This window comes from Paraburkholderia sp. BCC1885 (genome assembly GCF_900996235.1).
GTDB lineage: Bacteria > Pseudomonadota > Gammaproteobacteria > Burkholderiales > Burkholderiaceae > Paraburkholderia.
Genome location: NZ_CAAJGM010000207.1, coordinates 1 through 57,671, shown reverse-complemented (window position 1 = coordinate 57,671; position 57,671 = coordinate 1). Strand labels below are relative to the sequence as shown.

49 protein-coding genes and 4 pseudogenes (1 of these 53 running past the window's edge) are annotated in these 57,671 nt (G+C 60.5%); 26 read left to right on the top strand and 27 right to left on the bottom strand.

The features are described 5' to 3' along the window. Both FQ755_RS18310 and FQ755_RS18305 read right to left on the bottom strand, forming a co-directional pair. On the bottom strand, window positions 1–52 hold the 5' portion of the coding sequence (locus FQ755_RS18310; protein ID WP_144156245.1) for an NAD(P) transhydrogenase subunit alpha. The gene continues 1,079 nt to the left of window position 1, outside the view; only the first 52 of its 1,131 coding nucleotides appear in the window; its start codon is at window positions 50–52; its stop codon lies off the left edge, out of view. A gap of 113 nt (window positions 53–165) precedes the next feature. Continuing rightward, entirely contained in the window at window positions 166–1,557 is a 1,392-nt protein-coding gene (locus FQ755_RS18305) for an NAD-dependent succinate-semialdehyde dehydrogenase (protein WP_144156244.1), read from the bottom strand. Between the two features lie 259 nt (window positions 1,558–1,816). Between FQ755_RS18305 and FQ755_RS38705 the strand changes: the two genes are divergently transcribed. The 4 genes from FQ755_RS38705 to FQ755_RS18290 all read left to right on the top strand — a co-directional run bounded on the left by FQ755_RS38705 (window position 1,817) and on the right by FQ755_RS18290 (window position 4,900). Next, the gene (locus tag FQ755_RS38705) at window positions 1,817–2,236 is read left to right on the top strand and encodes an ABC transporter permease (protein ID WP_222105753.1); all 420 of its coding nucleotides are present in this window, start codon (window positions 1,817–1,819) and stop codon (window positions 2,234–2,236) included. A 1-nt stretch (window position 2,237) separates the two neighbouring features. Beyond that, entirely contained in the window at window positions 2,238–2,414 is a 177-nt protein-coding gene (locus tag FQ755_RS38700) for an ABC transporter permease (RefSeq protein WP_222105752.1), read from the top strand. Between the two features lie 270 nt (window positions 2,415–2,684). Beyond that, window positions 2,685–3,896, top strand: coding sequence for a DUF3300 domain-containing protein (locus FQ755_RS18295; RefSeq protein WP_186308579.1), 1,212 nt, complete (start codon window positions 2,685–2,687; stop codon window positions 3,894–3,896). A gap of 80 nt (window positions 3,897–3,976) precedes the next feature. Beyond that, window positions 3,977–4,900 (top strand): DUF2950 domain-containing protein, encoded by a 924-nt coding sequence (locus tag FQ755_RS18290; protein WP_186308578.1) that lies wholly within the window; start codon window positions 3,977–3,979, stop codon window positions 4,898–4,900. Between the two features lie 222 nt (window positions 4,901–5,122). Here FQ755_RS18290 and FQ755_RS18285 read toward each other — a convergent pair whose 3' ends face one another. Next, window positions 5,123–6,280, bottom strand: a complete 1,158-nt coding sequence (locus tag FQ755_RS18285; RefSeq protein WP_260858681.1) for an ABC1 kinase family protein — start codon at window positions 6,278–6,280, stop codon at window positions 5,123–5,125. 97 nt (window positions 6,281–6,377) lie between these two features. After that, a pseudogene (locus FQ755_RS38210) lies at window positions 6,378–6,707 on the bottom strand (AarF/UbiB family protein); the annotation flags it as partial. 1,119 nt (window positions 6,708–7,826) lie between these two features. On the opposite strand from FQ755_RS38210, the gene FQ755_RS18280 reads away from it, so the two are divergent. The 7 genes from FQ755_RS18280 (at window position 7,827) to FQ755_RS18250 (ending at window position 16,766) form a co-directional block, all read left to right on the top strand. Further along, window positions 7,827–8,405, top strand: coding sequence for a YSC84-related protein (locus tag FQ755_RS18280; protein ID WP_144156241.1), 579 nt, complete (start codon window positions 7,827–7,829; stop codon window positions 8,403–8,405). Window positions 8,406–8,569: 164 nt separating this feature from the next. Further along, window positions 8,570–9,058, top strand: coding sequence for a LemA family protein (locus tag FQ755_RS18275; RefSeq protein WP_144156240.1), 489 nt, complete (start codon window positions 8,570–8,572; stop codon window positions 9,056–9,058). 617 nt (window positions 9,059–9,675) lie between these two features. After that, window positions 9,676–9,867 (top strand): carboxymuconolactone decarboxylase family protein, encoded by a 192-nt coding sequence (locus FQ755_RS38695; protein WP_186308576.1) that lies wholly within the window; start codon window positions 9,676–9,678, stop codon window positions 9,865–9,867. 432 nt (window positions 9,868–10,299) lie between these two features. Next, the gene (locus FQ755_RS18265; RefSeq protein WP_144156238.1) at window positions 10,300–11,463 is read left to right on the top strand and encodes a porin; all 1,164 of its coding nucleotides are present in this window, start codon (window positions 10,300–10,302) and stop codon (window positions 11,461–11,463) included. A 686-nt stretch (window positions 11,464–12,149) separates the two neighbouring features. Continuing rightward, complete coding sequence (aspT, locus tag FQ755_RS18260; RefSeq protein ID WP_144156237.1) at window positions 12,150–13,859, top strand: aspartate-alanine antiporter; 1,710 nt, start codon at window positions 12,150–12,152, stop codon at window positions 13,857–13,859. A 23-nt stretch (window positions 13,860–13,882) separates the two neighbouring features. Beyond that, window positions 13,883–15,484, top strand: coding sequence for a bifunctional aspartate transaminase/aspartate 4-decarboxylase (locus FQ755_RS18255; protein ID WP_144156236.1), 1,602 nt, complete (start codon window positions 13,883–13,885; stop codon window positions 15,482–15,484). A gap of 124 nt (window positions 15,485–15,608) precedes the next feature. Then, window positions 15,609–16,766, top strand: a complete 1,158-nt coding sequence (locus tag FQ755_RS18250; protein ID WP_260858678.1) for an asparaginase — start codon at window positions 15,609–15,611, stop codon at window positions 16,764–16,766. A gap of 628 nt (window positions 16,767–17,394) precedes the next feature. Here FQ755_RS18250 and FQ755_RS18245 read toward each other — a convergent pair. The 9 genes and pseudogenes from FQ755_RS18245 to FQ755_RS18205 form a co-directional block, all read right to left on the bottom strand. Then, the gene (locus FQ755_RS18245) at window positions 17,395–19,620 is read right to left on the bottom strand and encodes a copper-transporting P-type ATPase (RefSeq protein WP_260858677.1); all 2,226 of its coding nucleotides are present in this window, start codon (window positions 19,618–19,620) and stop codon (window positions 17,395–17,397) included. A gap of 42 nt (window positions 19,621–19,662) precedes the next feature. Beyond that, complete coding sequence (locus FQ755_RS18240) at window positions 19,663–20,313, bottom strand: BON domain-containing protein (RefSeq protein ID WP_144156235.1); 651 nt, start codon at window positions 20,311–20,313, stop codon at window positions 19,663–19,665. A 427-nt stretch (window positions 20,314–20,740) separates the two neighbouring features. Then, window positions 20,741–21,166, bottom strand: coding sequence for a hypothetical protein (locus FQ755_RS18235; protein ID WP_260858689.1), 426 nt, complete (start codon window positions 21,164–21,166; stop codon window positions 20,741–20,743). Window positions 21,167–21,383: 217 nt separating this feature from the next. Further along, a pseudogene (locus tag FQ755_RS18230) lies at window positions 21,384–21,563 on the bottom strand (hypothetical protein); the annotation flags it as partial. 957 nt (window positions 21,564–22,520) lie between these two features. Next, complete coding sequence (locus FQ755_RS18225; protein ID WP_144156234.1) at window positions 22,521–23,162, bottom strand: lipocalin family protein; 642 nt, start codon at window positions 23,160–23,162, stop codon at window positions 22,521–22,523. A gap of 234 nt (window positions 23,163–23,396) precedes the next feature. After that, window positions 23,397–23,585: a hypothetical protein gene (locus FQ755_RS18220; protein ID WP_144156233.1), complete on the bottom strand. Its 189-nt coding sequence runs from the start codon at window positions 23,583–23,585 to the stop codon at window positions 23,397–23,399. 513 nt (window positions 23,586–24,098) lie between these two features. Continuing rightward, window positions 24,099–24,761 (bottom strand): response regulator transcription factor, encoded by a 663-nt coding sequence (locus tag FQ755_RS18215; RefSeq protein WP_144156232.1) that lies wholly within the window; start codon window positions 24,759–24,761, stop codon window positions 24,099–24,101. Between the two features lie 237 nt (window positions 24,762–24,998). Beyond that, the gene (locus tag FQ755_RS18210; protein ID WP_260858676.1) at window positions 24,999–25,286 is read right to left on the bottom strand and encodes a hypothetical protein; all 288 of its coding nucleotides are present in this window, start codon (window positions 25,284–25,286) and stop codon (window positions 24,999–25,001) included. A gap of 706 nt (window positions 25,287–25,992) precedes the next feature. Next, the gene (locus FQ755_RS18205; protein WP_144156230.1) at window positions 25,993–26,211 is read right to left on the bottom strand and encodes a hypothetical protein; all 219 of its coding nucleotides are present in this window, start codon (window positions 26,209–26,211) and stop codon (window positions 25,993–25,995) included. Between the two features lie 782 nt (window positions 26,212–26,993). Between FQ755_RS18205 and FQ755_RS38690 the strand changes: the two are divergent. After that, window positions 26,994–27,607: pseudogene (locus FQ755_RS38690) on the top strand (LysR substrate-binding domain-containing protein). Window positions 27,608–27,811: 204 nt separating this feature from the next. Here FQ755_RS38690 and FQ755_RS18195 read toward each other — a convergent pair. The 7 genes from FQ755_RS18195 to FQ755_RS18165 form a co-directional block, all read right to left on the bottom strand. Beyond that, window positions 27,812–28,063 carry a hypothetical protein gene (locus tag FQ755_RS18195; protein WP_260858674.1) on the bottom strand — a complete coding sequence of 84 codons (252 nt, stop codon included), beginning with the start codon at window positions 28,061–28,063 and terminating at the stop codon, window positions 27,812–27,814. Between the two features lie 155 nt (window positions 28,064–28,218). Next, window positions 28,219–29,010 carry a c-type cytochrome gene (locus FQ755_RS18190; RefSeq protein ID WP_144156263.1) on the bottom strand — a complete coding sequence of 264 codons (792 nt, stop codon included), beginning with the start codon at window positions 29,008–29,010 and terminating at the stop codon, window positions 28,219–28,221. Continuing rightward, complete coding sequence (locus FQ755_RS18185) at window positions 29,010–30,632, bottom strand: b(o/a)3-type cytochrome-c oxidase subunit 1 (protein ID WP_144156229.1); 1,623 nt, start codon at window positions 30,630–30,632, stop codon at window positions 29,010–29,012. The genes FQ755_RS18190 and FQ755_RS18185 overlap by 1 nt, the downstream gene beginning before the upstream one ends. Then, the gene (locus tag FQ755_RS18180) at window positions 30,622–31,191 is read right to left on the bottom strand and encodes a cytochrome C oxidase subunit II (RefSeq protein ID WP_144156228.1); all 570 of its coding nucleotides are present in this window, start codon (window positions 31,189–31,191) and stop codon (window positions 30,622–30,624) included. The genes FQ755_RS18185 and FQ755_RS18180 overlap by 11 nt, the downstream gene beginning before the upstream one ends. A gap of 8 nt (window positions 31,192–31,199) precedes the next feature. Further along, the gene (locus tag FQ755_RS18175; RefSeq protein ID WP_144156227.1) at window positions 31,200–31,382 is read right to left on the bottom strand and encodes a hypothetical protein; all 183 of its coding nucleotides are present in this window, start codon (window positions 31,380–31,382) and stop codon (window positions 31,200–31,202) included. An 8-nt stretch (window positions 31,383–31,390) separates the two neighbouring features. Continuing rightward, the gene (locus tag FQ755_RS18170; protein ID WP_144156226.1) at window positions 31,391–32,674 is read right to left on the bottom strand and encodes a c-type cytochrome; all 1,284 of its coding nucleotides are present in this window, start codon (window positions 32,672–32,674) and stop codon (window positions 31,391–31,393) included. After that, entirely contained in the window at window positions 32,671–33,282 is a 612-nt protein-coding gene (locus tag FQ755_RS18165; protein ID WP_144156262.1) for a c-type cytochrome, read from the bottom strand. Before FQ755_RS18165 ends, FQ755_RS18170 begins: the two co-directional genes overlap by 4 nt. A 404-nt stretch (window positions 33,283–33,686) precedes the next feature. Between FQ755_RS18165 and FQ755_RS18160 the strand changes: the two genes are divergently transcribed. From FQ755_RS18160 to fabI, 6 genes are all read left to right on the top strand, one after another. Next, window positions 33,687–34,442, top strand: coding sequence for a helix-turn-helix domain-containing protein (locus FQ755_RS18160; RefSeq protein ID WP_144156225.1), 756 nt, complete (start codon window positions 33,687–33,689; stop codon window positions 34,440–34,442). A gap of 360 nt (window positions 34,443–34,802) precedes the next feature. Next, window positions 34,803–35,873 carry a PAS domain-containing sensor histidine kinase gene (locus FQ755_RS18155; RefSeq protein WP_144156224.1) on the top strand — a complete coding sequence of 357 codons (1,071 nt, stop codon included), beginning with the start codon at window positions 34,803–34,805 and terminating at the stop codon, window positions 35,871–35,873. Window positions 35,874–36,127: 254 nt separating this feature from the next. After that, complete coding sequence (locus FQ755_RS18150; protein WP_144156223.1) at window positions 36,128–37,918, top strand: PHA/PHB synthase family protein; 1,791 nt, start codon at window positions 36,128–36,130, stop codon at window positions 37,916–37,918. 19 nt (window positions 37,919–37,937) lie between these two features. Next, complete coding sequence (locus FQ755_RS18145; RefSeq protein WP_409937524.1) at window positions 37,938–39,332, top strand: bifunctional enoyl-CoA hydratase/phosphate acetyltransferase; 1,395 nt, start codon at window positions 37,938–37,940, stop codon at window positions 39,330–39,332. Then, window positions 39,329–40,522, top strand: coding sequence for an acetate/propionate family kinase (locus FQ755_RS18140; protein WP_144156221.1), 1,194 nt, complete (start codon window positions 39,329–39,331; stop codon window positions 40,520–40,522). The genes FQ755_RS18145 and FQ755_RS18140 overlap by 4 nt, the downstream gene beginning before the upstream one ends. An 8-nt stretch (window positions 40,523–40,530) precedes the next feature. Continuing rightward, window positions 40,531–41,292, top strand: a complete 762-nt coding sequence (fabI, locus tag FQ755_RS18135) for an enoyl-ACP reductase FabI (RefSeq protein ID WP_222105755.1) — start codon at window positions 40,531–40,533, stop codon at window positions 41,290–41,292. A gap of 52 nt (window positions 41,293–41,344) precedes the next feature. Here the strand turns inward: fabI and FQ755_RS18130 are convergent, their stop codons facing one another. The 7 genes and pseudogenes from FQ755_RS18130 to FQ755_RS18100 form a co-directional block, all read right to left on the bottom strand. Next, on the bottom strand, window positions 41,345–42,073 hold the full coding sequence (locus FQ755_RS18130) for a Crp/Fnr family transcriptional regulator (protein WP_144156219.1): 729 nt from the start codon (window positions 42,071–42,073) through the stop codon (window positions 41,345–41,347). Window positions 42,074–42,156: 83 nt separating this feature from the next. Further along, window positions 42,157–43,074: pseudogene (locus FQ755_RS18125) on the bottom strand (carbamate kinase); the annotation flags it as partial. An 11-nt stretch (window positions 43,075–43,085) separates the two neighbouring features. Continuing rightward, entirely contained in the window at window positions 43,086–44,090 is a 1,005-nt protein-coding gene (locus tag FQ755_RS18120) for an ornithine carbamoyltransferase (protein WP_144156261.1), read from the bottom strand. A gap of 31 nt (window positions 44,091–44,121) precedes the next feature. Next, on the bottom strand, window positions 44,122–45,345 hold the full coding sequence (locus FQ755_RS18115) for an arginine deiminase (RefSeq protein ID WP_144156217.1): 1,224 nt from the start codon (window positions 45,343–45,345) through the stop codon (window positions 44,122–44,124). A gap of 19 nt (window positions 45,346–45,364) precedes the next feature. Continuing rightward, window positions 45,365–47,701, bottom strand: a complete 2,337-nt coding sequence (speC, locus tag FQ755_RS18110; protein WP_144156216.1) for an ornithine decarboxylase — start codon at window positions 47,699–47,701, stop codon at window positions 45,365–45,367. A 58-nt stretch (window positions 47,702–47,759) separates the two neighbouring features. After that, window positions 47,760–49,247 carry a basic amino acid/polyamine antiporter gene (locus tag FQ755_RS18105; protein ID WP_144156215.1) on the bottom strand — a complete coding sequence of 496 codons (1,488 nt, stop codon included), beginning with the start codon at window positions 49,245–49,247 and terminating at the stop codon, window positions 47,760–47,762. Window positions 49,248–49,434: 187 nt separating this feature from the next. Then, on the bottom strand, window positions 49,435–49,671 hold the full coding sequence (locus FQ755_RS18100) for a UDP-glucose 4-epimerase (RefSeq protein ID WP_144156214.1): 237 nt from the start codon (window positions 49,669–49,671) through the stop codon (window positions 49,435–49,437). Window positions 49,672–49,991: 320 nt separating this feature from the next. On the opposite strand from FQ755_RS18100, the gene FQ755_RS18095 reads away from it, so the two are divergent. The 8 genes from FQ755_RS18095 to FQ755_RS18060 all read left to right on the top strand — a co-directional run bounded on the left by FQ755_RS18095 (window position 49,992) and on the right by FQ755_RS18060 (window position 57,438). After that, window positions 49,992–51,632 (top strand): oleate hydratase, encoded by a 1,641-nt coding sequence (locus FQ755_RS18095; protein WP_260858673.1) that lies wholly within the window; start codon window positions 49,992–49,994, stop codon window positions 51,630–51,632. Window positions 51,633–51,714: 82 nt separating this feature from the next. Then, on the top strand, window positions 51,715–52,551 hold the full coding sequence (locus tag FQ755_RS18090) for a universal stress protein (protein ID WP_144156212.1): 837 nt from the start codon (window positions 51,715–51,717) through the stop codon (window positions 52,549–52,551). A 51-nt stretch (window positions 52,552–52,602) separates the two neighbouring features. Beyond that, a complete protein-coding gene (locus FQ755_RS18085) occupies window positions 52,603–53,430 on the top strand; it encodes a universal stress protein (protein ID WP_144156211.1) in 828 nt (275 codons plus the stop codon). Between the two features lie 228 nt (window positions 53,431–53,658). Continuing rightward, on the top strand, window positions 53,659–54,831 hold the full coding sequence (locus FQ755_RS18080) for a PAS domain-containing sensor histidine kinase (protein WP_144156210.1): 1,173 nt from the start codon (window positions 53,659–53,661) through the stop codon (window positions 54,829–54,831). Further along, the gene (locus FQ755_RS18075) at window positions 54,828–55,475 is read left to right on the top strand and encodes a response regulator transcription factor (RefSeq protein ID WP_144156209.1); all 648 of its coding nucleotides are present in this window, start codon (window positions 54,828–54,830) and stop codon (window positions 55,473–55,475) included. The genes FQ755_RS18080 and FQ755_RS18075 overlap by 4 nt, the downstream gene beginning before the upstream one ends. A 123-nt stretch (window positions 55,476–55,598) precedes the next feature. Then, complete coding sequence (locus tag FQ755_RS18070; protein ID WP_144156208.1) at window positions 55,599–56,030, top strand: response regulator transcription factor; 432 nt, start codon at window positions 55,599–55,601, stop codon at window positions 56,028–56,030. Further along, on the top strand, window positions 56,023–56,805 hold the full coding sequence (locus FQ755_RS18065; protein ID WP_144156207.1) for a helix-turn-helix domain-containing protein: 783 nt from the start codon (window positions 56,023–56,025) through the stop codon (window positions 56,803–56,805). Before FQ755_RS18070 ends, FQ755_RS18065 begins: the two co-directional genes overlap by 8 nt. Before the next feature lie 258 nt (window positions 56,806–57,063). After that, window positions 57,064–57,438: a DUF3564 domain-containing protein gene (locus tag FQ755_RS18060; RefSeq protein WP_144156206.1), complete on the top strand. Its 375-nt coding sequence runs from the start codon at window positions 57,064–57,066 to the stop codon at window positions 57,436–57,438. The last annotated feature ends 233 nt before the right edge of the window (window positions 57,439–57,671 follow it).

Below are 57,671 nucleotides of genomic sequence, written 5' to 3'. Positions count from 1 at the left end.
CACGCGTTTCGTCGGGCCGAGTCTCTTTGAGAACCGCAATCTTGATCGCCATCGAAAACCCCGCGACGCGAAAAGGTAAGTATCCGGGCGCCGTAGCGGCAGGATCGCCAGGAAAGGTAGCTCACGGGCCGCAGCCTTCTGGACCGCAGCCCGCGGTCGCTTTCGTCAGAATGCGGCGTTGATGTCGACCACGTCGATGAGTTTGTGGTTGACGAACTCCTTGATGCCGAGGCCGAGCAGTTCGCGGCCATAGCCGGAGTGACGGATGCCCCCAAAAGGCAGATCCGCCTTGACCATCGTCGGGTGATTGACGAAGACCATGCCAGTCGAAATCCGCTGGGCAACCTTCGCGCCGTGCTTGAGATCTGAGGTGAACACCGAGCCGCCGAGACCGAACGGGGAGTCGTTGGCGATCCGGACGGCGTCGTCCTCGTCATTCGCGCGGAACAACATCGAGACCGGCCCGAAGAATTCCCAATAACGAGCCGGATTGTCTTCGGCGACGTTGGTCAGAATCGTCGGCTGTACGAACGCGCCCTGCCCGGGAACCTTGGGCCCAACCTCCGTCGCCGTGGCGCCGTGAGCGACGGCCTGGCGGATCTTGTCCTTGAGTTCGTCGGCCGCGCCCTGCGATGACATGGGCGCCAACGTCGTCGCCGGATCGAACGGGTCGCCCGCATGCAGACCGGCCACGCCAGCGGTATAGCGCTCAAGGTACTGATCGTAGAGCTCTTTGACGATGATCATCCGCTTGGAAGAAACGCAGACCTGTCCGCCATTCCAGTGGCGGCCGAAGACCCCCCACTTGACCGTCTTTTCAAGATCGGCATCGGCGAGCACCACGAACGCATCCGCGCCGCCGAGTTCCAGCGTCGACTTCTTCATTGCCTTGCCTGCCAGCGAAGCCACCACGGCGCCAGCGCCTTCGGAGCCGGTGAGAGCCACACCCCGCACCAGGGGGTGATTGAGGATGAGCTCGATCTGTGAATGTGCCGTATAAAGGTTCTGGAATACCCCCTTCGGCAGACCTGCCTCCAGCATGAGCTTCTCACACGCCGCCGCGCTCTGTGGAACGATGCCGGCGTGCTTAAGCAGTATCGTGTTGCCCGCGGACAATTGCGGCGCGATGATTCGAGCAACCTGGTAATACGGGAAGTTCCATGGCTCAACCGCCAGCAATACGCCGAGCGGGTCGTGCACAATCACTGCCTCGCCTTCGGCGATATCCTCGACGGGCAGTCTTTCCGGTGCGAGCAGCGCTCTGGCGTTCCTCGCGTAATATTCGAAAATATTGGCTGACAACTCCACTTCCGCCTTCGCCTCGCCGATCACCTTGCCCATTTCCAGGGTGAGCAGCTTGGCATAGGCATCGATGTCTTTGCGCAGAATGTCGGCCGCCTTTTGCATGATCCTGGCGCGTTCGACAAATGAGGTCTTCTTCCAGGAGAGGAACGCGGCGTGAGCGTTTTCGATCGCCGCAATCACTTCGGCATCCGTTGTTTCTGGAAACGTCTTAATCACTTCACCGGTGTAAGGATTTGTGGTCGCATACGACATAATGATCTCCGTTATGGATACGACAGTTCCTGTTTACCTGTCGCAAGAGGAAGAATGTGTTTATTTAGTTTCCCCTCCCCGACAGTGCCCGTCTTGATCTAGGTCAATGGAAGCGTGCGCCCCGACGTTCATTGAACCACTGATGATTCCGGCTCGGCTTTAATGTGGATCGTATCGAGGTGGAATCAGCCAGCACGTTCTGCTCGCAACGCCGCAGTGACAGTGCACTCGGCGATGACGCGGCCTACTCGTTCGACGTTTGGCATATGTTAGCGTTCATGCATCGGACGGCACGACACTCGACGGATTCGGAGCGAGTGTCTACACGATCGATCTGGTCCGCTTCTCATTCCTGCGCGAGTTCGGTATCCTGCGCGCTTCGAGCTTGCTTGCGGGCCGCACCGTTAGTGCACTTACAGCGCAAATTGGCTCAATGAAAATCAACGAGAAAGTCGATGCGATTCGCGCACCAGGCCTGAACCCGGTCGAACTCCTGCTGCTGCCGCGCGCCTCCGCAATGGTATTCGCTTTGCCGGCCCTCACGCTGGGCCCGATGATGTCAGGGCCGGTTGGCAGCCCGCTGGTCTGCATGCCGCCGCCTCGGCATTTCGCGGACTATGTTCGTGAGTCGCCTGCGCCTCGATATTCCCGTATAGCATTTCTTCATCGGCATCGATAAGATGCCGGTGTTCGGGTTTCTGATCGCCTGTATCAGTTGCCTCGAAGGGCCAAGCGGCAGCGCACAGTCGGGCAGAGAGCATACGACGTCGGGCATCGTGCAGTCGATCTTCGTCGTGACACCTGCTTGCTATGCTACCACCCTGCCGGACCCGACTAAATTTAATAAGCTATCCTAATCTAATCAACAGGACGTTCGCAATCTTCGTTGCATCGACTCTGCTCAAAAGACAGGGCACGTCCTCACCTCAATAGCTGGGAACGAACCCGGAACTCGTGTCATTCGGACAGGCAGCACGCAAGTTATCAACTGAACCGGTGCTGCTTTGCCGCCACATCAGATTCTATCGTTGATGCAGATCAAGTGTGAGGCCGGCAGGCTGGCGCCTACTGGCATACATGACAAGTTATGCCGCACACGTTGCTGGACGAGGCTTAGGGGTTACAACATGAAAGTAAAGGCGACAGTGGTCCTGGCCATAACTTTGGCCCTGACCGTAGGAACCTTCGGGGCACTGGAAGCACGTGGGCAAAGCCTAGCGTCGGCGCAGGCTCCTTCGGTTCCAGAAACGGCGCCATTTACGCTCGCGCAACTCGACCAGATGTTGGCGCCGATCGCGCTATATCCCGATCCCCTCGTCGCCCAGATCCTGATGGCGGCAACCTATCCGCTCGAAGTGGTCGAGGCCGATCGCTGGCTTCAGGATCCGCAAAACGCGGCGCTGTCGGGAATTCAACTGGCGGCCGCGCTCGAAACCCAGCCGTGGGATCCCAGCGTAAAATCACTGGTGCCCTTCCCCCAGATTCTGCACATGATGGACGGCAATCTCGACTGGATAGAGCGTCTTGGCGACGCCTTCCTGGCCGACCAGACTGCGGTCATGGATTCGGTCCAGCGCCTTCGCCGGCAGGCTGAAGCAGCCGGCAAGCTGGATTCGACCGCCCAGCAGGTGGTCACAACGAGTGGCCCCGCGATTACGATCGAACCGGCCAATCCCGAGACCGTGTATGTGCCGGTCTACGATCCCGCGTATGTCTATGGTGCGTGGGCGTATCCCGCTTTTCCGCCTTACTATTTTCCTGGCTACTTCGACGGCGTGATCGTCGGCGGTGTCGGTTTTGGCTGGGTCGGTGTCGCGATCGTCGGGCCGCTCTGGGGCTGGAACCGCTGCGACTGGGGGCGGCACCGGATCGACCTCGACCGCGACCGTTTCGCCGGGCTCAACGGCAATCGTCCGCCAGGCGGGACCGCGTGGGCGCATGACCCGTCCCACCGCCTTGGCGTGCCGTATCGCGATCCGGGCGTGCGGAGCCGGTTTGCAGGCAGCATGGGTGCGCCCGATGCGCGCCGGAGTTTCCGTGGATATCCTGCCGACAGCGAGGCTCATTTCCGTCCGCCCACGGGCGTTGGGCCAGTCTCCGACTTCGAGCGCTCCACGGCGCCGCTGACCCGCATGTCCCCAGCGGAGCCACGCTTTCCGTCGACATTCGAATCCTTCGGTCGTGGCGCCGATGTCCGGAGCGACGCTGACCGTGGACGTGCCAGCCGTATGTCGATGTCGGCGTTCGGTAGGGGCCGCTCGTCCTCGATGCCGGCGTTCGGTGGGGGCCGCTCGTCCGCGCCAAGATCGATGCCATCGGGCGGCGGAGGGAGGCGCTAATGAGCGTAATCAAAACCCGGCGCAAGCCCCGCGAGGATGTAATGACCAGCCCAAACCGAACCCATGCCCCGGTGTTATCCATGCGCCGATTGATCAGTCTGATCGTGGCCTCGGCCGTATCGACCGGCAGCGTCCTGTGCGCGCCCGACGCCCTTGCTGACGGAAGAAGGTTCACTTCGCCCGAACAGGCCGCCGACACGCTGGCCGCTGCATGGCAAAGCGACAAGCCGGATGCGCTTCTGGCGATATTCGGACGCGGCGCGGAAAATCTCGTCCGTTCCGGTGATCCAGTGGCCGAACGGGTAGCCAGAGAAAAACTGGCCTCGGCATACGCCGATGAGCATCACCTTGAAACGGTCAACTCGCGGGAAGTCGTCATTGTCCTCGGCAAGGACGCATGGCCCTATCCGATTCCGCTCGTCAGACAGGGGACCGACTGGACCTTCGACGTCAAGGCAGGCGGGCAACAGATCGTCGATCGCAGAGTCGGCAGGAACGAAACAAATGCAATAGCGGTCTGCCGCGCCTACGTCGAAGCACAACGGGATTACGCACTCGGGAGTCACCGGGACAACGGGCAACACGAATACGCACAGCGTGTCGCGAGCACCGAAGGAATGCACGACGGACTTTACTGGCAACGCTCGGCGGGTGACGAAGAAAGTCCGCTCGGCCCGCTCGTCGCCAAGGCCGAAGCGCAGGGTTACGGCCCGGCGAGTGCCGCGGGCCGCGCAGCCTTCGACGGCTACTACTACAGGATCCTGACCCGGCAGGGCAAGAACGTACCCGGCGGCGCCCGCAACTACGTGGTCGACGGACATCTCACCGGCGGCTTTGCGCTGGTTGCGTTTCCGGCGAAGTACGGAGATTCCGGCGTAATGACGTTCGTCGTGAACCAGCACGGCATTGTGTTCGAAAAGAATCTCGGCCCCAATACGTCCACCATCGCGCGCCACATGACGCAATATAACCCCGACCAGACGTGGAGCATTGTGAAGCCGTGAAGCGTCGTTGCATGGATGACGTGCCGGTCAGCTGGCTCCATACGTCCGGCATACCCGTGAGCGGGCGCAGCGCGGTTTGTCGCTGTTCGCGTTCAACGATTTTCCGTACGCTGGATAGGAGTATTGGAACCGCTTCGAAACGGGCTCGCAACTGCTGATGTGACGACAAACACACCGCTTTGCCCGCTAAATGACTGTCGCTGTTCGACGGTGACGTGCGCTTCATGCGCCATCGTCACTCGCCCGACCGGATCTCCACGCCGACAGCACCAGCCAGACACCGCCCAGAACCGCGCCGGCAAAGCCCAGCAGCCCGAACACCGGCAGGCCCAGCAAAGTAGGTCCACCGGGTACGGTCATTACAATGGACGAGCCGACGATTAAAGCGGCGACGACGATGCCGATCGTCAGCCGGCTGGCTGCACGGTCCAGCCGATTGCTCACCTGCACGAGGCGCGGCACGTCGACGTGGATTTCGAGTCGCCCCCGGCGCGCCGCCCGCAGCAGCCGCGACAGATCCTGTGGCAAGCTCGCTAGCAGCGCAAGGGTGTCCCCACCCATGCGCCAGCCGCGGCGCAGCAGGGCAGCCGGCATGAAGCGGGCGCGCGCCGCGTGTTCAAGCACGGGCAGGAGTTCCTGACCCATATCGAACTCCGGATCGAGCTCACGCCCCATGCCCTCCAGACTGATGAAGGCCTTTACCAGCAACGACAGATCGGGGGGTAGCGTCAAGTGGTGTTGGCGCAGGATCGCCACCAGGTCGGTCAGCATGGCGGTGAGGTGGAGTTGTTTGAGCAGCGCGTGGCGATAGCGGTCGACGAACGCGTCAACGTCCTGCACCAGTTCGGCCTCGTCGGTCACGTTCTCGCCAGTCCAGTCGAGCAACACATCGACAACCTGTCGGGACTGGTTCTTGAACACACCCAAAAGCAGGCTCAACAACTGGTCGCGGCGCTCTTCGGTGAGGTGGCCGACTATCCCAAAATCGATGAAGGCAAGGCGGTCATCCGGTAGGTAGAAGACATTGCCGGGATGCGGATCGGCGTGAAACAGGCCGTCGTCGACGATCATTTTCAGCACGGCGCACGCTCCGCGCCGGGCCAGGAGCTTGCGGTCCAACCCGGCCTGTTCGACAGCGCGCAGATCGCTGGCGGGAATGCCTTCAATGCGGTCTTGCACGCAGACCCGTTCGGCGGTCCATGACCAGTAAATGCGCGGGATGATAATTACGGGCTGCGTGGCTGAGGTCGACCCCGCCGCCATCGTCGCTGGCGTATCGACATCTGTGTAGCCCACAAAGTTTTCGGCGATGCGCTCGGCATTGCGGCACTCTTCGGCGAGGTCGAGTTCGCGTCGCAGCGACTGGGAGAACTGACGCACCACTTCTCGCGGGCGGAAGGCTCGCAGCTCGCAGCTCGGGGCTCTGCGCCTCGGCGATCTCCGTTGCGCGCGCCAGTAGGCGCAAATCGGATTCGACTATAGCGCGAATGCCTGGGCGACGCACCTTGATCACCACGTGTGTGCCGTCTTCCAGGCTGGCGCTATAGACCTGCGCAATCGATGCAGCAGCGAGCGGCTGCGGGTCGAAGCCGGCGAAGACCGTCTCCGGTGACGCGCCTAGGTCCTCGATGAGTTGCTGCTGAACGTCCTCCCACGGCGACGGCGTGGCGTGGTCTTGCAACTTACCGAATTCGGCGATCCACTCCGGCTCGAACAGGTCGACCCGGGTTGCAAGAACCTGGCCGAGTTTGACAAACGTCGGCCCGAGATCTTCGAGCGCCCGCCGCACCCTCTCGGGCGGCGGCATGTGCACGTAGGCTTTCGTGTCGCGCCAGTGCAGAATGCGACCGGCCCGCTCGAGTGCATCGGCCAGGCCGATCCGGCGCACCATGTCGCCAAAGCCGTATCGCACGAGGATCGCACCGATATCGTGCAGACGCCCCATGTCGCGCACTGAGCTCATCGCTTCCCAGAGCATAAGCTGTCCTCTTTGCCCCCGTTGAACCTGGAGGCATTGTAGTGGGTACGTTCCGCCAAAGGTCTCGCAGAATTCGGGCATAGCAGATACGTAGCGGCTTGTGCAACTTGCCACCCAGCCTGCACCCGGATTCGTACTGTCACGCGGAATTGTCGCCCGCGCGTCTGGAATCCGGCCGCCGACACGGCATCCCGTGCCCGACTAACCCATGCATCTCGGCCTCGAGCGTGGACAGGTCCGGTTCAGTGCGCTGGTCCGCGTCGTAAGAAGGATTGCACGGCCAAATTTCCCGGATTCTCCGCACCTGCTGCCGTGCGTGATCTCCTCGTCCGCGCCCGTTTTCATTTGCGGCGTCGAAACCTGCGACGAGCAGCGAGCGGCGCGTCGGCGTGATTTGCCAACTATTGTGCCATTAGCTGGCGCCGTGTCGGAATGCTGCACGCCACCCTCTAACTCGATGCGCAACTTCATGTGTTCCAGGCTGAATATCGTGACGGCAAGCCAGCGGTTCACGTAGGACTCGACGTTCGAGTCGTTGACCCGGTACACATCGCGTGATCGTTACGCACCGGTTCGACGTCGAAACCATTCCGGCCGCCTCCGATGTCGGCAGTGTGGCCCGTTCGGGTACGCAATCGATGCTTGACAGCCGCATCTCCCGATGGGTGGCTCATTGCGGATGAAGCGTGCGGGCTATGCCCCCCTCCATTCAATCATCACATTCGCAGCGGGTTTCGTCGGTCCTATGTTCGTCCGACGCCTATCACGACCGGCACTCATCGTAGTGTCGGACAATCCGTCCGGCGCGGTTGACATGAGTCAAAAGCGAGCCCGTACACGCCACACATAATCCCCTCATGAGTTCGCTCACAACATGCGGTCCGCTTCGATTCGATGCACCTGGGCCGCATCACTTCTCCAATCCTTCTGCCCGATGAGGAACAAGCCATGTTCAATAAACACGCACTCTCTGCCCTCGCACTGGTCGCTGCGGCTGCCATTACACCCACCGCCTTCGCCCAGCAGGACGAGGCACCACCACTGACCACCGCAGCACTGCTGCAGCAGACAGATACCGATGCAAGCGCGGCGCTCGAAAACCTCTATGCCAAGTCACCCGAAACCCGTGAACTGATTGCCAGCGCAAAGGGCGTCCTGATTGTTCCAGACGTTCGTGCCGGTGGTGCGATACTCGGTGCCGAATATGGGCGCGGCGTCCTGCACGTTCCCGGCACCCCGAACACATACTACAACGCGAGAACCGCGTCCGTCGGTGCGCAACTCGGTTTCGAATCGAAGAGCGTGATTCTAGTGTTCCTCACCCAGAACGCTCTCGACCGGTTCCGCAACAGCAAGGGCTGGACGGTCGGCGTCGATGGATCCGTAGCCTTCGTCAAGAATGGCGAGAGCGGCAAGTTCGACACCAATACGGCTCGCCATTCCATCGTAGGCTTCGTCGAGACCAAGGAGGGCCTAATGTTTGACCTGTCGCTGACAGGCACGCATTTCTCGAAGGCCCCGGTGTAATCGCAGCGCCTGCTGCAGAATCGATCGTAAGCCAACCAACTGTGGCAGGTGGGCACCCATGATGAAGACGGTGCTCGCGGCACTCGGTGCGTTGATGTTGCTTGCGACAGGCAACAGCCATATGTTGCCGCCGGTCGACGAGACGGATGCCAATGCATCGATAGCTGCCGTCGCAGAGGCATGCCGGGAGCGCTCGGCGTTGGCTGCCGAGCTATTCGCATGGCGCAAGGCGAGACGCACAGTTACTCTCGACCGCGCTCGATGCCAATGCGCGCGTCGCGGTTCTGCCTGATAACGTGCATGCGTTGAGCCAGCGAGAAACATTCGCGCGGTACGACACCGAACAGAGTTATCTGGAGCTCACGCTTTCCCGCCTACTGAATGCATCGGATCGCGATCCGCGGGTGGCGTATGCCCCACGCTATCTTGCGCTCAAGACAGAGCTCCGTGCAGTTGAAATCGAGATCACGGTCTCCCGCGAACACTACGACGACATCGCGTTGTATTACAACGCGCGCCTGAGCGAGTTTGCGTTCTGTCTCGCGCCCGGCAAGCTCAAGACGCTGCAAAAACCGGTCTTCGCCGAACTGGAACGGCCACCAATACCGCCCACTCCACTACATCGAAGCAGGCGCGAACGGATGCGCGTATGAAGCGTCGGGAAACCACGCCCCCGGGCTCAACGCCGCGCCGGCGTGCACTGTCAACCCAGCTGCGATCGGCACGCCTTTCCTGTCCAATGCACTTCCTCCAGTTGACCCACGTCAATCTTCCCCGGCTTGTTGAACCTATTCTGGGAGCATCGAAAGTTCACCAATGATCTGGGAGACATCATGCTCAAGACCGCTGCATTGATTGCGCTATTTATTTTGCCGGGGTCATTTCTCGTAATCGGCCTCGTGTGCATCCATCCTCGCCTGCGCAAGGGAGCGTTAACATTATCAGGGCTTTCGACGCTACCTGCACGATGCCAATTGGTCCGCGCACATATTCGTCAACGCCTTTTTCAATAACATCTGTTCGTACGGGTCAGGGCACGCAATCATGGTGCAGCTCGATTACGCGGCCCTCGGCCAGGCTTCTGGAGTGGAACCTCTCCAGATTCCTGTCGATTCATTCAAGGAGGACGATCACGGAAGCGAACTATCCAGAGCGCCATGGTCGGTTGCAACCGACCATGAAGGATCTCGGTCGTGCGTTATCTGGTCGCCCGTCGCAATCTCGTCGAAACACATAAAATGATCCCACTGCCCATTGCGGGCTCCCAACGATGCGACGATTGTTTGATCGCGTGCACGATGCGTTGCAGAGCGGAGCTACGGGCGAAGAGATTCTGGAAGCGGTCGACGTTGCCGCGATGATGGGAGGCGGCCCCACGATAATGTATTCGTGCGGCGTGTATGAGGCACACGAGCACTTCGAGGTGTGCGATTCCACTCGCTACTGTCGTACTCTGCGTTGAAATCACGGGGTGCCACATTCACGCTGAACCAAGTTCGTTTAACTGGTTGTCGTAAGTGCGCCAAACCGGCGGTTTCAACAACACGACTGGCTCACTAAAACGCCGGTACGCCGCCGCGATGGCTCCCACCTGCCCCGCTCGATTGCATGCCCGCTGCTTCCGCGGAGCGCAGGTCTGGGACATGTCGCACTTTAAAAACGGAAGCTTTCCTTGCTTGACACAAGTCAAGAGCGCCACCAAACGATACCCCGAGAATAAAAAGCAAGTGATGTAAGTACGAACTCGGCGACCAAGGGCCGTGCAACTCTTCGTGCGTCCTGCTGCCTTGCGACACCATAGCGCAACCTTGATCGACGTCGCAGATTCAGGCCGCCAGCACAAGCAAAGCGCGAGTACTGATGTGATTCTCTACTTAAAACCTCGGAGCTAAAAATGAAGAAGACTCTTATCGTCGCTGGTGTGATCGGCGCGTTCGCCATGAGCGCCCATGCGCAAAGCAGCGTGACGCTGTATGGCTCGCTCGATGCGGGCATCGTGTACGTCAACAATATGGCTGGCCATAGCGACTGGCTGCAAGGCAGTGGTGCAGTATCGAAGACGTATTTCGGTCTGAGAGGCACTGAAGACCTCGGCGGTGGCCTGAAGGCGATTTTCACCCTGGAAAGCGGCTTCAATCTCAATAACGGCCGCTTCGCAAATGACGGTTCGATGTTCAATCAGCAGGCATATGTAGGTCTGAAGAGCGACCGGTTTGGTGCGCTTACTCTCGGACGTCAGTATGATTCAGTAGTCGACTATCTGGGGCCGCTGTCGGAAGCGGGAGCGGGTTACGGTAATAACCTCGCCGGCCACCCCTTCGACAACGACAACCTGTCTTCCACATTCTCGATCAAGAATGCCGTCAAATACACCAGCGAAGACTACGCGGGCTTCCGCTTCGGCGGCCTGTATGGTTTCAGCAATGAAGCCAACGGCTTTGCGGACAACCGGGCGTGGAGCACCGGTGCATCCTACGAGAACGGACCCTTCAAGATCGCCGCTGCTTACCTGCAACTGAACAAGTCTGGCGGCACATTCAACTCCAGCGGGGCCGTGCCCGATAACATCGGCATCGCCGCGAGTCTGCAGCGTACGTACGGCGTCGGCGCAAACTATGTATACGGTCCGGCCCAAGTCGGTTTCGTCTGGACGCACTCGCAGATCGACGGCATGCAGAGCATGGCGAGCGGCGGTTCACCCCTTCCCGGTGTCGCGGGGCTGAATCTGCATCTGGACAACTATGAAATCAACGGCGCCTACAATCTGACGCCAGCGGTGGCTTTCGTCGGCTCATACACCTTCACCGACGGAAAAGCGACGGGCAGCGGCAACGGGTCAACCGATCCGAAATGGCATACCTTCGTACTCGCGGCCGATTATTCGCTCAGCAAACGCACCGACGTGTACCTCGCGGGTGTCTACCAGCATGCGTCCGGTTACCTTGGCTACGGCAGCGCAGGTGTACCCGTCTCAAACGTCGCCGTAATCAATACACTGGCACCTTCATCGACGGACAACCAGATTGCGGCAACAGTCGGACTGCGCCATCGCTTCTGAACGACGCGCGAGGCGGCGTCTTCCGCTGCCTCGCGCATCTGTATTCGTCGGGTTGAATTTCCCTCATTTGCACATTGCAGGTCCTCCTGGACAACGGGCACGAATTCGCCATCTTTTGCCCGGCGGCCTTCGTCACCTCCCCCAAAGGTTATTCGAAACAGGAATACCGACGCAGTCAATTCAACCACACCCAAACACTACAGAATTAATCCAATTTCCCGAACCGGTCAACGAAATTAAATATAACACCAAGATCTAACCAGACATCTCTTTATCGATCAACAGACAGCTATTTGACCTGAATCAAGTTTCAGATGACGTTGACGCCTACAGTGAAATCACTTTCTTCTTCACGGTTTGTTTGGGAGGATTTTTACTTTCCCTGCATGAACGGTTATATCTCATGAACCGGTGTCGCCGGAATTCTGCGACATAGCATTTAGAGCAGGGTTTGCGTAACGTTCCCGTATGGGCCTTCCAGATCACCTATCCGAAACTCGTCCTAAACAACAGGAATTTATTTTTTGTGGAAATAAGGCAACTCCAGCTTCATCGTCGCCATTCGAAACGCAATTTATCAACCAATACGATATATGAATACCAGACTGGTTAATATTGCAAACCCCAGTTATTGGGACGCCTAATATGGACCAGAAGAACGATGTCAAATCAATTGAGGAACCAGCATGGAACTTTTACGACAGTTACTCGACAACCAGCCGTTGCTTGCGCTCTTTGCGACGATATCCCTGGGCTATCTTGTCGGCAAGATCAAGATTGGAAACTTCGTACTGGGAGGGATTGCCGGGACCTTGCTGGTGGGGGTCATCATCGGCCAGCTCGGCGTCAACATCGATAGCGGAATCAAGAACATCTTCTTTGCATTGTTCATCTACGCGGTTGGCTTCCAGGGAGGCCCGCAGTTCTTTCACGCGCTGAACCGCCGCTCGCTCAACCAGCTGGTTTCCTCCTTCGTCATGTGCCTGACCGGCCTGCTCTGCGTTCTGGCCGCAGCGTGGATGTTTGGTCTGGACCGCGGAATGGCCGCGGGTCTCGCGGCGGGAGGCCTCACACAGTCCGCCATTCTCGGCACGGCCGGCGACGCGATCGCAAGGCTGGGACTATCGCCCGCACTCGTCAAGACCATGCAGACCAACGTGGCCGTGGGCTACGCCGTTTGCTACATCTTTGGTTCGCTCGGACCAATCATCATGGTCAGTTGGTTCTTGCCGATGATCATGAAGTGGGATATCCGCAAGGAGGCCGTCAAACTCGCCAAGGCCATGTCCGGAGGCCGCGCGGAACTCGAACCCGGACAGTTCAATGCGGTAAAGGATATTGCTACCCGCATCTATGAAGTCACACCGGATAGCAAGGCGGTTGGCAAGACGGCGCTGGCACTCGACAAGGAGCTTGGCGATGCCTCCGTGGAAGCCGATTTTCGAGGCGGCAATACAATCGATCTGACCGACGCCACCACGATTCAGGCAGGCGACCAGATTGCGGTCACCGGCAAAGTCGATGTAATGAAGTCCACCAGCGATTTCTTCGGCCATGAGGTCGCGGCGCCAACGGGTCTCTCACTGGTTCAGGAAAACCGGGAAATCATCCTGACTAACCGTTCCCTTGGCGAGCGCGAAATCGGCGAAATCCACGATCACGTCGGCGTCGAAACGCGGCATGGCGTCTTTTTGACCGCCGTGAAGCGGATGGGACGGGATCTGCCGCTGCTGAACAAGCTCAAACTGAAAACCGGCGATGAGTTGCACTTCACGGGCAGCCCGGTGGACCTCGACCGGGTGCAATCGAAAATCGGGTACAAAATCACCGCCGCTGCCGTCACCGACTTCATTTTCTTCGGTATAGGGATGCTGGTCGGCATCCTGATCGGCATGATCGAATTCAAACTGTTTGGCGTTCCGGTTTCGATCGGCAGCGGCGGCGGCTGCCTGCTGTCCGGCCTGCTGTTCGGCTGGTTGCGTAGCGTGCATCCGAAATTTGCAGCGCTACCGCTGGGTGCGTCCAACTTCCTGCGCGACTTCGGGCTGGCCGTCTTTGTAGGCGTAGTAGGGATCGGAGCCGGGCCTCAAGCACTGGTCGCCATCCGGCAGTATGGACTGACGCTGTTTTTCCTCGGCGTTGCCGTCACGCTGATTCCGCAGATCATCACGTTCTTCTTCTCTTATTACGTTCTCCGTATCAAAAACCCGATTGAAGCATTGGCGTGCGTTGCCGGCGGGCGTAGTGCAAATCCGGCCTTCGCCGCATTGCTGGCGAAGGCCGGCAACGCCACCCCGGTTGTCTCGTTCACCGTTACCTATGCCGTCGCCAACGTGTTCCTGACGCTTTGGGGACCGGTCATTGTCGGCATCATCACCAAAAACGCCATTCTTTAATCATTACCCACGCGAGGCCTATCATGTCGGAGCAGGATTTCAGTCAGTTCGCCAATCTGAGCCCATTTGAACTCAAGGATCAGCTAATAGAAATTGCATCTTCGGATGCCCAGCGATTGATGTTGAACGCAGGACGAGGCAATCCCAACTTTCTGGCTACGCTACCCCGTTGGGCATTCCTGAGCCTGGGTGAGTTTGCGCTGCTCGAAGCGCAACGTTCATATTCCTACCTGAACAGCGGATTCGGTGGCTTGCCCGAGCATGAAGGCATTGTCCAGAGGTTCGAAACCTATGCCGGCAACCATGACAAAACCGACGGCATCGGCTTTCTGCGCTCGGCGATTTCCTATGTCAAGGATCAACTCGGACTTGATCAGGATGCCTTTCTTTTCGAAATGGTCAGCGCCTTTCTCGGCTGCAATTACCCCACCCCGCCGAGAATGCTCGTACATACCGAGGAGATCGTCAAAGCCTATCTTGCGCAGGAAATGTTCGGTTCGGTACCGCGTAGTGGCGACTTTTCCGTATTCGCCACCGAAGGCGGCACCGCGGCCATGACGTACATTTTCCAGAGTCTGCGTGAAAATGGGCTGATCAAGCCGGGCGACAAGATAGCGATTGCCACGCCGATCTTCTCGCCCTATCTGGAGATTCCTGTCCTCGCGGACTACGGGCTCGACGTCGTCGATATCCGGATGGACGAACATGCCGACTGGCAGTTGCCCGAGGCGGAAATCGAGAAGTTGCTGGACCCTGCGGTCAAGATATTCTGTCTCGTCAACCCCAGCAATCCCCCTTCGACCAAGCTGTCCGATGCCACCCTCGATCGGTTGGCCAACCTGATCGCCACCCGCAAGCCGGGACTCTTTATCGTCACCGACGACGTATATGGCACCTTTGCCGACGACTTCGTCTCGCTCTTTGCAAAGTGTCCACGCAACACGCTCTGCGTCTATTCGTTTTCCAAATTCTTCGGCGCTACCGGATGGCGTCTTGGCGCCATCGGACTGCATGAAGACAATGTATTCGATGCGGCACTGGCCGCGTTGCCGGAAGAGCAAAAAAAGCTGCTTGATGTGCGTTACGAATCCTTGACGACCGAACCCCGCAAGCTGCGTTTTATCGATCGCATGGTTGCCGATAGCCGGGCGGTAGCGTTAAACCACACAGCCGGACTGTCCGTGCCGCAACAGCTTCAAATGGCGCTTTTCGCATTGAACGGCCTGATGGACCGCGAGCATCGCTATAAGAACGCCGCCAAGCAGTTGATACGACAGCGGTATCTCACACTCTACAAAAATATGGGTGTCAAGGTTGCGCCTGCACCAAACGACGTTGACTACTACACCCTGATCGATCTTCAGGAGTTGGGCGGCACGCTCTATGGGCCCGAATTCGAAAAATGGTTCGCGAAAAGCGACCTGGGAACCAGTTTCCTGTTCCGTCTCGCGCAGGAAACCGGGGTCGTACTACTGCCTGGAAACGGATTCGAAGTGGTCGATACATCCGCGCGTGTATCGCTCGCGAACCTTACCGACCGTGAATACGCCTCCATAGGGAAATTTACGCGCCAGGTTCTCGACGAATATTACCAGGACTTCAAAAAAATCGGTTCGCCCGAATAGGGTATCCGCCATTGAAGGGCGCGCATGGAAGGACCGATGTTCCGAGCAGGGAACCTATTTTTCTGACCCGCGCGCTCATCACATAATCAATATAACTAACTATTTTAAAAATAGGAATTCAATCATGCAAAACGCGATCAGCTTCAAGGCGCTTTTAAACCAGCAAATGAAAGCCATGTTGATAGGCGGAAGTCTGGTGACCGCCGTATGCCTGTATGGTCCGCCTGCGCATGCGGCAGAACCTGCATCCGCCACGCCCGTAGCCACGGATGTTGCAACCGCCCCCACCGCCGGCTTGCCTCGCGTCATCGTTCTCGCCACCGGTGGAACCATCGCCGGGCAGGCCGATTCTCGTGCTGCAAATGCCTATAACGCAGGCAGCATAGGCGCACAGCAACTGGTTCAGGCGGTTCCCGGTATCGACAAACTCGCACGGCTGAGCACCGAGCAGGTTGCATCGATCGGGTCGCAGGACATGAATGACAAGGTATGGCTCCAGCTTGCACGCCGGATCCAGCAGATATCCGACCGCGATGAAGCAGATGCCATTGTCATTACGCACGGTACCGATACGATAGAAGAAACAGCATTCTTTCTGGATAAGGTCCTGCACATCGACAAGCCGATCATACTGGTAGGTTCCATGCGGCCATCCACGGCCATCAGTGCAGACGGGCCGGCCAATCTGTATGAAGCGGTCGAAGTAGCCGCAAGCACACAGGCGCGGGGCCGCGGCGTCATGATCGTAATGGACGACAGGATCGAAAGCGCACGTTGGGCCACGAAAACCAATACCACTAGCGTAGAAACCATTCGTTCGCCCGATACAGGGCCGATCGGCTATGTCGATCCGGCCAGTGTGCGTTTCGTAACCGGACAGTCTGGGCAGCACGCGCAGACACTGACTCTACCCGCCGGCGACCAGTTACCGCGCGTGGAAATGGTCTACGGACACAGCAATATGGACGCCTTGCAGATTGACCACGCTATTTCCGACAAGGCACGCGGAATTGTGCTGGCGGGCGTCGGCGACGGCAATACATCGAAGGAGGCTTTGGATGCGCTTGCGCGGGCCGCTCAAAAAGGAATCGTCGTCGTTCGTTCAACACGTGTCGGATCAGGATTCGTCAACAGAAACGTAGAGGTTGATGACGACAAGAACGGCTTTGTTGTTTCGCTCGATCTGAATCCTCAGAAAGCACGCATTCTGACCCAGTTGCTTATCGCCAATGGCGTCACCTCCCCGGCGAGCGTGCAGCAGGCATTTGTCGCGACACAGTAAGGCCATCATTTCCAGCACCGGACACCGGAAAGTCGAAATAGAGGCGATTTTCCGGGTCGATGCGGCTATACCACGCGAGACGGTGATGCCGTTTCTCCTGGCGCCCCAGCAAAACAAACATCCCATCATCCCGTGTTTCATGTCTTATTCAAAGGTGTACCCTGGCGTTGCGAAGGCGCCGCTCCTGGCAAGCGCCCAAGCCTTCCATACGACAGGTCGCCGCGATGCGTTCATGCGACGTGCTGGTCTCCCTTGGCAACACGTACTTTAGTATCTGTCGCGGACGAACCGCCGCGAACGGGCTGAGTCGCAGGATGAGATATCGTGTTGCCGTCCACGACACCCGCTACCGCACGCCTGAAACTGCTGATCCAGTCGCGCACCAGCGCACCCAGCGGGTTTGTCCCGGCGACCTTTTACCACTGCTCGAACCATGCCGATTGCCAGCCCGGTTGCCGGGCCTTAAGCCCATCTTGCACGCTGCTGCCCAGATCTTTCTGACTCTGTGCCGTGAGTCCCATTCCTTCCCGCCAGACGTCGGCGCCATCGGCAAGATAGTCTCGCAGCGCGCTCTGGAAGGCAGCAGTGAGTTCATTCCAGTTTTGAGGAAGAGCTTGCCTTTGCGCTGCTATATCCTGACGGCATGCAAGCGCAGAGCGTTACCTATGACGGACACGGAACTCAATGCCATTGCTGCACCCGCGATAACGGGGCTCAGCAAAATGCTCAGCCACGGGTACAGTACCCCGGCTGCAAGAGGAATTCCAATGAGGTTGTACGCGAACGCAAAAAACAGATTCTGGCGAATATTTTTCATCGTCGCGATGCTCAGCGCACGGGCTCTTGCGATACCCCGCAGATCGCCCTTGACGAGCACCACGCGCGCACTGTTCATGGCCACATCGGTTCCGGTACCCATTGCGATGCCCACGTTAGCCTGCGCAAGTGCCGGCGCATCATTGACGCCGTCGCCGACCATCGCAACGATATGCCCTTGTTGCTGAAGTTCCTGAACGTGCCTGTATTTGTCCTGCGGGAGAACGCTGGCTTTGACGCCATCGAGCGCCAGTGTTCTGGCCACGGCGTTAGCAGTGACAGGGCTATCGCCTGTCAGCATGATAATGCGCAAACCCGAGGCCTGTAGCTGCCGAACGGCCTGCGGTGTGGTTGCCTTGATCGGATCGGCCACACTGATGTAACCAGCAAGCCTCCCGTCGATCGCAAGATACATGATCGTCTGGCCGGCTTCGCGTAGCCGGTTCACGTTTGCTGTCGCGACAGCGCAATCAACTTTGGCATCGGCCATGAGGGCCGTGTTACCCAGCAATGCGACGTGACCGTCAATCCGGCCAGTTACCCCTTTGCCGACGATTGCACGGAACGCCTCAACGGGCCTCGTCTGGGCTTTTTTCCCTTGCGCATATGTCATGATTGCCTGTGCCAGAGGATGCTCGCTGGCTCTCTCCAACCCGGCGGCATAACCCAGAATCGTAGATTCCAACTGACCGGACAAAGCAACGACGCTTTGCACAAGAGGTCTTCCTTCAGTCAGCGTGCCCGTCTTGTCGACCAGCAGGGTATCGACCTTCTCCATCAATTCGAGTGCTTCCGCATCCTTGACGAGAACGCCTTCCCTCGCGCCTCGGCCAATCCCCACGATGATGGACACCGGAGTCGCCAGTCCAAGTGCACACGGACAGGCGATGATGAGAACACTGATGGCAACGACCATCGCATTGGCAAGCGCAGGCACAGGTCCGACTAATGCCCAGACCAGAAACGAAACCGCGGCAGCGGCAATGACGGCAAGCACAAACCAGCCCGACACCTGGTCGGCCAGCTTCTGGATTGGGGCGCGAGACCGCCCCGCTTCGGCGACCATCCGGACGATTGTTGCCAGCAGCGTATCGGCCCCCACCTTTTCTGCACGCATCAGGAAGGTACCGGTCTGATTGACTGTGGCGCCCGTCACCTTGCTGCCTGCGACTTTTTCCAGGGGAATGGACTCCCCGGTAATCATTGATTCGTCCACGCTCGAGCGCCCGTGCATGACAACCCCGTCGACGGGAATCCTCGAACCCGGCTTGACACGAAGCGTATCGCCGATCACAACGGTTTCGAGCGGCACGGTTTCTTCCATTCCATCGGCCTTCACGCGGACCGCCGTATGCGGCGCCAGATTCAACAAATCCTTGATGGCGCTGGAAGTACGTGAACGCGCACGCAGCTCCAGCACCTGCCCCAGCAGGACCAGCGCGACAACCACTGACGCCGCTTCGAAATAGAGCGGCAACTCATGCCCGCGACGGAACGCTTGCGGTAAGGTATTCGGGAAGAACAATGCAAACAGGCTAAAGAAATAAGCGGCGGAAATGCCTGGTCCGACAAGACTGAACATGTTCAGTTGCCATGTCCGGAACGACTTCCAGCTCCGCTCGAGAAACGGCCAGCCGGCCCACAGGACTACCGGCGTAGCAAGTACCGCCTGAACGCATTGCGCCCAGGATGCGTGTATCCAGCGTGGCAGAGCGAGGTGGTCACCGATACGGTTCACGATGACGCCAAGGTCGAAAGACGAGACCATGGGACCCATGGTCATCACCAGCAACGGTAAAGAAAGAGCGAGCGCGAACCAGAAGCGACGCGTCATCGACTCGAGTTCAACATTCCGCTCTTCATTCACGAGCGGGATGACCGGCTCGAGCACCATGCCGCAAACTGGACAGTCACCCGGCGCTGACGTCCGTATCTGCGGGTGCATCGGGCAAGTGTAGATGACGCCTGGGCCGCTTCCGTCCAGATCCTCAGGCAAGGGGTCCAGGTCGCGTGGGGTCTGGACGTGCGAGTCGGACATCAGAGACCCTCCACGATGCGTCATATGGTGCAAGCGGCACTGCTAGCCGATCGTCAGATCGTCGTCTACTGCTCGCACACCGGGGGCCGACCATGCCACGCCACGCGCGATTTTCCGCTCTGCGTACGATCCGACCTTGCCCGTCAAAGTCACCGTGCCGTCGCGCACGCTCACAGCAATATGATTTGCCTCTCGCTCGACATGGCGCATTAATGCACCGCGGATCTTGTTCCCAATCTCCTCCCCTGCCGCTTCTCCACGGACCTCGATAAGATTCGATACGCCCGTCACACCGCGCAGGTGGCTTATCGTCCGGGCCGCGATATAACGCTGATAAGCCGAGTCAACCTCTCCCCTCAACGTGATCCACCCATGTTCAACCTGCACCTGAACGGCGTCCTCCGATAGTCCGACCGTCCACTTCAGGATCGAGCGAATAGTTGTCGCAACGTCTTCGTCGGTTCGTACATCGTCGTGCGGGAAACGAACATCCAGTTCGACAACCACCGCCCTGACGCCCGCAACCCTTTGCGCGGCCTTCTCGGCGGCGAGCTTTTCCGCGTAGCTCCCACAATGCCCCGATAGCGTGACAATACGGTCCTTTACTTCGACGCCGATATCCGAGACGGTAACGGCAGAATCCCATGCCAGTTCGTCTCTGACGCCCTGTTGCAACTGCTGGTCCGTCTTCATTGCACTCTCCTGTCATTTCGAGCGGTCATCTGTCCGAGCGTAACCATATCCTGTGCAAACCTGCACATCCCGAGCGATCCCACAACAGACGTCCACCTTGACTTCCTCGCCCCCCAGCACGCTCTCCGCAGTGACCCAAATCGTGCGCCGCCCTTCTTCTGACTCGATTACGCCCCACAGATGCACAATGCCGTCCTTGATGAGAACGTCTGACCCCACATGAGAGATGACAACACGAACTCCAATCTACGCGGCGCGGCGCGGGCTGGCTTGATATAGGTCAAGCGCAATTGCCGCAGGCTTCAGGGCTCTATTCAAAGCGCGGCAACCTCGGACCTGGCCGGCAGAACAAGATCGTAAGCAGCCCGGAGGAAACACACCCGTCCAGTTAGACTGGGTAACCGGCCGCGCCGGGGCGCCATAGACATCACTCCACTTCGCCGACTACCTTGCGAAAATTCATCTCCGCGCGCCTGATCTGGTCTGCGCACGTTCCGTACATCCATGCCGGATCGCCATCGCTCGCGTACATGCCGCGGCATATGCCCTTCAACCGGATTGTCGTTGTGCCGCGATCATCGGTGGCCCGTTCGGCCCAGAAATAGGCGATACCGAATTCGTGGGGCGTTTCTGTCTCCGTCACCGAATCGTTGAGGCGGCTGATCGGCGTTCTCGAGTAGCGCTCCACGTAAAGGCGCGTACGGTTCCATATCTGATCGCACACCGCGCGTGAACTACAGGTCACCCAAGCCTGTTCTCGCGCCTCCTGAAGCTGCGTTTCGCTATTCCGGAACGCGATCATCTGGTTTGCCGTGGTGCAGGACGCAAGACTGACCGCCGTCAGCAAGAACACGGTCCCGGTCATGGTCAAAGCAATCGGCGGGCGGATACGTTTCATGTCAGCTCGATCAGCGCACAATTCGTGGGGCCACTTTACGTGCAGGTTCGTCTCCGGAATTGACCAAGGTCAACCGCGCGGCGCGTTTATAGCTCACGTTGCGTGACAGGCCTGCCCGGTCCAATATTCCTTCTCCCGAGCGCCGTTTTCGATGCGCTATCCATCGTTCATATCAAGCGCATACGCTCAGCCGCCATCGCGGCAAGTCCGCAACCGGTTCCGGCGCGAGATAACCGCCTACCAGACCGCGATCGGCGACGCTGAAATCCGGTGCTTCCGGGTCCTTGTTGATCGCCTGGATCACCTTCGAGTCCTTCATGCCGGCCAGATGCTGGATCGCACCCAGGATGGCCGCCGCGACAAACGTATGGAAGGAGGCGGTACGCAGATCCGGATGTCCGACATAGGCAACGTCTGTGATCCGTCTTCGCCGCGTGTGTCTTTGCCGCGTGTTCGCGATGAAGGCGGCCTGCGTGCAACTGACGTGCCTTTCCATGAGATTGGCACGGCGGGGATCAGCGTGCCGGCCCCGGTAATCAAACCCCTTCCCGACCAGCTTTCCGGTTGTCAGGCCGCGCACTCTTCTCCGTGGCCCACGGGTAGCCCCGCAGCATGGCGGCTTTCGCTGCGTGCAGCGTCGGGCTCGCGCTGAGGCGCCCGCCACAGAGCATAAGTATCATCCAGGCAAGTTGCGACGTCATGAACCAACCATCCAAACAAAGATGAAGGCCACCGCCGCTGCCGTTGAGGCCGCTCACAGCACGGGCTCTGCGCGCGAATGCCTGACGTGGTTACGCGCGCGCAGCACAAGACCGGTTATCTGGCCGGCCAACACCAGGCTCAGAAAAGATCAGCAGCGTGCGCATCGCCTCCGTGTCCAGTTTCAACCAGAGGCAACCACGCGCCCATATCGCCATGGCATAGGCCAGCTTCACAGTTACCAGCGGCTGCGCAGCCGGGGGTAAGCCCGAATGCGCCAGCCATTGGGGGTAGGCGTGGGCTTTGCCCTATCGCCGGTCCGCGCCTTCATCGAGATGTCGCTGGTCATCCATCTCCAGATCACCTGCAGCATGGGCGTGAGCACCGCGGGCGGGCCATTACCACCGGCCACTCGAAACCGAGCCGTTCGGGTTTCTCGATCAACAGCGGGAAAACTGTCTCCGACTAACTCGTGCCGATCTCAGGCCTCAAAATTCATTCGCGCGGACACATCGTGAGCAGATCGCGCAGCGTCGCCGCAGTATGTACCATTCGGGCGCGTATCCGGGGACGTGAACCGAGCGGACGCCCAATGCCTACCGGCCGATCCTCACTGGACCAAGCCATCGCGATGCTGCGGCACATGAAATCCTGGTTTGCCGATTTGCTCAGGACGCTGGGGCACACGCTTGATCCGGGACGTATCGAATCCCATCACCCTTAACCGCGAAAGCAGCGAAGCGTAAGCTATATCGCTGATATTCGAGTCTCGTGAAAGGATCCATATCAGACTCTTGTCGGGAAGGCAACGAATCGTGTATTGGTAGTCGGCATCAACGTACACCGTCACCACATCCACGTCCATTGGCCAAAATAGCCGGATTCGCCATTCCGCATTCTGCGTTCCGCTGACAACCATCGCGTCCAGCGCACCCCCGGTTTCGGGGTGGTTGAAGTCAAAGAGACGACCGAAATAAGCATCATCAACTTTTCCGTCGGGCAGAAGTGTCCACCTCTCGTAGCTCCCCACGTAATTGCGCTCGTTCAGGTATGAAACGTTCGCTATAACGTACCAGCGCCCCATGTAGCGAGGCAGGTCGACTGGCGCAGCGCTTATGACCGTACTGGCCGCTGTTTGTTTATCGCGAAATTCGGCGGCGCAGCCTGAAATGAAAAGCAGAAACGCGCACGCGCCCGTCAGGATCAGACGAGAAGCGTCTCCCTGTATGTCACCAGCAATCTGTTTCGCCATGCAGATTGTCCTCAAAAGATTTCTCGACAGAAGGGGCTCAATAGCTGAATGATCTCCAGGCGACTTTTCCTTTGATACACCTCGAAGCCGTTAGGGAGTCTCTTCCAGAGACAGTGGGAGGCGCTATAAACTGTCAAAGCCAAATCAAATGCAGCAGGATTAAGGATAGCATGACTCCCTGATCGCGAAACTGACAGTCGGGCACCAATGCAATATAATTAGGATAGCTAATTATTAGTTCAAAGCCACGTAGTAATGCTCCCCGACGATGCATTCGCCTAGCCCGTCAGGCATGTACCTGGTCACGGCCAGCGAGATTCCCGGCAACATGGCTGCACTCGGCGGCGATTCGTCGTTGCGCCGAATCGCCCACCACAACGCGAGCGAGGACATCCGGCTCATCGGCTTATGTGTAATCGACATTTACGTGGACCGCCCGGGGATCATGAAGGTTGGTTAGCTTAAGTTGATACCGACAGAGCAGCAATATTACTGAATTGGCGGTAAACGTTTTCGTCAGCTTCAGCGGGCAGGATATAGCCAAGCGTTCCATCAACCGATGATGGTTGAAGCAGGCCGCTCACTCCAGCGTCGCCAGCTTGACAGTCACGCGCGCACGATGAATCAGTGCCTGCTTGTACAGGCCGTTGAGCACGGCAGTGAGCGTGCGCCCGTATGCTCGACTTTTCGGATAAGAACTGCGCCATGATCCGGGGCATGTTCCTCGTAAGCATCACCCGGTGCAACTCCGGGCTTGGCAATCATCTGCACACGAAAAAAAAAGCCGGCGCGGGCCGGCTGAAAGTTCTAGCTCAGGCGGAAGCATGCTAGAACCAGGGGACTGGAGTATGTCCTTTCCGTAGAAACAATGCCTTTTTGCTCAGTTCGCTCTAGCCGCTACCTGCGTCACTTTCACAGGTCCGGCCGGCGCACCTGTCAACGACCGGGCAGGTCTCCCTTCCCATCGTCGACAACCAGCTCATGGTCGAATGCGTAGCGCACCAGCGCAGCGTCATTTGGCAGGCCGGTCTTCTCGAAAATACGCGCCTTGTGCGTGCTGACCGTCTTTACGCTCACACCAGGCGTTTGGGCTATCGCGCTGACCGCCTCCCCCACTGCGACGAGGAGAAAGACGTCGAGTTCGCGGTCGGACAGCAGTTGATGGGGCAACGCATTCGCCGATCTGTCAAAACGCTGCGCGAGCTGTTCGGCCACCGCGAGGCTGATATAGATTCCGCCGGATGCAACCTTTGCCGCAGCCACGACAAGATCTGCAGCCGGACTGCGCTTGCTGACAAATCCGGATGCTCCCGCCCTGAACGCCCGGGCAGCATAAGCAGCCTCAGAGTGCCTGGTCAGGACCAGGATGCGTAACGATGGATTCCTCTCCCTGACCAGCCCGATGAGCGGGATACCGTGGATGCCAGGCATCGTCAGCCCCAATACCAGCATGCTGGCATCGGTCGAGCACACAAGCGTCAGGGTGCTCTCACCGTCGCAGGCCTCCCCCACCACCTCAAACCCACCGGCGCTCTCGAGCGCGTGGCGCACGCCGTTACGCGTTACGGCATGAGCGTCGGCGATCACCACCTTGATCATGGTAACCCCTTTGAAAGGACAAACCCCCAAAGAATGCGCCTCTGAAATCGGGCGTCAAGCATTGTTTGTTACACTTAATTCAGCGGTTGCCAACTGATACGACACCGGACGGCTATCAGGGGTGGTGTCTCGCAGTGTGCTCCGTATGTCGGGTCAGCTATGTGCGCGGTAAGTTTTTCCGTAAAACCACTGCCCGGCACCGAGGGGCGGTCGTCCGATAGTCAAGGGAGTGCGTAGCTAGCCTGGCCAGCGTGACAGTTCATTCACGGCCAGATCGAAGGCGCCGCGCATCGCCTCGATAAAATCGGAGTGCATGCAGTTCCCCACATCTATCAGTTCACCCGCCCGTGTCACCACATGAAGCCGCACCTCGTAGGCAAAATGCGTCAGCCCGTCGTAGATCGCCGCGATGGCCAGACGGCAGTCGCCGATGTGCCGCGCGAATTCCGCCAGCCGCACGAGCTGAACTCCCGCCTCCGCCTCCATATGACCCGTTTTGGCCAGGCCAATGTACTCGACCTGCATTCCGATCCCCATCGATCGCCTCCTCAAGAGTCTTGCGTCCGGAAATAACACGTCGCCCGGTAACGATCGCGGATACTGCACCAGTAGTAGCCCCACCACCAGACTCTCGCCGCAACAGATCAGGCGGAATGCGCCGGGGCTCCCTGCAAAGGTGCCAGCAAACCGGCTTCACTGCCCGCCCTTGCCCTCGGGACAGATTACAGGTGCACGACTCCAAGCCAATCGTGAACGCATTTCAAAACGCTCTGTTGATATGCGTCAACGCAACTCACCGTGCGTCTCTGATCCCGGATCTGCGCCGTATGACGCAAGCGACTGACTGCGACTGCAAAAATTTCATCAACGGATCTTGGATTCCTTCCAGCAGATTCCACGAGCGAAAAACAGGAACTGGAACACCGCGCCTTCCCTTAACGCAATTATTGCACCTACCCAAAACTGCTCCGTGAATGCGCTTCGCTGGCTTTGCCACAGACATGCTCGACATGAACATGGGAATCTTGGCTTTCACCTACGGATAGCTGCGCAACTGCTTGGTCACGATGTTGCGCGGCGCCTCGGCCCACGAGGCAGGCACGCGTTTGAAAGACTGCGTCGCCGTAGTCTTGTCGCAGCGCTCCTGTAGCACCATACCGAGTTCGGCGCGCTATCGACGGCGCTCATGCTTGTGACTCAGTCCTTCGACGCCCACGCTTCATTCAGGTGCTCAAACGCTTGCGCCCGACGACATAGCTCTCGTGCCGAAGTATCCGACACACCATGCGGCGCCAGCAAACGAATGCTCCCGATGCGATTCATCGATGTGGCGCCTCCGCGCCAGATGGGCGTCACTCACCGGACGCGGCGCGTAATAGACGCTCGAACGGCTGATGCCGAGCAGCATAGCCTGCCGGCTCACCGGCGACACGTACGTGCGGTCAATCAACTCAGCACACCTGTCTTGCCGAGTGCGCCTGATTAGGACATGGTGGCCTTCGGGGAAGCCCGGCATGGGCGTGCGGTCGATAACCGGGAGACCTTCACGGAGCGGCGGAGACAATCATGGACAAGGTCAGGCTTTACGTCGGACTCGATCGCGATTGCGGGCGCATCAATCTGGCCAAACCTGTCAGTCGCCGCCTTCAAGGCGGCGCTGCTTTGCGCCAGTTTGGTTACGTCGAGGTCGACTGCGATTGCATGGTCGCCATAACGCTGAACAATGTCGAGCAGCGTGCTGACATCGCGCGCCGTAACCACAGCACGCAGCCATCCTCAAGTACCTTTCCAGCCAGTGCACTGCCCAAACCTGGAGAACACCCTGTCATCAACCATACCGAACGATCATCAATCATCTTTTCTCCGTTTCGTTTTGAAATGTCGACTTCACAACGGATAGGTGAGACGATTCATCCAATCATCACGGATAACTCGAACGGGCCATGCAACCTGATAAAACAATGTCGCGTGGGGTTCTGGATGAACTTTCAGCCTTCGCTGCCATTGCACGCACGCGCAGCTTTCTCGCGCTGCGACAGAACTGAATGTGTCCAATTCGATGCTGAGTTACACGATCAAGCGTCTCGAAACGCGCCTGGGCTTTGCGCTGCTCCGGCCAATGAACCGCAGCGTCGAACCCACCGCAGAAGGCGAGACGTTGCTGTTGACTCTGGAGCCGGTGCTGGAAGCGATCGATGGCGCGCTCGGAACCTCCGCCGTGACCGCGACCGCATTTCGGGCACCTTACGAACTACTGCTACGCGCCAGGGGTATGAGACGGTCATCCGTCCAGTACCGAACGACTTTTGCACGACGTATCCGGACGCAACGATCGAAGTCATCATTGACTACGCGTTCCGTGATCTCGTATCCGGACGGTTCGACGCCGGCATCCGGTTCGGCGAAAAGCTCGAACAGGACACGGTAGCGCTTCCGCTCGGACCGGCCCTCCGGATGGCCGTCGTTGCGTCGCCAGAATATCCATCGCGAACTCCCGCGCTCACTACCCCGGAACATCTGCAGTTTCACCGGTGCATCAATTACCGGAAGCGACAGGGAGTCTCTACTCGTGGGAGTTTGAACCCGACGGTCGTAAGTTGAAGGTAGCGTTGTCGGGACTGCTGACTTTCAACGAGCCCCAACTGATGCTGCAAGCCGCTATCGATGGTCTAGGCGCTCTGTACGTGCCGGAGCATGGAGCGGCGCCTTATATCGCAACAGGTCGTCTGGCTCGATTACTGGAGGACTGGTACGCGCCCTTCGCAGGGCTTTTCCTTTTATATCCTTCGCGAAAGCAGGTGTCTCCCGTGCTTGCCGCATTGCTGAAGCTCTTGCGAACCCGATGAGTCCATGCTTAAGTAACCAGCAGCACATCACTGATCTGCTCATCGTATTGGCGTAAGAAAAAGGACGCGTACTAAAACTGTCAGAAAATGCGGAGGCGTTAGCGACCGGCTGCCTCTTTAATTGGCCTTTCGCGCTACGAGTCCGGTTGCCGTTCTACCTTCACGGTCGGCGCCGAGCACGCCGTATTCAACCGGACACCGCGTCTAGAAGAGACGTACGTCTGCCCATCTGACGATATCGAGCAGTGCGTCGATTTCCCCAGCAGCGCCAGCCACGGTCGATGCGACGGATTGCTCGTCCTGTTCGAGGAAGCGGATCGCGTGGTATCCGCCTTGAGTATCGATCCCTTCCGCGACCGCGACGACTGCACCCCTGAATACCGACCTTGCGGATTTCGCCCAGTAGCCAGTCGACAACCACCACGTTGTGGATGCGGAGAATCTGACTGGCGGCATAAAACGTTCGCTGACTGCCTTGCGTCGCCGCCCCATCCCTGGTTGAAACAAAAGCCGCTCGCACTCTGAAGCACAGGTGGTTTCGACGGCCGCATGAATAACAGCCGCCGCCTGACCCGTGTCCCAATCCGTGAAGACTGCTTGCCACTATTGCGCTACGGTTGGCTCGAGTAGTAGCGGGCTGCTTCTTCGATCTCGGCCGGCGTCATCTGACGAGCCACATTGCGCATCTGCTCGCTGATGTCGTTTCGCCGCTCTTCCGACGCAAAGGCCTGCAGTTGCGTACGGATATAAACGGCAGGTTGCCCTTCCAGCCAGGGAGCGCCTGCCTTGCTGGCAATACCGCCATGACAGGACGCACAGGGAGCGATATTTCGCATCGGCGCACCGCTCATGACAATACGCGGCGCATCTCCTGCGCTACCCGGGTGATACGCGTGCAGGCGCGGAAGATAGGAATAGTACGCGGCCAGATCCTTCATATCCTGATCGCTCAGACCGGCGACCATCGGCGTCATGATCGCACTGGTTCTTGCTCCACTCCTGAAGTCCTGCAACTCCTTGTAGACGACTGCGGCATACTGTCCGGCAAGATTCGGTGAATTGGCCTCGCTTAAACCCCGGACGCCATGACACATCGTGCAGCGCATTGCCAACGTTGCACCGCGACCAATTGAAACCGGGCTTGAGTGCTCCAGCATCTGCGGCGTGACGATAACCGAACTGGTGCGCACTGTGGACTCAACCGGCGCTTCGCTATACCACGTACGTGGCACACCCGCTGCGCTGCAGATCGCATTCCACAGTCCCTGAAACTGGGCATCCTTCTGCACCGATGGCAGCCAGATGAAACCAACGAATGCCGAGAACAGGAACACAGCCAGTGTTGCGCCGACGCTGGCGACAAACCACTGATTACGCAGCGAAACCAGCCGTTCGTCGCTCATCATTGTGCTCCCACGCGAATCGCCGGCACGGACGTTTCCCGCAACACCATGAGATTGGCAATGGGGAATGCATAGTTCGCTACTGTCAGTCCGATCATCAGCGCAACCCACAGACCGAGACCGTTGAGCGCGAGCGGCAGGGACCTGACTTCGTGAATCGGTGAGCTGAACCGGTATTCGCCCGGGGCGATCTTCCTGCCCAGATGTCCGCGGATCAGCACGATAAAGAACAGTACAGCCGACACCACGAGCATCGCCCCTCCGATCACGGAAATGATTACGGACACAGCCTCAGGCGCGAGCGCGGGGTTGCTGTAATCGAAGAAGGCCATCCGGCGCGGCATGCCGAGAATACCGACGTAGTGCCAGGGAAACGTCGTCGCGATCATCCCGACGAACCAGAGCCACAACTGCGTTCTCATCATACGCACGCTGGTGAGCGCCCTGCCAGTCAGGTGCGGCCACAGATCATAGGCGATCGCGAAGTACATGATGACAATCGCACCGGCAAAGATAAGGTGAAAATGTCCGGTAATCCATTGCGTGTTATGGATCGTCGAATCCAGCTGATAACTCATGTTGATGATCCCACCGGCCCCACCGAAGCCGAGCATCACGAACGAAAACGCCAGAGCGAGCATCATCGGGTTGTCCCACGGCAGCGCCCTGACCCAGCCGAACGCGCCTTTTCCTCCGCGCAGACGGGCGGCGATTTCGGCCGACGCGCAGATCGTGAATACCGTTAGCAAGGTAGGAATCGAGACGATCGCCGTGAACACCGAATGGATCACCTTGAAGCCCGAGCCCACCTGCGGATCGGCAAACAGGTGGTGAATCCCGATCGGCATCGCTCCGACTAGGAACAGGATGAACGAGATGCGCGCCATCGAATCGCTATAGAGCCGGCCACCGATCGCCCGGGGAATGATCGTGTAATACGCGATGTACGCCGGCATCAACCAGAAATAGACGATCGCGTGCAGCGTCCAGGAAAAGAACACACGGGCCAGCCCCGCGTCGATGGTCGACCTGAAGCCGAGTGCCACCGGCAGGATCTGGAACAGCAACTCGATCGCCGCGCCAATGGCCGTCCATCCCCAGAGGTAAGAACCGGCCACGTTCGCAAACATCGCAAGTGGCACGGGACACCCGGGATTTTCGCGCTTCCAGACCCGCAGGTTGATCGACATCAGCGCCACCCATATCCACGAACCGACTACCACCAGCACGACGCCAATGTAGTAGAACGGATTGCCGATCATGGGCGGATAGAAGGTGTAGAGCACCGATGCCAGCCCCATGGACACAGGCACCATCGCCGTGACTGCCCCGAGCGCCACGAGCCAGAAGCCGGCCCACGCCCAGGTGCGACCGATCAGTGGCTTCTTCAGCGCCAGCTCTGTGATCGCGTAACCGAATCCCATCGCGATGAGCGTCGGAAAGACATACCCCATCGCCGAGCCGTGCGCGGTCACCGAGCGGTAGTAGAGGTCCGGATTCTGCAGCCACGCATGGAGCGGGCTGCGGATGTACATCTGCCATTCGCCGAGCAGCAACGCCAGACCAAAGACGGCGAATGCCAGCCAGAAGTGGGCGAGAACCAGTCGCTTGCTATTTAACACAGCTGAGCCTCCGTGAGTTCGACGCCATCCTGAAAAAGCTTGCCTTGTCGATCACCTTCACGTTTGCCCACATTCCTTCGTGCCCTACTCCGCAGTACTCGTGACACGGCATCAGGTGGTCTCCCGGTTTATCGAAGGTGGTCTTGAACGTCGAGACGTAGCCAGGGACCAGCATCGAATTGACATTCGTGTTTGTGATTAAAAGACCGTGCACGTCGTCGGCACTGGTCGCGCGAAAGGTAATCGGAGTGCCGGCGGGAACGAGGATGCATTGCGGCGTAAAGGAGTATTGCTGGCCGATCATCCGCACGGTAACCGACCCGTCGGGCTCGACAGCGCTGCCAAGGTTGCTCTCGATGAATTCGCCTGCGATGTGCAACGTGGTCGGATTGACCGTTTCGACACGGGACGGCGGCATCATCGCCCAGTGCAAGCCGATGAAAATGACCATCGCGACCAGCACGGCGATGATACTGACCACCAGCATGGCCCATCGCCACTCGACACGAGCCGCCACGTCTGCGCCATCCTTGTGGCCGGGAACTGGAGAAAGGGACATGGATAGTCTCAGTGAATAACACCACGAGGCAGAAACACGAAAAAATAGAACGCGAACCAGAGCGCGATAACGATCGCGGTGGCAGTCCCGGCGACAGCGATCGCGCCGCGTGGGCCGCTGCGCACGATTCGCTCGACGTCCTCATCTTCTGACGCCCCGAAGGTAGAATCGTGTGACGTTGGATCATTCATGAGTATTCCTAGTCAAGCGGCGCGGAGCGCAATTCACTCACGTCGCGTGCTGAAACGGCCGTCCCGTGGTTGCCCCACGCGGTCCGGATGAACGTGACCACGGCCGCGACCTCTTCGTCCGACAGCGACTGGGCAAACGGCGGCATGCCGTAGGGTTGCGGATTTCTGCCGGTTCCCGGGGGGTAACCGCCGTTCAGCACCATCCGGATCGGGTTTACTGACGACGTCATCTGGATGGACTGGTTGTTCGCCAGCGGCGGGAAGTCGGGCAACTTGCCGAGGCCCTTTGCGCCGTGGCACGTCGCGCATTGCGCGTCATAGATCTTGCCGCCGGGCGGGAAAAGCCGGTCCTTCTCTTCGCTCGCCGTCGCGGAAGGTGGTGTGGCTTCGCCGCCATGCGGCGGCAGGCTCTTCAGATACACGGCCATCGAGCGGATATCGTCATCGGAAAGATACTGGAGGCTGTCGTACACGACCTCGGCCATCGGGCCGTAGACTGCACCGCGCCGGGATACGCCGGTTCTCAGCAGACTGGTGATATCTTCAATGCTCCATTCGCCGAGCCCCGCCTCCCTGTTGGAGGTGAGCGACGGGGCATACCAGGCCTGCATCGGGATGAGCCCGCCTTCGAATGCCTTTGATTCGGAGCTGCCTCCGAGCGCATTGATCGCGGTGTGGCACATCGAGCAGTGGCCGAGGCCCTGAACCAGATAGGCGCCGCGATTCCATTCGACGGATTGCGCAGTGTCAGGCTGGAACTCCCCCTCACGGAAATACAACGTCCGCCAGCCAAGCAGCAGCGAACGGTTGTTATAAGGAAAGCGCATGTCATGCGCACGATTGGCAAGCCTGACCGGTGGCACCGACTTCAGATAGGCAAAGATCGCATCTGAGTCTGCACGCGTGACCTTCGTATAGGCAGCAAACGGCATGGCCGGATACAGCAGGCTGCCGTCCGACGAATGACCGGTGTGCATCATGGCGTAGAACTGGTCTGCGCTCCATTTGCCGATGCCGGTCTGCCTGTCTGGAGAAATGTTCGGCGAATACAGGGTGCCGAATGGCGTAGCCATCGGCCGCTGTCCCCCAAACAGTTTGCCGCCTGGCATCGTATGGCACGCGATGCAGTCCCCGGCTCTTGCCAGATACTCGCCGCGGGCGATCGTGTTCGCATCAATTGCGCCGGCGGCCCGACTGCTGATAGCGCTCGCGCTCAGGACCGCGGCCACGCACAGGGACGCAAGCGCCCGGCGCCCGATAGTCTGAAAGATACGCACTCGAACCCCGCTCATTTCGGTTCACTGCCGCACGCAAGCGGCATCTTCAGCGTCCCGTGCGGCACCGGAACCGGATCGGCCGGCGCGGGTCGCGACGACAGCCATGCAGCGATAGCCGTCACGTCGCCGTCGCTCAGACGCACGGCGACCTGCTGCATACAGTCGGGCGCGGTTGCCGTGCGGGTGCCATAGCGCCAGGCGCCGAGCTGGGCGCTGATGTAATCCGCGTGCAGCCCTAGCAGGCCCGGAATGGCAGGCTCCATCCCTGTCAGGGCCGAACCGTGGCAGCTCGCACAGGCTGGAATGTGGCGCCCCGGATCACCGAGGGTGACAAGCTTCTGACCGCTCGCCATCACATCCACGCCGGCTGATGATGCGGCCAGTGCCGGAAACGGAGGCCGCTCCGCCGCGAAGTATGTGGCGATCTGGCGCAGGTATGGGTCGGGCAGGTACGCGAGCAGGTAGTTCATCGGCGGATACTTGCGGTGACCGTCCCGGAACGCGACGAGCTGGTTGTAGAGGTAGCCGGCCGGTTTGCCGGCGAGCCGCGGGAAATAATCGTTGTCGGTTCCCTGCCCCTGCTGGCCATGACAGGCAGCACAGGCCAATACCCGAGCCTGCATGGTGTCCGGCGCATGCTCGCCGCTCTGGTCCTGGGCCAGCGCATGGCCTGCCGCGATCGCCAGCAAAACCACTAGCCACCTGAAGCGATATCGCACTCGGATCTCCCGTTAGCGGGTTGATACTGTTCTTCGGATGATGCGGTTCTTCGCAGCGGCAATAGGGCAGTCACTGCATCCAAAAAGGAACGCTCATGGAGGCATGGGCGCCATTTCAAAAACGTTGAGGGATATTAAGGGACTATCGATTCAATTCATAACGTCGACGCGAATGTAGGGTCATTCTCTTGATCTACATCAATTTTCTGCGTCTCGTGATTCGCTAACCTGCTGACATTCGAACCAGCGCTTTCGTATCCTTTCCGACATTGCTTGACCTGCGAACACATGCAGATGAAATACATGGCATGCCCTACAACCGTCATCGTATGAAGCCCGTCCGCCCCATCAATCGTCATCGCGTATCAGAACGCGATCATTGCGCGCTTTGCGCCGTGAACAGATACTGCTTTCCCGAGGGCGTAAGCGCGTCGCACGCCCACGTGCGGCAACCTGCTGCGGAACAGCGGCGCCTCACAAAGAAAGATGTGCTATTTACCGTCAGCACCCCATTTACCGGTGTATTCGCGCTTCGTCGCGGGTCGTCCAAAACGTCGGTGACCGCAGATAATGGAAACTCGCAGATCGTACGGATAGATCTGGGCGGCGACATGCTGGGGCTGGAGGGACTTGCTGCAGGAATTCATACCACTTCCGTGGTGGCGCTGGAGAATTCGACTTTCTGCTTCCTGCCATATGACAGGCTGATGCATGTCGCACAACAACGGCCCGCGTTACGGGAGAAGCTTCTGGGTGTCATGGCGAGCACGCTGGTCTATCATCAACGCGCCGCATATGCACTAGCGAGTACAAACGCGGAACAGCGCGTCGCCGGATTCCTGATCTCGACCTTCGAACGTCTGGCCGAGCGCGGATATCCCGGTCCTGACTTCGCCCTGAACGTCACCCGCCAGGAAATCGGAAGCCTCCTCGGGCTCACGCTGGAAACAGTAAGCCGATGTCTGTCTGGCTTCGAAGAGCGGCAATTGATTCACGTGCGTGGTCGGCACGTGGAACCGCTCGATCAGATCGCACTACGAAAACTCACGGTACGGGTCGTTTAACCCGGCTCCATCTTTTGATGCTCCGTGTGCCCCAGTGCCGTACTCCTGGGCGCTCTGCTGTTGCTGATCGCCGCACGGCGGCTAGCGATGGTCGCTTTGCGGAGCGTCTTTCGACGGCAACGACCTCCCGTCGCACCAATAGCCCTTTCTCGCAAGGGGTTGATTTTGATTCGGATCAATGTTGCTTCAAGTTCAAGCAACCGATAATTGCGTCGAAGAACGGCCATATGAAGCGACGCGTTCGCCTTCCGCAACACCGAACTCGCCCCCGGGCCGCCGCACGTCGGGTATTCGCATCCACACCAATCCCGCATCTCACCCTGAAAAAACGAGGGACGAGGCCATCACCGTGCACGCCCTATGACGCCGCCTGAACGTTTGCCGACCGATGAAAGCTTCCGGTTACTCGTCGATGCGGTCAATGACTACGCGATCTTCATGCTCGATCCATCGGGACGCGTCATGACCTGGAACGCCGGCGCGCAAAAGATGAAAGGCTATGAGGCCGAGGAAATCATCGGCCAGCATATTTCCACTTTTCACACGCCGACAGACCTCGCTGCAAGCGAGCCGGACGCCGCGCTCACGTTCGCCGCAGCCAACGGCCGCGCTGAAAACGAGGGCTGGAGGCGCCGCAAGGACGGATCGACGTTCTGGGCCAATGTCGTCATCAGCGCGATTCGCGATGAAGCGGGCGCGCTGCGTGGTTTCGCCAAGGTCACTCAGGACCTCACCGAGCGCAAGCGTCTCGCCGAGCTCGAAAATATCAGCCGCCTGACAGCGAACATCCAGGTCGCGCGTGAGGAAGAGCAGGCCCGCATCGCGCATGAGCTTCACGACGATCTCGGGCAACAGCTCACCGCGCTCAAGATGGCGCTCGCCGAACTGCAAACCGATTTCCATGCCGGCGAGACAGGCTCCGCGCGCATTCCGGCTCACGTCGAAGACATGAACCGGCTGATCGACGCCACCGTGGTGTCGTTGCGGCGGATCGCTACCGGACTGCGGCCCATCGCTCTGGAGACATTGGGTTTTGCCGCCGCACTCGAATGGCTCATCGACGATTTTGCGCAACGTTATGCGATCGACGTCGAAGCCAGCATCCAGATGGCCCACCTGACGTTGAGCGAGGGCGCCGAAGCCGCCCTCTTCCACATGGTCCAGGAATCGTTGACCAACGTGGCCCGTCACGCGCAAGCCGACAAGGTGACCATCGAGTTCGGCAGACGCGGCGAGACCTGTGTTCTGTGCATCGCCGATAACGGTCGCGGTGCGGCACGAACCGCATTGTCGAAACAGACGTCGTTCGGACTACTCGGAATGGGCGAGCGCGTGCGTCGCCTGAACGGCACGCTCTCGATCGACACCACACCGGGCAGCGGTTTTCGCATTGCGATCAGCATTCCACCCGGCGCCCGGCCGTCGTCGTAATACGTCCCCATAGCGTTAAAAAATGTCCGCTGGCTGCGGTTGACCCAGATCAACCGCAGCCAGTGATCCGGCAGCTACAGTCGTCTGGTGCCATGTTTGCTGCCCCGCACAACGGGGCTCGGAAACCGGCCCAGGCGTTGTGATTTGCACAGGTCGAACAGCTTCTGCCGGTGTCCCCGCCGGCCCGTTCACTGGGTTCCGCAAATAGCCAGGCCGCATCACGCGACGCGCCAACCTATGCCGAGGAATCCCAGATGAACACCCGCTTCACCCCCGTTTCCGCCGCGGTTCAAACCGCTCCGAATGCGCCAGCCGTTCCCGCGTCGTCTGAATCGTTCCGCGCTTTGGATCACGCCAAAGAAGCCTTCATTGCCCGCCTGAGCGGCGGACTGTCTCCCGCTGCACTCGCGCTAGCCTGGGCCGACTGGCTTATCCACCTCGCGGCTGCTCCTGGTAAACAGCTCGAACTTGCAGCGCTTGGCATTCAGGGCGTAAAACGCATTGCAGGCTACGTGGCTGGAGCCGCCCGCGGCGATTACCGCCCGCCACTCGCCGAACCGTTGCCTGCGGACGAACGTTTCCGCGCCGAGGTGTGGCGAACCGAGCCATACCGGTTCTGGCAGCAGACCTTCCTGTTGACCGAGCAATGGTGGAACGCGGCCACACGCGGTGTGCCCGGCACCACGCGGCATCACGAGGACGTCGTGTCGTTCGGCGCTCGCCAGTGGCTCGACGTCGTCGCGCCGACGAACTTTCTCGCGACCAATCCCGAGGTATCGCAGCGGGCCGCAGCCACATTGGGCGCGAGCATCGCCCAGGGCATGGGTAATGCGCTGGAAGATATCCGGCGTCAGACCCACGGAGAACCGCCGGTCGGGCTCGATCAGTTCAAGGTAGGCGGCAATCTCGCCGTGACGCCCGGCAAGGTGGTGTTTCGCAACCGCCTGATCGAACTGATTCAATACAGTCCCGCGACCCCCAAGGTGTTGGCCGAGCCGGTGCTAATCGTGCCGGCATGGATCATGAAGTACTACATCCTCGATCTGTCGCCGCACAATTCGCTGATCCGCTATCTGGTCGAACAGGGCCACACGGTGTTCTGCATTTCGTGGCGCAACGTCGATGCGGACGACCGCGATCTGGGCCTCGACGACTATCGGCAGCTTGGCGTCATGGCGGCGCTCGATGCCATCTCCACGATCGTGCCGGACCAGCGGGTTCACGCAACCGGCTACTGTCTCGGCGGCACGCTGTTGTCGATCGCCGCCGCGGCCATGGCGGGTGCCGGTGACAACCGGCTTGCATCGGTTTCGCTCTTCGCCGCGCAAACGGATTTCAGCGAACCGGGCGAGTTGCAGCTCTTCATAGACGACAGCGAAGTCTATTTCCTCGAAAGCATGATGTGGTCGCAGGGCTACCTGGCGGCCAGCCAGATGGCGGGTGCGTTCCAGCTGCTGCAGTCGAACGAGCTGATCTGGTCGCGTGTCGTGCACGACTATCTGCTCGGCGAACGCGCGCCGATGATCGACCTGATGGCATGGAACGCGGATGCCACGCGTATGCCGTATCGCATGCATTCGGAATATCTGCGACACCTGTTTCTCGACAACGATCTGGCTTGCGGACGATATCAGGTCGACGGCCGGCCGGTATCGATCCGCAATATCCGCGTGCCGATGTTCGTGGTCGGCACGGAACGCGATCACATCGCGCCGTGGCATTCCGTGTTCAAGATTCACAATCTGTCCGATACCGACATCACCTTCGTGCTGGCGAGCGGCGGCCACAATGCCGGCATCGTCAGCGAACCTGGACATCCCCATCGCCACTTCAGCCTGAAGCACACGGCCGCCGACGATCTGCGCGTCGGTCCCGATGCATGGGTGGCCACCGCGACGCCGCAGGAAGGTTCGTGGTGGCCCGCGTGGACCGAGTGGCTTGCTGCCCATTCGGGTGCCAAACGCGTCGCGCCGCCCGCGATGGCGGGAACCGGTGGTGCCCAGGCACTCGCCGACGCGCCCGGCACCTACGTCCTTCAGGCATAGGAGCCGCATCGTGAACGATATGCTGCTACACAACCGTACCTTCGACGAGCTCGCGGTGGGCGAATCGGCCTCGCTCGTGCGCATCGCCGGGCAAAACGACATCGATCTGTTCGCCGCGATGTCGGGCGACGTCAACCCGGCGCATATGGATGCGGTCTTCGCCGCGACCGATCTGTTCGGCCACGTCGTGGTGCACGGCATGTGGACCGCCGCGCTGATCTCCGCGCTGCTCGGCACCCGCTTGCCTGGACCGGGCACCATCTACCTCGACCAGACCTTGCAGTTCCGTCGTCCGGTCACGCCAGGCGACGCCATCACGGCCACGGTGACCGTGAAGGAAAAGCGTCCAGAAAAGCGCATCGTGCTGTTCGACACGATTTGCACCAACCAGAAAGGCGACGTGGTTTTACTGGGCGTCGCCACTGTGATCGCTCCGGCGAGCTCGATCGTCTTGCCCGCGATGCCGCGCCCGGAGGCCGCCGTCCGTCGCCACGACCGGTACGACGCCTTTATCCGCGAGGCGCGCCTGCGGCCGGCGCTGCGCACCGCGATCGTCCATCCCTGCTCGGCCGATGCCATCCGCGCGGCCCTCACGGCTCGCGACGAGGGACTGCTCGACCCGCTGCTGATCGGGCCGGAGGCCAAAATCCGCGCAGCCGCCGACGCTGCCGGGCTCAGCCTCGAAGGCATGGAGATCGAATCGACGGAGCACAGCCACGCGGCCGCCGCGCGCGCGGTCGAACTGGGTGCGGCGGGCAAGGTTGCCGCGTTGATGAAAGGCAGCCTGCACACCGACGAACTGCTCTGCGCCGTCGTCGCGGCAGGGTCGGGGCTGCGCACCGCGCGCCGGATCAGCCACGTCTATGCGATGGACGTGCCGGCCTACGCGAAACCGCTGCTCGTCACCGACGCCGCCGTCAATATCGCACCGACGCTCGACCAGAAGCGCGATATCTGCCAGAACGCGATCGACCTGCTGCACCTGCTCGGGGTCGAGGTGCCGCGGGTCGCCGTCCTCGCAGCGGAGGAAACCGTCAACCCGAGAATGCCGACCACGCTCGACGCGGCCGCGCTGACCGTCATGGCCGCGCGCGGCCAGATCACGGGCGCGCTGGTGGACGGCCCGCTCGCGTTCGATAACGCCATCAGCATGGCGGCGGCGCAAACCAAGGGCATCGCGTCTCCTGTCGCAGGTCAGGCGGACATTCTGCTGGTACCCGATCTGGAGGCCGGCAACATGCTGGCCAAGCAACTGATGTACTTCGCCGGCGCCGACGCAGCAGGCATCGTGCTCGGCGCACGTCTGCCGATCATCCTGACAAGCCGCGCCGACAGCGTGCGCGTGCGCCTCGCGTCTGCCGCGCTCGCCAAGCTCGCAGCCGAACGCGTCCACGGAGCACCGATGCCATCATGAACGCCCCACTGTTGCTCACCTTCAATCCCGGCTCGTCGTCGGTCAAGATCGGCCTGTTTCGCGTCACGCCGGAGGCGGCTGTAAGAGTAGGCCAGGGCACGATCGACTTCCGGCAGCAGCCGTTGCGCCTGCATCTGGCCAGCGACGGGGAGACCAAAGAGATCGCGCTGGTATCGGGCGTGACCGAAAATCTCCACGACGTGATCGACGAAACGCTAGGCTGGTTCGCCACGCACTTCCCGCTTGACGATCTCGTCTCGGTCGGCCATCGCGTCGTGCATGGCGGCGACCGCTTCACGGGGCCGGTGGCGATCGACGACGACACGCTTGCCGCGATTGCGGCCCTGGTGCCGCTCGCGCCGTTGCATCAGCCGCAAAGCCTGCGGCTGATCCGCGCAATCCGGCATCTGCGGCCTCATTTGATCCAGTCGGCCTCCTTCGATACCGCGTTTCACGGTACGCAGACCGATCTCGTGCGCCGTTTCGCGATTCCGCGCCGACTCTTCGATCAAGGTGTCAAGCGCTACGGCTTTCACGGCCTGTCCTATCAGTTCATCATCGGCCAACTCACGCAGCAGTTCCCGCAGCTTGCGCACGGCAAGGTGGTCGCGGCGCATCTTGGTAGCGGCGCGAGCCTTGCGGCTTTCGATGCAGGCAGGAGCCGCGATACCAGCATGGGCTTTTCGACGCTCGACGGCATTCCGATGGCGACGCGTTGCGGTGCGCTCGATGCCGGCGTCGTGCTGCATCTGCTCGAGCAGCAGCGCATGAGCGCCGCCGAAATCGAGAACCTGCTGTACACGAAATCGGGTCTTCTCGGCGTGTCGGGCATCAGTGCGGACAGCCGGACGCTGCAGGCGAGCCACCGGCCGGAGGCCCGTGAAGCGCTGGAGCTGTTCGCCTTTCGCGTTGCCGGTGAAGCGGCGCGGCTCGGCACCACCCTCGGCGGCCTCGACAGTCTCGTGTTTACCGCCGGCATCGGCGAGCATCAGCCGGAGGTGCGCAGCGCGGTCTGCGAGCGGCTTGCGTGGCTCGGCGTCGAACTCGACCGCGAGGCGAACACCGACAACGCGCGCGTGATCAGCAGCGCGCGCAGCCAGGTGACGGTCCTCGTGCTGCCCACTGACGAAGAACAGATCATCGCCGACGAAGCCGTCGCGATCCATCACCGTGAGGAGTCCACATCGTGAATCCGATTATCGATCTTTCCGGCAAGCGGGGCCTCGTTGTCGGCATCGCCAACGAGCACAGCATCGCCACCGGCTGTGCCAGACTGTTTCGCGCAGCTGGCGCCGAACTGGCTGTCACCTATCTGAACGACAAGGCCAAACCGTTTGTCGCGCCGGTCGCAGAAGCGCTTGAATCGTCCATTGTCCTGCCTTGCGACGTCACCGTTGCGGGCCAGCTCGAAGCCGTATTCGAGCAGATCGCGAAGGATTGGGGACAGCTCGACTTCGTGCTCCATTCAATCGCCTTTGCGCCCGCCGATGCGCTGCACGCAAAGCTGATCGACTGCCCCGCCGAGGGTTTCGCGCTCGCCATGGCGGTGTCGTGTCACTCGTTCATCCGCATGGCGAAGCTCGCTTTGCCGCTGATGACCAACGGCGGCAGTCTGATGACGGTGAGCTTCTACGGCGCCGAACGTGCCGTCGATCACTACAACGTGATGGGTCCGGTGAAAGCGGCGCTCGAATCGAGCGTGCGCTATCTGGCAGCCGATCTGGCCGCTCGCCGCATTCACGTCCATGCCATTTCCGCCGGCGCGGTGAAGACACGCGCGGCGTCAGGCATCGAGCATTTCGATGCGTTGCTTGACGACGTCCGCGCGCACACGCCGGCCCAGCACCTTGTCACCATCGAGGAAATCGGGCGGATCGCCGCGGTACTGGCAAGCGATGCCGGGATGACGTTGACTGGCTCGACGATCTACGCAGACGCCGGCTTCCATATCACGGCATGATCACGGGCTGCGAACGTACGCGAGGCAGCCTGCACGCAACCGGCACGCGCGACTATGCCTGTCCCGCCAGCTTGCGCAGCTTCGCGGCATCGAGCACGGTAATGAAGCGCGGCCCTTTGCGGCGAATCATGCCCTGCGTCTCGAGCACCTGCAGCGCACGGCTGACCGATTCGACCGACAGGCCCACGTAGTCGGCAATATCATGCCGCGCCATCGGCAAGTTCAGTTCTCCTGCGATCCGGCCTGGCGGCGCATAGGCGTGATCGATCCACAACAGAAAACTGGCGAGGCGCGCCGGCGCTTCATTCTTGCTGACGGTGATCGCGTGATGCTGCGAGCGCCGCAGTTCATGACACAGCTTGCAGAGCAGACCGATATCGAGGCTGGGGTCACGCTCGAGAATGGCTTCGAGCGCGTCGAACGGAATCCTGAAAGCGGTCACCGCCGTCAACGACTGTGCGGTGGCGACGTAAGTGCCGTTTTCGCTGAGTCCCATGATATCGCGCGGGAACAGGAATGCTGTGATGCGCTTTTCGCCGTTCGCGAGCAACTGATAGGTTTCCGCTACCCCACTCACCACGTTGTACACGAAGCGAGCCTCTCCACCTTCCGGATAGAGCACGGTGTGGCGCCGGACGCTGACGAGCTGGGAGACTTCCAGCAGTGAGTCCTGTTCGGACTTCGACAGCAGTTCCACTTCGGCGCCGTCTCCGTCCTTGCGAAACGGCGCAGCGTAAATCGACGGTCGATAGCGCGGCGTCTCGATTAGTTCTTCGTTCATAACTGATTTTTTACGGCCATTGATGTGTTCGATTCAGGGTGTTGGCCCTGTTGTGTTTCCACTGCGACGGGTTCGCCCGCATCCATCCCCGCCTGGTCACGGGTGATCGACGTGCCTGCCGTCCCGGCAACCAGTTGCTCGATATCCGCTAACGCGCCGATCACGGCGCGGCGTCCGGTGCGCATCGCAAATTCACAGGTGGCTTCCACCTTCGGCCCCATCGACCCGGCGGCAAAGCCCATCCCTTCGAGTGCCGCCGGGCTCGCGCGGCGTATCAGCCTCGCAGCCGGCATGCCCCAGTCGAGATAAACGCCGCTCACGTCGGTCGCGATCACAAACAGATCGGCATCGATTTCGCGCGCCAGCAAGGCGGCGCTGCGGTCTTTGTCGACCACTGCTTCGACGCCGCGATAGCGGCCGCTCTGCCCGGCGACAACGGGAATGCCGCCGCCGCCCGCGCAAATCACGATCGTACCGCCCGCGAGCAACGCACGCACCGGCTGGATCTCGAGAAAGCGCAGCGGTTTCGGACTCGGTACCACGCGCCGCCACCCGGCACCGTCCGGCGCGACTGTCCAACCGGTCTCGCGGGCGACCGTCGTTGCATCGCCTTGCGTGAGTATCGACCCGATCGGCTTGTCCGGGCGATCGAAGGCGGGATCCGTCGCGCTGACTTCCACCATGGTCAGCAAGGTTGCGCAAGCGCGCTCTGCAGGTAGCCGGTTACGCAGTTCCAGTTCGATAATGTAGCCGATCATCCCTTCGGTTTCTGCGTCCAGGACATCGAGCGGAAAGCGTGCCGCACGCGGCGTACTCTCGCTTTGCACCGCTAGCAGACCCACCTGCGGCCCGTTGCCGTGCACGATCACGAGGTCGTTCGAGCCGGCGAGTGCCGCCAACTGTGTCGCAGCGGTCTGTACGTTGCGCTGTTGTGCATCGGCACTGACCGCTTCACCGCGTTTGAGCAGTGCATTTCCGCCGAGAGCGACGACGATGCGCATGAGTCTCCCCTTTATCCGGTCAACGTGGCGACCAGGATCGCCTTGATGGTATGCAGGCGGTTTTCGGCCTGATCAAAGACGATGGACGCCTCGGACTCGAACACCTCATCCGTGACCTCTACGCCGTCGACCAAACCGTACTGGTCTGCGATCTGCTTGCCGACCTCAGTATGCGCATCATGGAACGCCGGCAGACAGTGCATGAATTTCACCCGGGGATTGCCGCTCGCGGCCAACAGTGCTGCATTGACCTGGTACGGCAACAGTTCCGTGATCCGCTCACCCCATTTATCGAACGGCTCGCCCATCGACACCCATACGTCCGTATAGATGAAGTCAGCGCCCTTTACCGCTTCGTCGGGTTTCTCGGTCAGCGTGAGGCGCGCGCCAGTGGTAGCCGCGATTGCCCGGCACTGCGCGATCAGTTCGTCGTGCGGCCACAGGCGGCGCGGCGCGCACAGGCGGACGTCCATGCCGAGCTTCGCACCTACGATCATCAGCGAATTGCCGGTGTTGTTGTGTGCGTCGCCCATGTAGCAATAGCTGATCTGATGCAAAGGCTTGCCGCTGTGTTCGTGCATCGTCAGCACGTCGGCCAGCATCTGTGTCGGATGGAACTCGTCGGTCAGACCGTTGTAGACCGGCACGCCCGCATACTTCGCGAGTTCCTCGACGATCTCCTGGCCGTAGCCCCGGTATTCGATCGCATCGTACATGCGGCCCAGCACGCGGGCCGTATCCTTCATCGACTCCTTATGGCCGATCTGCGAGCCGGTCGGATCGATATAGGTGACGTGAGCACCCTGGTCGTGGGCGGCGACTTCGAATGCGCAACGGGTGCGCGTCGAGGTCTTTTCGAAAATCAGCGCGATATTCTTGCCGTTCAGGCGCGGTGTTTCCGTGCCGGCATATTTGGCCCGCTTCAGATCCCTCGACAGATCGAGCAGGTAGCGGATCTGCCGCGGAGTGTATTCGATCAGCGTGAGATAGCTGCGGTTATGGACGTTGAACATGATGATTTCCGTTAGTCGGTCGTTTCCGGGGGCGTCAGACAGGGATGGCATCCCGCTCGATCGGGCAACTCAGACAGTGCGTGCCGCCCCGGCCTCGTCCAAGCTCGCCACCGGGGATTTCAATAACCTCGACGCCCGCCTGACGCATCTTGCGGTTGGTGTAGGTATTGCGGTCGTAAGCCAGCACCACCCGGCGATCGAGCGCCAGCACGTTGTTGCCGTCATCCCATTGCTCGCGTTCGGTTTCATAGGTATCGCCTCCCGTAGTCAATACCCGCAGCGAGCCGACACCCAGTGCCTTCGCCACCACGGCAAGGAATTTTTCCTCGTGACGTTCGTAGCGAACCTTGCCGAATTCGTCTCCCGGATAGAGGCTGGTGCACCGGATTGCATCAGCCACATCCGGATAAATGCTGACAAAGTCGACGTCGATGAACGAAAACACGGTGTCCAGATGCATGGACGAGCGCGCTTTCGGCAACTGGCAGGCGATCACCCTTTTTGCGCCGTTGCCCGCAAACAATGCGCGTGCGACCTGCGTAACCGCCTGCGGGCTCGAACGCTCCCCCATGCCGATCAGCACGATGCCGCCGCCAATCGGCATCACGTCGCCGCCTTCGAGCGTCTCGACGCCATAGCTCTGGTCGGAACCGCCCCACCACGTCTTGACCTTGCCGGCAAAGCGCGGGTGGAAGGCATACACGGCTGCGAGGAGCAAAGTCTCTTTCCGGCGCGCGGGCCAGAACATCGGATGCAGCGTGACGCCGCCATACACCCACGCGCCCGGATCACGCTGGAAGATCAGATTGACGAGCGGCTGGATCACGAACTCAGAGCGCTCGAGGTAACCGCCGAACAGCCCGCGAGCGTCGAACGGCAGTTCGGCCTTCGCCACGCCGCCGATCAGCACGTCAGCCAGTTGCTGCGCGGGCATTTCTTCGAGCCACAGCCGCAATTCACGCAACATCCCCGTGCCGACTTCTTCCTCGACGATGCGCCGGTCAAGAATCCAGTCGCGTGCCGCCGGGTTCAGACACGTTTCGGCCAGCAGGTGGTGGAATTCCAGTACCTCGACGCCGCGCTCGCGCAGCGCACCGGTGAATACCTTGTGGTCCTCGATTGCCCTGTCGACCCAGATCACGTCGTCGAACAGCAACGCTTCGCGGTTCGCGGGCGTAAGCCGCCGCTGCGCGAGGCCGGGACTGCAAACCATCACCGTGCGCAGCTTGCCGGCCTCTGAATGAACGCCTGAGCTCATCGTTACCTCTTGAAAGTAGTTACTCGATTACGACGTAGGTAAGAAGCCGCGTGCTGCCATCGTTTTCCGTCTTGCGATAGATGCCCTGAATCTCGTTCTCGAAGCCGGGAAAGCGATTGCCGCCCTCCTCAAACATCCGGAAGTAGTCGAGCATCGGCGACGCCCGTTCGTCATACCGTTCGCCTGGCACAATGACGCCGATGCCGGGTGGATAAACCAGCGCGAGCGTGGCCGCGATCCGGCCGCCGATCTGGTCGATCGGCAATAGCTCCACGTTATTGCGCACGAGTTGGTGCATCGCCTCCTGCGGGAGCATGGCGGCCTCAGGGAAATGCGCCACGCGAAACTGCTCGCGCTGCAGACGGCTGGCGTCGTGCTCGCGATAGAAGCCGTGCATCTGCGCGCACAGGTCACGCAGCCCGACACCCGCGTAACGCTTGCGATGCGCCGCGACGAAAGATGGAATGACGTCGTCGAGCAGCGCGTTATCGTCGTGCAGTTGCTTGAAACGCACCAGCGCGGAAAGCAGCGTGCCAGCCTTCGACGACTCCAGCCCCGGCGTCAATAAAAAGAGAATGCTGTTCAGGTCGTTTTTCTCGGGAACGATCCGCACTTCGCGGAGAAACCCGGCGAGCACCGCCGCCGGAATGCCGTGCTCCGCGTATTCGCACGTGCTGCGATCGAAGCCAGGCGTGAGCAGCGTCAGCTTGTTCGGGTCGGTCATCGCATAGCCCGCCGCAAGCGAGCCGAAACCATGCCATTCCTGGTCGGGAATCAGCTCCCAGCAATGCGCGCTCGTGGCCAGCCGATCGGTGGGCAGGTCTTCCCAGCGTTCCGTGCGGCCTTCGAACTGAATCACGTCCGGCACGAATGGATCGAAGAACCATTGCCGCGCCGGGTCTGTTTCGGTCGTTTCGTACTCGCGGCGCAGCGCGCGAATCTTCTTGCGCATCTCAATGCCCAGCCGGATGGTGTCATCCCACAGCACTTCGCCGGAACGGCCCCGCATCATCTGCGCACCGACATCGAGCGACGCGAACAGCGGATAGAACGGCGAGGTCGATGCATGCTGCATGAACATTTCATTGAAGCGCCGATGGCTCACCTGTCTGCGCTGCCCATCCAGGTGCGCATCCTTTACGTGAATCTGCGATGCCTGCGAAAAGCCCGCCAGTTGCTTATGCGTGGACTGCGTCGCGATAATGCCGGGCGCGGACGCATCCAGTCCTTCGAGACCCATCGCAAAGTGACCTTTGAACAACGGGTGGAATTTCATGAATCCGGCCCACGCTTCGTCGAACAGGATGTACTCGCACAGCGGCCCGATTTTTTCGATGAGCATTTGCGCGTCGTAAATCGTGCCGTCGTAGGTGCACTGTTCGATGATCGCGACACGGAATGGCCGTTCCCGCTGCCAGGCCTGCGAGTCCTCGATCAACGGGTTACGCCGAATGCTGTCGCGAATGCGCGCCTCGTCGAGCGCGTCGAAATCGATCGGCCCGATCATGCCGTGGACGTTACGCGCGGTCGGCAGATAGATCGGAATGCCGCCGCCCAGCAGCAGTGCACCGTGATGGGCGGCCTTATGGTTATTGCGGTCGAACAGCACGAGGTCGCCCGGCGCCACCAGTGCGGTCAACGCAATCTTGTTCGACGTCGACGTGCCGTTGAGTACGAAATACGTCCGGTCCGCGCCGAAGATGCGCGCCGCGGCCTTTTGCGCCGCCAACGCCGGGCCCTCATGCACGAGCAGATCGCCTAGCTCGATGACCGAGTTATCCAGGTCATTGCGGAATACGGCCTCGCCCAGATGTTTGACGAACGCCCGCCCAATCGGGCTCTTCTGATAAAACACGCCGCCGTTGTGGCCTGGACAGGTCCACATCTGGTTGGCCTGCTCCGCGTAGTCCACCATCGCGCCGAAGAAAGGCGTCTTGAGCGAATCGGCATAGCTTTGTAAATGACTCACCAGATTGCGGGCAACGAATTCCGGCGTGTCTTCTTCGATGAAGATGTAGCCCGTCACCTGACCGAGCACCGCCACAGGAATTTCGTCCAGCAGATGACGCTCCACCAGGATGAAAACCGGCACATCCAGGCCGCGCTCGCGCACGAACCGGACAAACGACTCGACGTCGCTTTCCGGTTCGGTCAGCGACCATTCGACGACAATGCATCCCACCGACGCGTCACTGCGGATCGCGGAACAGGCTTCGGCGGGTTCAGCGGTGATCATCGTCCCATAGCCGAGCCGGCCGAGCTCATCGATAATGCGCTGCAGCCGCGAAGACGGCAATGTCGGCGGCAACGGCATCGCACAGCAGAACAGGAAACCAAACATCTGGTCGTATAGCATCGTGATTCCTGATGAAAATACCGCGATGGAACCGGATTCGGCGCGCGCGCCAAACGGTTCAGCTCAGCTTGACCGTACCGCGAGCGAACAGCACCAGTGCGACAATCGCGACCACGGCCAGAATCACGGCGATGACAGTTTCACGGCGAGTGAAAACCGGCTCAGTGGGTGCGTGCTCGCGCCGGGCCCACCAGAACACTGGGAATCCGATCGCGAAGAGAATGGTCGACATCAGAACGAACTGGGGGCCCGCCGCATAAAGCAGCCAGACTGCATAGACCGTCCCCAGGACGCCGGTCCAGATCGACTCGCGAACGGTTTCGCCGGAGCTCGCCTCGTACTTCGATTGCGATGCATAGCGCCACAGGAACGCGGTGCTGGCGAGATAGGGCGGCAGGATCATGACGCCGGTGATCGAGATCAGCCAGTTCCATGCGTCATGGGCAAAGAGCACGACGAACACCGCGAGCTGCATCGTTGCGCTGGAGATCCACAGCGACGGCGCGGCGGCGTGGTGGCGGTTTTCGCGCGCCAGAAACTTCGGAAATACGCCGTCCTTGGCACCTTCGTATGGCAATTCGGCCACCAGAATCGTCCATGCGAGCCAGCAGCTCAGCAGCGACAACATCAGCGCCACCGAAATAAAGACCGCGCCCCAATCGCCGACTGCCGCTTTCAGCACGTACGCGGCCGATGGCGACGCGAGCCCCGCCAGTTGCGCCTGATGCATCACGCCGAAAGGCAACGCCGACAACAGGAAGTACAGCACCGTGCAAACGAGGAGACCGAGAAAGGTCGCGACGCCCACCTGCGACGTCTTGCCTGCGCGATCCGAGACGACAACGGCACCCTCGATACCGATAAAAACCCATAGCGTGACCAGCATCGTGCTCTTGACCTGACCGACCAGGCTGCCCAGGTGCTGCTGCTGTCCCCAGAAGTCATACGAGAACATGCCGCCTTTGATCGCCACCGCCATCGCGCACAGGGCGACCGCAATCGTGCCGATATTCAGCACGCTCGAAATCACGTTCAGGATCGCCGCGCGCTTCACGCCGGACAACACGACGAAGTTCATCACCCAGATCAGCAGCGACGCGCCGATGATCGACGGCCAGTTGTTGCCGCTCTTGAAGATCGGGAAAAAATAGCCGACGGTCTGCATGAACAGCACCGCGAATGCGACGTTGCCGAACGCGGCCGACAACCAGTACCCCCATGCCATTTCGAAGCCGGCCAGCGGACCGAAGCCTTCCTTCGCATATGAATAAATCCCGGCCTTGAGGTCCGGCCGTTTGTCGGCCAGGGTGCGAAACGTATTCGACAGAAAGAACATGCCGACCAGCGTGACGACCCATGCAATGACGACTGCGGCAAGCCCCGCGCCTTGCGCCATGTTCTGCGGCAGGTTGAATGCGCCCCCGCCGATCATCGAAGCGATGACGACCCCCGTGAGGAGCGGCAGGCCCAACTTCCGGCTGCTGGCTTGCGAAGCGCCAGACGGCTGCGCTTGAGCACCGCTCAAAGCGCCATGCGACTGATCCATGGTTTCTCTCCTGGTGCCGGGCAGGTGCGCGACCACGGGCACGGCGAATTCTGATTGGAATGGTAATGACCGGCCTTGAAACTCGCGCCTCTCCGGCTACCGCAATCGAGAATAAAAGAGTTCGCCTAGCCACGATTGATCTGTATCAAGCAGCGCATGAACCCGCCTGCGCAGCGTGTGGTTCCACCTACACCGATAACGTCTTCGAAATCTTGAGCTGGACCCAAACCATACCTTCGAGCAGCCCGCCGAGCACGGCCTCACGCTCGCTCGGGAAAATGCTGCTGTGACTGAACTCGTGAGTAAAAACGCCTTCCGGCGCGGTATAGCTCAACGTGATCGCGCAGTCGAAACCACCTGCAATCTGATGCGTTACCGCCGATACCACCCAATTGCCATCGCTCACTCTTCCGGAAATCGCCATGGGCCGCTCCTGATCTTTCGCGGGTTTCTTTGGAATAGCTCGCACCGCAAGCCATCTTCGATCCAGCGTACAAGCGAAGCGCCAGAAAAACTTGATGCAGATCACGCAGCGACCAGATGCCTCCGGGTCGCCAGGCTCGCGCGCAGCATTGCATCAACCTGGTACCGGTTTCTTCAAACGCACGACAACGTGGCCGCACGCCGCTTGATCCAACGCAATCGCAGCGTCAAAGCCACGGGTATGTTGGCTCAACGTCCGCCCGATGCATTGGAGCGGTCCGGCCGCAACCCGATTGCGGCGAACATGAAGAGGACAACAACGTGCACAATCCCCACCCGAATCGCGTCCAGGCGCCGCACGCAGACACCGGTCTTGACGGCGGCGCTGCAGAGAGCGGCAAGTTCTATCTCGTCGGCGGCGGCATCGCCTCGCTGGCGGCGGCGGCCTTTCTGATCCGCGATGGCCATGTCCGCGGCTGCGACATCGTCATTCTCGAAGCGCTGGACCGGCCCGGCGGAAGCCTGGACGGCTCGGGAACGGCGGAAAGCGGCTATGTGGTGCGCGGCGGCCGCATGCTCGAAAGCAAGTACCTGTGCACCTACGATCTCTTCTCGTCGATCCCGACGCTCGACGACAGCAAAAGCGTAACGCAGGAGATCTTCGACTGGAACGAGACGCTGCAAACATCCTCCACGGCGCGGCTCGTGAGAAACGGCCGGCGCGAAACGGCACCCGCCTATGGACTCGCGGAAACGCATCTGCTGACGCTAGGCCGGCTTTCCATCGAACCGGAGGCGATGCTCGGCGACAGCCGGATCGTGGATCACTTCGAGGCCTCGTTCTTCAAGACCAATTTCTGGCTGATGTGGTGTACGACGTTCGCGTTCCAGCCGTGGCACAGTGCCGCTGAATTTCGGCGTTATCTGCTGCGCTTCGCGCATATGTCGGAGGGTTTCAACCAGTTGCACGGCATCATGCGCACGGTCTACAACCAGTACGACTCGATGGTCCAGCCGCTGCGCCGCTGGCTCGACAATCACGGCGTCGTGTTCGAACCGGACACCCGCGTCACCGATCTGCTGTTCGACGAAACCGGCGCGCTCAACCGGGTGCGCGCCCTCGTCTGCGACACGGCCCGGCGGCGCTTCGATCTGCCGCTGGGTCCGTCCGACAAGGTCATCGTCACGCTCGGTTCGATGACGGCCGCTTCGAGCATGGGCGGCATGGACCATCCCGCCCCGCTGGATACGGTCGACCGCACAGGCGCCTGGAACCTCTGGAAAAACATCGCCGCGGGCCATCCCGAGTTTGGCCACCCCTCCGTGTTCGCCGATCATCGCGATGCATCCAAATGGCTCTCGTTCACCGCGACGCTGCGCGACCCGACGCTGTTTCGGCTCATCCGCGACCTGACCGGCAACGTGCCCGGCGAAGGCGGTCTGATCACGTTTCCGGAATCGAACTGGCTCGCCTCGATCGTGTTGCCGCATCAGCCGCATTTCATCGGCCAACCCGCGGATGTGCAGGTGTTCTGGGGTTATGGCCTGCGAGTCGACGAACCGGGAAATTTCATCGACAAACCCATGCACGCGTGCACGGGCCGAGAAATCCTGACGGAAATCCTGTTGCATTTGAGGATCGAGGCAGAGGCCGAACGGATCATGGCGCACGCCAATTGCATCCCCTGCATGATGCCCTACATCACGAGCCAGTTCCTGCCGCGCCGACGCGGCGACCGGCCGGCCGTGGTGCCCGAAGGCTGGGGCAATCTCGCCTTCATCGGACAGTTCTGCGAGTTACCCGATGACGTCGTCTTCACCGTCGAATATTCGGTGCGTTCGGCGCAGAACGCGGTGTACAAGCTGCTCGGACTCGACCTTGCGCCGCCGGCGGTACACAAAGGCCAGCACGATCCGCGCGTCGTCTACCAGGCGTACTCGACGTTCGCGGACCGCCGTTGATCTGAGTCAAGGCGGTGGACGCTTTCACACCTAGACTCAGATCACCGATTCACGCATCACTGACCTCCTCCGGAGAGCCGCCATGAGCTACAAGACCATCGTCGTTCACCTGGACACCAGCCGGCACGCTCATGCGCGGCTCGAAATGGCGCTGCAACTGGCGAAGCACTTCGGCGCGCATCTGGTGGGCGTGTTTGCGGTGTTCAATCCCGACCCGCGCGCTTTCTATGTCATGGCCGGATCCGCCGAATACTTCGCGGCTCAGGACCACTTGCGCCTTGAACGGAGTGGCGCGCTCGAACGGCTCTTTCACGCAGAGCTCAAGCGCGCGGAGCTGGCCGGCGAGTGGGTCGCCGTCGATCAGGCCGCAAATCTCACCGTGCCGCACCGGGGCCATTACGCCGATCTGGTCATTGCCGGTCAGGAAGACCCGCACGACCCGGAATCGTACGTCGGCGACTATTTCTCCGAATCGCTCGTCATGTCCGCGGGGCGGCCCGTGTTGCTGGCGCCGTACGCGGCTAACGCCGCCGCTCCGGGCGGTCACGTGATGGTGTGCTGGGACGGCAGCCGCGAAGCCACCCGCGTGGTCCACGATGCGTTGCCGTTCATGCGCACCGCCCGGCTCACCACGATCGTGTCGGTCAACGGCGAGCCAGGCCAATCGCGTGTGCGCATTCCCGGCGCCGATATCGCGACGGTGATCGCACGGCACGGCATCCGTGTCGAGGTCAAGAACCTCGACTTGCCGGCCGGCAGAGCGGTCGGCGACATGCTGCTATCGCAAGCGAATACCCTGGGCGCCGATCTGCTCGTCATGGGCGCCTATGGTCACGCGCGCTGGCAGGAACTCGTGATGGGCGGTGCGACCCGCACGATCCTGAAGTCGATGACGCTGCCCGTGCTGATGTCGCATTGACTATCCCCGGCGCTTTATCGGGCCGCCGTCTGAAACCGTCAAGGAACCGTCATGACCTGCAAAACCCTGCTCGTGCAGCTGGACGATAGTCCCCATAGCGCCGCGCGCACCGACTTCGCGCTCGACCTCGCCCGCCAGTACGGCGCCCACCTGATCGGCTTGTACGTGGTGTGTCAGGAACTCACGCGGCCGATCTTCCTGCATGCCGAGGGCACCTGGGTCACCACCTCCGAGAGGCGGCGTCACGTCAATCGCGAGACTGCAGAGGCGCGGTTTCTCGCGGCCGGGGAGCGGGCCGGTCTTGCCGTGGAGTGGCGTGCGCCGGCCGGCCCGGCTGTCGAAACGGCAATCCTTCACGCCCGCCACGCAGACCTTCTGATTCTCGGCCAATACGATCCGTGGGAGTCCTCGTCCTACGTCAGCCTTCACTTCGTGGAGGACGTGGTGATGAGTTCGGGGCGTCCGGCTATCGTGCTGCCCTTTGCCGGAGCGGTCCGTTCGTTTGCCCAAAGCGTACTGATTGCGTGGGACGGCAGCCGCGAGAGCGCCCGCTCCGTGGCCGACGCCCTGCCCGTCATCAAAGCCGCGAAGTTCGTAACCGTGATGACGGTGCAGCAGCATCCTTCGAGCGGCGGACCGGCCGGCCTCGACATTGCCGGATGGCTCGACCGGCACGGCATCAACGCAGGCTTTGCGGACACCGCCGCAGGCGACGGTGTCTCGACCGGCGCTGTCCTGCTGAACATGGTCGCCGACCTTCGCGCGGATCTGCTGGTGATGGGCGCATACGGCCACCCGCGCATTCAGGAGAGGCTGCTGGGCGGCGTCACGGACACGATGCTCCATTCGATGACGGTCCCGGTACTGATGTCGCACTGAGCGGAAAGCGCGCGCCCTCAGCGGCTGCATTTCCTGCGCACACCTCTGGACCCGGCCGACTGGCGCAATCCATGCAAATCGCGCAAAATGTGAGGCACGTGCGGTCCAGCGGCCGTCTTCCCTGACGGTCGAACACGACCGAACAGAACGTGATCGCAGGACTCGCGATCCACGCAGCACCTGGCATCGCCCGGTGCTGCGGATTGCCGCTCATCCAAAAAGGCGCACATGCCCCATCACGGTAAAACGCCCTTCCATGCCGGCCCGTCAACGCGGATACACGGCGCCTCTACGGCCACACACGAGGCGCGTAGCCTGTCGGGCGACAACGAGGCTCGCCTGATGGGCATCATCCGCTCGTCGATGGAAGCGATCATTACCGTCGACGACCGGCAAACCATCATCATCTTCAATCCCATGGCCGAACGCGTATTCGGCTGCAGTGCGGCCGAGGCGCTCGGTAGCTCGCTCTCGCGCTTTATTCCGGAACGTTTTCGTGCGACGCACGCGCACCATGTCGAACAGTTCGGCGTGACGGGCGTGTCCGAGCGTCAGATGGGCGAGTCGCAGCGCGTGCTGTACGGCCTGCGGAGCAACGGCGAAGAGTTTCCGGTCGAAGCGTCGATTTCCCAGGTTCGCGAGGGTGACAGCAAGCTGTACACCGTCATGCTGCGCGACATCACCGCGCGGGTCAAAGCGGAGAACGAGCAGCGCAAGTCGCGCGAGGAATTGCGCGAACTGTCGGCCAATCTGCAGAAGGTTCGCGAGGACGAGAAGACCCGCATTGCCCACGAGTTGCACGACGATCTCGGACAGCAGTTGACCGCGCTGAAAATGGACCTTTCCTCGGTCGAGCAGGCGCTGGAAGCCACGGCCGAACCCGGGCTTCTGCGGCAACTGCAGGGCATGCGGCGGTTGATCGACGTGACTGTCGCATCGGTACGCCGTATCGCCGCCGACCTGCGGCCGGTCATGCTCGACGACCTCGGTCTGATTCCGGCGATCGAATGGCTCGCGAACGACTTCACGAACCGTTACGGCATCGACGTGGAACGCGACATCGAAGTCGGCGACACCCATTTTTCGCCCACCGGCGCCACCACGCTGTTCCGTATCGTCCAGGAGGCGTTGACCAACGTCGCCCGGCATGCGGATGCCACCGTCGTGAAGCTGACGGTGCGTATCGAGGCGGATGCCTGCGTCGTGCGGGTCGCGGATAACGGCCATGGGGCCGCCGCGTCGACGCCTCCCGCCGAAAAGTCCTTCGGCTTGCTCGGCATCCGTGAACGCGCGTACATGCTGGGCGGCACGGTTGAAATTCACACGTCCAGCGGCCATGGCTTCGTGCTGATCGTCACGTTTCCAGCAGCAGCCGTGCAACAGCAGGAGTCGCAAACATGATTCGAGTGCTGATTGCCGACGACCACGCGCTCGTGCGCGATGGTCTGCGACATATCCTGCAGAACGCAAAGGGCTTCGAAGTGGTCGGTGAAGCCAGCGACGGCGTCAGCACGATTGCGTTGGTTCGCTCCCATCGGGCCGAGGTACTCGTGCTCGACCTGTCGATGCCGGGGCGCAACGGCGTTGAACTGATCAAGCAGATCAAGGACGAACTACCGGGCCTGCGCATTCTCGTGCTCACCATGCACGCGGAGCAGCAGTACGCCGTGCGCGCCTTCAAGGCCGGTGCCTCAGGCTATCTCACCAAGGAAAGCGCCAGCGCGGAACTGGTCTCGGCGGTCAGCAAGGTGGCCGCCGGCGGCGTCTACGTCAGCCTCGCCATGGCCGAACGCTTTGCCCAGAGCCTGAACGAGCCCGTCGATACCCTCCCTCATCAGCGCCTGTCCGATCGCGAATTCGATGTGTTCCGCCGTATCGCCGTGGGGCAGACACTCAGCGAGATTGCCACCGAACTTTGTGTCAGCAGCAAGACCGTGAGCACCTATAAAACGCGCATCCTCGAGAAAATGCAGATGCCGCACGAAGCGGCCCTGGTGCGCTACGCGATGCGTCACAAGCTGCTCGGCGAGGACGACGAGATCTAGCACGGCTGCGTTGCCTTCGCATAACGTATGTAGGAAATCCCCTACACAACCTTCACACTCCCTTACTCGAAGCTCGTTCGCCGCCGATTTTATTTTGAGATGGCGCGGCCGATACTTCGAGCCATGAACTCAAGCCCTTCACTGCCCGCTTTGCGTGTCTTCCTCGTCGAGGACACGATTTCGATCCGACAACGTATGGCGGCGCGCTTCGGCGCGATCGAAGGGGTCGAGATCGTGGGCGTTGCCGAGGAACCGGGCCCAGCGCTCGACGGCATCACTGCGACCGGCGCCGACGTCGTGGTCATGGATCTCCATCTGACCGGCGGCACCGGCATGGAACTGCTGCGGGGTCTCTCGCAGAGCAGGTCTGCGGTCATCACGATCGTGCTGACCAATCATTCGGGCAACGGGTTCCGCCAGGCGTGCCTCGCCAACGGCGCACGGTATTTCTTCGACAAAACGAGCGAATTCGAGCTTGCCTGCAAGACGATCAAGCGGATTGCCCACGAGCGCTGCGCACGTGGTCTCCATCATCTGGGAGCACATCATGTCTGACGTTGCCGAATATTCCGAAATCCGGACGCTCGCGCGAGCCCCGTTGTCCTCGCCGGGAGCCGCATCGCCTGTGGCCCCCGCGGTGAAGCGAACCGGCGCCAATTGCTCGAGCTGCGCGATGCAGGCCCTCTGCATGCCCGACGGGCTGACGCCGGCCGAGACCGAACGTATCGAAGCGCTGATCTGTCCTTCGCGCACGATCAAAACCGGTGAATCGCTGTTCCGCGCGGGCGACTCTTTCCAGAGCATCTACGCCGTTCGCGCGGGCTCCTTCAAAACGGTCGTGATGCATCGCGACGGCCGCGAACACGTCACGGGCTTCCATCTGGCCGGCGATGTGCTTGGCCTCGACGGCGTCTGCTCCGGGCGGCATAGCTGCGACGCGCTCGCCATCGAGGACAGCAAGGTCTGCATCATCCCGTTCCATCTTCTCGAGGCTATGTGCCGCGACGTCAAGGCGGTGCAGCAGCATGTGCATCGCCTGATGGGCAGCGAGATCGTACGTGAGGCGACCCTCATGATGCTGCTCGGCACGATGTCCGCCGACCAGCGGGTCGCCACGTTTCTGCTGAACATGTCGGGTAAGCTCAAATCGCGCGGCTACTCGCCGGCCGAGTTCCATCTGCGCATGACGCGTGAAGAGATCGGCAGCTATCTCGGCCTGAAACTCGAAACCGTCAGCCGCATGTTGTCGAAGCTCCAGAAAGACGGACTGGTCGATACGCACGGCAAGCAGATCAGAATTCTCGATATGGACGGTCTCGCCCGCATGTAGTCTCAAGAGTCATCGCTGTCGAATACCCTCCCATCCCGCGCATTTCACCCTCCTCCCGGAAAGAAAGTTCGGCATGCCAACTAGCATGCCGGGCTGCTTTCAGCATCGATTTCCGCTGGAAAGACATCAGCTTGACGCGCGTCAATCGCCGCGTCGTCCTTCGCCATAAACTGACCTTGGAGCCTCTGCTGGAGCGTGGGTCGCGAATGTATGTGGCTTCGTTCGCGGCAAACGAACTCGGTACACAAGGAGAAATTCATGCGTCTCACCATCCACCTCGACACTTTCGACCGTGTCAATCCAATGGCGTTTGCCATCCTTTGGCTCGACAAGGAAGTGTGCCAATGGTCGCGTGAAGGGCATCACGGACTCGATCTGCCCCGCTGGGGTGCGCTGCGAGCCGACTGCGGCAACACACTCGTGTGCGGCCCGCAGGCTTCGGCGCCGTTTTGCGTGCTCGAAGGACTCGATCTGAATACGCCTGGCGGTCCGTTCGAAGGAGAAACCGGTCGTGCGCAATGGTGCGCCAATGAAGGCCGAACGCTGATGAGCGGCCATTGGCACGTGCAATGTGTCGACACCGAATGCGTGAGCCCGGAACACAGCATTTTTGCGGGCGACGAGGTGCGCTAAAGATTGATTTGATAGCGCCAGGATAAATCTGGTAGTGGGGGAAGCCGAAGTTGGCGGAAACCACTTGTTGGAGTTCAGAGGGTTCGAATCCCTCCCGGTAAAGCCTAAGGAAGGTCTGAACAAATCATTTTCAGCCTGACTGTTCGCCACATTCGAAATTGGCGGGTCTCGAAAGTCGTTTTCTTGTTGGGAACCGAATGAATACCGACCAGAAATTGATCTCGATGTTTGAA

Excerpts from the sequence above, each read along its gene's own strand:
- FQ755_RS18210 (WP_260858676.1), bottom strand. The coding sequence starts at position 25,286 with ATGCAGGTCGAGTACATTGGCCTGGCCAAAACGGGTCATATGGAGGCG.
- FQ755_RS18105 (WP_144156215.1), bottom strand. The coding sequence starts at position 49,247 with ATGGATCAGTCGCATGGCGCTTTGAGCGGTGCTCAAGCGCAGCCGTCT.
- FQ755_RS18085 (WP_144156211.1), top strand. The coding sequence starts at position 52,603 with ATGACCTGCAAAACCCTGCTCGTGCAGCTGGACGATAGTCCCCATAGC.
- FQ755_RS18080 (WP_144156210.1), top strand. The coding sequence starts at position 53,659 with ATGCCCCATCACGGTAAAACGCCCTTCCATGCCGGCCCGTCAACGCGG.
- FQ755_RS18215 (WP_144156232.1), bottom strand. The coding sequence starts at position 24,761 with ATGATCAAGGTGGTGATCGCCGACGCTCATGCCGTAACGCGTAACGGC.
- FQ755_RS18180 (WP_144156228.1), bottom strand. The coding sequence starts at position 31,191 with ATGTCCCTTTCTCCAGTTCCCGGCCACAAGGATGGCGCAGACGTGGCG.
- FQ755_RS18160 (WP_144156225.1), top strand. The coding sequence starts at position 33,687 with ATGCCCTACAACCGTCATCGTATGAAGCCCGTCCGCCCCATCAATCGT.
- FQ755_RS18065 (WP_144156207.1), top strand. The coding sequence starts at position 56,023 with ATGTCTGACGTTGCCGAATATTCCGAAATCCGGACGCTCGCGCGAGCC.
- FQ755_RS18170 (WP_144156226.1), bottom strand. The coding sequence starts at position 32,674 with ATGAGCGGGGTTCGAGTGCGTATCTTTCAGACTATCGGGCGCCGGGCG.
- FQ755_RS18195 (WP_260858674.1), bottom strand. The coding sequence starts at position 28,063 with ATGCCGCCAGTCAGATTCTCCGCATCCACAACGTGGTGGTTGTCGACT.
- FQ755_RS18150 (WP_144156223.1), top strand. The coding sequence starts at position 36,128 with ATGAACACCCGCTTCACCCCCGTTTCCGCCGCGGTTCAAACCGCTCCG.
- FQ755_RS18115 (WP_144156217.1), bottom strand. The coding sequence starts at position 45,345 with ATGAGCTCAGGCGTTCATTCAGAGGCCGGCAAGCTGCGCACGGTGATG.
- FQ755_RS18090 (WP_144156212.1), top strand. The coding sequence starts at position 51,715 with ATGAGCTACAAGACCATCGTCGTTCACCTGGACACCAGCCGGCACGCT.
- FQ755_RS18060 (WP_144156206.1), top strand. The coding sequence starts at position 57,064 with ATGCGTCTCACCATCCACCTCGACACTTTCGACCGTGTCAATCCAATG.
- FQ755_RS18190 (WP_144156263.1), bottom strand. The coding sequence starts at position 29,010 with ATGAGCGACGAACGGCTGGTTTCGCTGCGTAATCAGTGGTTTGTCGCC.
- FQ755_RS18145 (WP_409937524.1), top strand. The coding sequence starts at position 37,938 with ATGCTGCTACACAACCGTACCTTCGACGAGCTCGCGGTGGGCGAATCG.
- FQ755_RS18250 (WP_260858678.1), top strand. The coding sequence starts at position 15,609 with ATGCAAAACGCGATCAGCTTCAAGGCGCTTTTAAACCAGCAAATGAAA.
- FQ755_RS18305 (WP_144156244.1), bottom strand. The coding sequence starts at position 1,557 with ATGTCGTATGCGACCACAAATCCTTACACCGGTGAAGTGATTAAGACG.
- FQ755_RS18295 (WP_186308579.1), top strand. The coding sequence starts at position 2,685 with ATGAAAGTAAAGGCGACAGTGGTCCTGGCCATAACTTTGGCCCTGACC.
- FQ755_RS18100 (WP_144156214.1), bottom strand. The coding sequence starts at position 49,671 with ATGGCGATTTCCGGAAGAGTGAGCGATGGCAATTGGGTGGTATCGGCG.
- FQ755_RS18165 (WP_144156262.1), bottom strand. The coding sequence starts at position 33,282 with ATGCAGGCTCGGGTATTGGCCTGTGCTGCCTGTCATGGCCAGCAGGGG.
- FQ755_RS18130 (WP_144156219.1), bottom strand. The coding sequence starts at position 42,073 with ATGAACGAAGAACTAATCGAGACGCCGCGCTATCGACCGTCGATTTAC.
- speC (WP_144156216.1), bottom strand. The coding sequence starts at position 47,701 with ATGCTATACGACCAGATGTTTGGTTTCCTGTTCTGCTGTGCGATGCCG.
- aspT (WP_144156237.1), top strand. The coding sequence starts at position 12,150 with ATGGAACTTTTACGACAGTTACTCGACAACCAGCCGTTGCTTGCGCTC.
- FQ755_RS18220 (WP_144156233.1), bottom strand. The coding sequence starts at position 23,585 with ATGTCGATTACACATAAGCCGATGAGCCGGATGTCCTCGCTCGCGTTG.
- FQ755_RS18175 (WP_144156227.1), bottom strand. The coding sequence starts at position 31,382 with ATGAATGATCCAACGTCACACGATTCTACCTTCGGGGCGTCAGAAGAT.
- FQ755_RS38700 (WP_222105752.1), top strand. The coding sequence starts at position 2,238 with ATGCCGGTGTTCGGGTTTCTGATCGCCTGTATCAGTTGCCTCGAAGGG.
- FQ755_RS18280 (WP_144156241.1), top strand. The coding sequence starts at position 7,827 with ATGTTCAATAAACACGCACTCTCTGCCCTCGCACTGGTCGCTGCGGCT.
- FQ755_RS18240 (WP_144156235.1), bottom strand. The coding sequence starts at position 20,313 with ATGAAGACGGACCAGCAGTTGCAACAGGGCGTCAGAGACGAACTGGCA.
- FQ755_RS18155 (WP_144156224.1), top strand. The coding sequence starts at position 34,803 with ATGACGCCGCCTGAACGTTTGCCGACCGATGAAAGCTTCCGGTTACTC.
- FQ755_RS18225 (WP_144156234.1), bottom strand. The coding sequence starts at position 23,162 with ATGGCGAAACAGATTGCTGGTGACATACAGGGAGACGCTTCTCGTCTG.
- FQ755_RS18140 (WP_144156221.1), top strand. The coding sequence starts at position 39,329 with ATGAACGCCCCACTGTTGCTCACCTTCAATCCCGGCTCGTCGTCGGTC.
- FQ755_RS38695 (WP_186308576.1), top strand. The coding sequence starts at position 9,676 with ATGCGACGATTGTTTGATCGCGTGCACGATGCGTTGCAGAGCGGAGCT.
- FQ755_RS18255 (WP_144156236.1), top strand. The coding sequence starts at position 13,883 with ATGTCGGAGCAGGATTTCAGTCAGTTCGCCAATCTGAGCCCATTTGAA.
- FQ755_RS18075 (WP_144156209.1), top strand. The coding sequence starts at position 54,828 with ATGATTCGAGTGCTGATTGCCGACGACCACGCGCTCGTGCGCGATGGT.
- FQ755_RS18245 (WP_260858677.1), bottom strand. The coding sequence starts at position 19,620 with ATGTCCGACTCGCACGTCCAGACCCCACGCGACCTGGACCCCTTGCCT.
- FQ755_RS18070 (WP_144156208.1), top strand. The coding sequence starts at position 55,599 with ATGAACTCAAGCCCTTCACTGCCCGCTTTGCGTGTCTTCCTCGTCGAG.
- FQ755_RS18290 (WP_186308578.1), top strand. The coding sequence starts at position 3,977 with ATGCGCCGATTGATCAGTCTGATCGTGGCCTCGGCCGTATCGACCGGC.
- FQ755_RS18265 (WP_144156238.1), top strand. The coding sequence starts at position 10,300 with ATGAAGAAGACTCTTATCGTCGCTGGTGTGATCGGCGCGTTCGCCATG.